Origin of the sequence: Rhizobium sp. P38BS-XIX, from assembly GCF_012641435.1 — a bacterium.
Taxonomy (GTDB): domain Bacteria; phylum Pseudomonadota; class Alphaproteobacteria; order Rhizobiales; family Rhizobiaceae; genus Rhizobium.
The window spans coordinates 56942-111960 of record NZ_JABAIJ010000001.1; the positions used below are offsets into that span (position 1 = coordinate 56942).

58 protein-coding genes and 1 tRNA gene (2 of these 59 running past the window's edge) are annotated in these 55019 nt (G+C 59.9%); 33 read left to right on the top strand and 26 right to left on the bottom strand.

Translation table 11 applies throughout. The annotated features are described in order from the left end of the window. A protein-coding gene (locus tag HGP17_RS00255) for a polysaccharide deacetylase family protein (RefSeq protein WP_168804843.1) crosses the window boundary here: on the bottom strand, positions 1 to 1039 show its 5' portion. 20 nt of this gene lie to the left of the window's left edge; the window shows 1039 of its 1059 coding nt (coding positions 1-1039); the start codon lies at positions 1037 to 1039; its stop codon lies off the left edge, out of view. 228 nt (positions 1040 to 1267) lie between these two features. Between HGP17_RS00255 and HGP17_RS00260 the strand changes: the two genes are divergently transcribed. Together HGP17_RS00260 and HGP17_RS00265 are read left to right on the top strand one after the other, a co-directional pair. Continuing rightward, positions 1268 to 2557 (top strand): D-alanyl-D-alanine carboxypeptidase, encoded by a 1290-nt coding sequence (locus HGP17_RS00260; protein WP_168804845.1) that lies wholly within the window; start codon positions 1268 to 1270, stop codon positions 2555 to 2557. A 109-nt stretch (positions 2558 to 2666) separates the two neighbouring features. Further along, on the top strand, positions 2667 to 2975 hold the full coding sequence (locus tag HGP17_RS00265; RefSeq protein ID WP_168804847.1) for a pyrophosphatase: 309 nt from the start codon (positions 2667 to 2669) through the stop codon (positions 2973 to 2975). Positions 2976 to 2986: 11 nt separating this feature from the next. On the opposite strand, the gene tldD is transcribed toward HGP17_RS00265, so the two are convergent. Further along, entirely contained in the window at positions 2987 to 4402 is a 1416-nt protein-coding gene (tldD, locus tag HGP17_RS00270; protein WP_168804850.1) for a metalloprotease TldD, read from the bottom strand. A 63-nt stretch (positions 4403 to 4465) separates the two neighbouring features. Then, on the bottom strand, positions 4466 to 5086 hold the full coding sequence (locus tag HGP17_RS00275; RefSeq protein ID WP_168804852.1) for an invasion associated locus B family protein: 621 nt from the start codon (positions 5084 to 5086) through the stop codon (positions 4466 to 4468). Positions 5087 to 5422: 336 nt separating this feature from the next. On the opposite strand from HGP17_RS00275, the gene coxB reads away from it, so the two are divergent. The 6 genes from coxB to HGP17_RS00305 all read left to right on the top strand — a co-directional run bounded on the left by coxB (position 5423) and on the right by HGP17_RS00305 (position 10741). Further along, positions 5423 to 6313, top strand: coding sequence for a cytochrome c oxidase subunit II (gene coxB, locus HGP17_RS00280; RefSeq protein WP_168804854.1), 891 nt, complete (start codon positions 5423 to 5425; stop codon positions 6311 to 6313). A gap of 14 nt (positions 6314 to 6327) precedes the next feature. Continuing rightward, positions 6328 to 8022 (top strand): cytochrome c oxidase subunit I, encoded by a 1695-nt coding sequence (ctaD, locus tag HGP17_RS00285; RefSeq protein WP_168804856.1) that lies wholly within the window; start codon positions 6328 to 6330, stop codon positions 8020 to 8022. Positions 8023 to 8081: 59 nt separating this feature from the next. After that, positions 8082 to 9041, top strand: a complete 960-nt coding sequence (locus HGP17_RS00290; protein ID WP_168804858.1) for a heme o synthase — start codon at positions 8082 to 8084, stop codon at positions 9039 to 9041. Further along, positions 9038 to 9178 carry a hypothetical protein gene (locus HGP17_RS00295; RefSeq protein ID WP_168804860.1) on the top strand — a complete coding sequence of 47 codons (141 nt, stop codon included), beginning with the start codon at positions 9038 to 9040 and terminating at the stop codon, positions 9176 to 9178. The genes HGP17_RS00290 and HGP17_RS00295 overlap by 4 nt, the downstream gene beginning before the upstream one ends. 9 nt (positions 9179 to 9187) lie before the next feature. Further along, the gene (locus HGP17_RS00300; protein ID WP_168804862.1) at positions 9188 to 9799 is read left to right on the top strand and encodes a cytochrome c oxidase assembly protein; all 612 of its coding nucleotides are present in this window, start codon (positions 9188 to 9190) and stop codon (positions 9797 to 9799) included. A gap of 63 nt (positions 9800 to 9862) precedes the next feature. Next, positions 9863 to 10741 (top strand): cytochrome c oxidase subunit 3, encoded by an 879-nt coding sequence (locus HGP17_RS00305; protein WP_168804865.1) that lies wholly within the window; start codon positions 9863 to 9865, stop codon positions 10739 to 10741. Between the two features lie 62 nt (positions 10742 to 10803). Here the strand turns inward: HGP17_RS00305 and HGP17_RS00310 are convergent, their stop codons facing one another. Beyond that, complete coding sequence (locus tag HGP17_RS00310) at positions 10804 to 11454, bottom strand: chloramphenicol phosphotransferase (RefSeq protein WP_168804867.1); 651 nt, start codon at positions 11452 to 11454, stop codon at positions 10804 to 10806. Positions 11455 to 11600: 146 nt separating this feature from the next. Here HGP17_RS00310 and HGP17_RS00315 point away from each other — a divergent pair, with 146 nt between their 5' ends. The 10 genes from HGP17_RS00315 to HGP17_RS00360 all read left to right on the top strand — a co-directional run bounded on the left by HGP17_RS00315 (position 11601) and on the right by HGP17_RS00360 (position 19313). Continuing rightward, positions 11601 to 12017 (top strand): DUF983 domain-containing protein, encoded by a 417-nt coding sequence (locus tag HGP17_RS00315; protein WP_168804869.1) that lies wholly within the window; start codon positions 11601 to 11603, stop codon positions 12015 to 12017. Beyond that, on the top strand, positions 12010 to 12771 hold the full coding sequence (locus tag HGP17_RS00320; RefSeq protein ID WP_348648874.1) for an SURF1 family protein: 762 nt from the start codon (positions 12010 to 12012) through the stop codon (positions 12769 to 12771). Before HGP17_RS00315 ends, HGP17_RS00320 begins: the two co-directional genes overlap by 8 nt. A gap of 162 nt (positions 12772 to 12933) precedes the next feature. Then, the gene (gene ispH, locus HGP17_RS00325; protein WP_168804873.1) at positions 12934 to 13941 is read left to right on the top strand and encodes a 4-hydroxy-3-methylbut-2-enyl diphosphate reductase; all 1008 of its coding nucleotides are present in this window, start codon (positions 12934 to 12936) and stop codon (positions 13939 to 13941) included. A gap of 33 nt (positions 13942 to 13974) precedes the next feature. Next, on the top strand, positions 13975 to 14940 hold the full coding sequence (locus tag HGP17_RS00330; RefSeq protein WP_168804875.1) for a homoserine kinase: 966 nt from the start codon (positions 13975 to 13977) through the stop codon (positions 14938 to 14940). Beyond that, on the top strand, positions 14937 to 15377 hold the full coding sequence (rnhA, locus tag HGP17_RS00335; RefSeq protein WP_168804877.1) for a ribonuclease HI: 441 nt from the start codon (positions 14937 to 14939) through the stop codon (positions 15375 to 15377). The genes HGP17_RS00330 and rnhA overlap by 4 nt, the downstream gene beginning before the upstream one ends. Positions 15378 to 15469: 92 nt before the next feature. Beyond that, positions 15470 to 15907 (top strand): GNAT family N-acetyltransferase, encoded by a 438-nt coding sequence (locus HGP17_RS00340; protein WP_168804879.1) that lies wholly within the window; start codon positions 15470 to 15472, stop codon positions 15905 to 15907. Continuing rightward, on the top strand, positions 15904 to 16530 hold the full coding sequence (locus HGP17_RS00345; protein WP_168804881.1) for an NAD(P)H-dependent oxidoreductase: 627 nt from the start codon (positions 15904 to 15906) through the stop codon (positions 16528 to 16530). Before HGP17_RS00340 ends, HGP17_RS00345 begins: the two co-directional genes overlap by 4 nt. Before the next feature lie 39 nt (positions 16531 to 16569). Continuing rightward, entirely contained in the window at positions 16570 to 18015 is a 1446-nt protein-coding gene (locus HGP17_RS00350; RefSeq protein WP_168804883.1) for a PLP-dependent aminotransferase family protein, read from the top strand. 108 nt (positions 18016 to 18123) lie between these two features. Beyond that, positions 18124 to 18831, top strand: coding sequence for an NAD(P)-dependent oxidoreductase (locus tag HGP17_RS00355; protein ID WP_168804885.1), 708 nt, complete (start codon positions 18124 to 18126; stop codon positions 18829 to 18831). 173 nt (positions 18832 to 19004) lie between these two features. Continuing rightward, complete coding sequence (locus tag HGP17_RS00360) at positions 19005 to 19313, top strand: Dabb family protein (RefSeq protein ID WP_168804887.1); 309 nt, start codon at positions 19005 to 19007, stop codon at positions 19311 to 19313. Positions 19314 to 19387: 74 nt separating this feature from the next. On the opposite strand, the gene HGP17_RS00365 is transcribed toward HGP17_RS00360, so the two are convergent. The 6 genes from HGP17_RS00365 to HGP17_RS00385 form a co-directional block, all read right to left on the bottom strand. Further along, positions 19388 to 20290 (bottom strand): zinc ABC transporter substrate-binding protein, encoded by a 903-nt coding sequence (locus HGP17_RS00365; RefSeq protein WP_168804889.1) that lies wholly within the window; start codon positions 20288 to 20290, stop codon positions 19388 to 19390. A gap of 19 nt (positions 20291 to 20309) precedes the next feature. Next, complete coding sequence (locus HGP17_RS00370) at positions 20310 to 21182, bottom strand: metal ABC transporter permease (RefSeq protein ID WP_168804891.1); 873 nt, start codon at positions 21180 to 21182, stop codon at positions 20310 to 20312. Next, on the bottom strand, positions 21179 to 21961 hold the full coding sequence (locus tag HGP17_RS00375; protein ID WP_168804893.1) for an ABC transporter ATP-binding protein: 783 nt from the start codon (positions 21959 to 21961) through the stop codon (positions 21179 to 21181). Before HGP17_RS00375 ends, HGP17_RS00370 begins: the two co-directional genes overlap by 4 nt. Then, positions 21958 to 22086: a hypothetical protein gene (locus tag HGP17_RS33880; RefSeq protein WP_281412740.1), complete on the bottom strand. Its 129-nt coding sequence runs from the start codon at positions 22084 to 22086 to the stop codon at positions 21958 to 21960. Before HGP17_RS33880 ends, HGP17_RS00375 begins: the two co-directional genes overlap by 4 nt. A gap of 165 nt (positions 22087 to 22251) precedes the next feature. Continuing rightward, positions 22252 to 22737, bottom strand: coding sequence for a peroxiredoxin (locus tag HGP17_RS00380; protein ID WP_168804895.1), 486 nt, complete (start codon positions 22735 to 22737; stop codon positions 22252 to 22254). A gap of 82 nt (positions 22738 to 22819) precedes the next feature. After that, positions 22820 to 23533 carry a protein-disulfide reductase DsbD domain-containing protein gene (locus HGP17_RS00385; protein ID WP_168808004.1) on the bottom strand — a complete coding sequence of 238 codons (714 nt, stop codon included), beginning with the start codon at positions 23531 to 23533 and terminating at the stop codon, positions 22820 to 22822. Positions 23534 to 23797: 264 nt separating this feature from the next. Here HGP17_RS00385 and HGP17_RS00390 point away from each other — a divergent pair, with 264 nt between their 5' ends. The 3 genes from HGP17_RS00390 (at position 23798) to HGP17_RS00400 (ending at position 25881) form a co-directional block, all read left to right on the top strand. Further along, positions 23798 to 24403 carry a YqgE/AlgH family protein gene (locus tag HGP17_RS00390; RefSeq protein ID WP_168804897.1) on the top strand — a complete coding sequence of 202 codons (606 nt, stop codon included), beginning with the start codon at positions 23798 to 23800 and terminating at the stop codon, positions 24401 to 24403. A 95-nt stretch (positions 24404 to 24498) separates the two neighbouring features. Next, positions 24499 to 24690 (top strand): CsbD family protein, encoded by a 192-nt coding sequence (locus HGP17_RS00395; RefSeq protein ID WP_168804898.1) that lies wholly within the window; start codon positions 24499 to 24501, stop codon positions 24688 to 24690. Between the two features lie 135 nt (positions 24691 to 24825). Beyond that, a complete protein-coding gene (locus tag HGP17_RS00400; protein WP_168804900.1) occupies positions 24826 to 25881 on the top strand; it encodes a putative zinc-binding metallopeptidase in 1056 nt (351 codons plus the stop codon). A gap of 70 nt (positions 25882 to 25951) precedes the next feature. On the opposite strand, the gene HGP17_RS00405 is transcribed toward HGP17_RS00400, so the two are convergent. From HGP17_RS00405 to thrC, 4 genes are read right to left on the bottom strand one after another with little or no spacing between them, the layout of a single operon-like run. Next, the gene (locus HGP17_RS00405; RefSeq protein ID WP_246703968.1) at positions 25952 to 28804 is read right to left on the bottom strand and encodes an EAL domain-containing protein; all 2853 of its coding nucleotides are present in this window, start codon (positions 28802 to 28804) and stop codon (positions 25952 to 25954) included. Between the two features lie 56 nt (positions 28805 to 28860). Further along, a complete protein-coding gene (locus tag HGP17_RS00410) occupies positions 28861 to 29475 on the bottom strand; it encodes a GNAT family protein (protein WP_168808006.1) in 615 nt (204 codons plus the stop codon). Between the two features lie 50 nt (positions 29476 to 29525). Then, entirely contained in the window at positions 29526 to 30827 is a 1302-nt protein-coding gene (locus HGP17_RS00415) for a pitrilysin family protein (RefSeq protein ID WP_168804904.1), read from the bottom strand. 20 nt (positions 30828 to 30847) lie between these two features. Then, on the bottom strand, positions 30848 to 32245 hold the full coding sequence (thrC, locus tag HGP17_RS00420) for a threonine synthase (RefSeq protein WP_168804906.1): 1398 nt from the start codon (positions 32243 to 32245) through the stop codon (positions 30848 to 30850). Between the two features lie 313 nt (positions 32246 to 32558). Between thrC and HGP17_RS00425 the strand changes: the two genes are divergently transcribed. After that, entirely contained in the window at positions 32559 to 33182 is a 624-nt protein-coding gene (locus tag HGP17_RS00425) for a hypothetical protein (RefSeq protein WP_168804908.1), read from the top strand. A gap of 119 nt (positions 33183 to 33301) precedes the next feature. Here the strand turns inward: HGP17_RS00425 and HGP17_RS00430 are convergent, their stop codons facing one another. Next, positions 33302 to 33994 (bottom strand): HAD family phosphatase, encoded by a 693-nt coding sequence (locus tag HGP17_RS00430; protein WP_168804910.1) that lies wholly within the window; start codon positions 33992 to 33994, stop codon positions 33302 to 33304. A gap of 234 nt (positions 33995 to 34228) precedes the next feature. Here HGP17_RS00430 and HGP17_RS00435 point away from each other — a divergent pair, with 234 nt between their 5' ends. After that, on the top strand, positions 34229 to 34897 hold the full coding sequence (locus HGP17_RS00435) for a GntR family transcriptional regulator (protein ID WP_168804912.1): 669 nt from the start codon (positions 34229 to 34231) through the stop codon (positions 34895 to 34897). Between the two features lie 47 nt (positions 34898 to 34944). On the opposite strand, the gene HGP17_RS00440 is transcribed toward HGP17_RS00435, so the two are convergent. After that, complete coding sequence (locus HGP17_RS00440; protein ID WP_168804914.1) at positions 34945 to 35643, bottom strand: metalloregulator ArsR/SmtB family transcription factor; 699 nt, start codon at positions 35641 to 35643, stop codon at positions 34945 to 34947. Between the two features lie 72 nt (positions 35644 to 35715). Here HGP17_RS00440 and HGP17_RS00445 point away from each other — a divergent pair, with 72 nt between their 5' ends. The 3 genes from HGP17_RS00445 to HGP17_RS00455 all read left to right on the top strand — a co-directional run bounded on the left by HGP17_RS00445 (position 35716) and on the right by HGP17_RS00455 (position 37677). Beyond that, positions 35716 to 36045: an NIPSNAP family protein gene (locus HGP17_RS00445; RefSeq protein WP_168804916.1), complete on the top strand. Its 330-nt coding sequence runs from the start codon at positions 35716 to 35718 to the stop codon at positions 36043 to 36045. Continuing rightward, positions 36042 to 36389: an antibiotic biosynthesis monooxygenase gene (locus HGP17_RS00450; RefSeq protein ID WP_168804918.1), complete on the top strand. Its 348-nt coding sequence runs from the start codon at positions 36042 to 36044 to the stop codon at positions 36387 to 36389. The genes HGP17_RS00445 and HGP17_RS00450 overlap by 4 nt, the downstream gene beginning before the upstream one ends. Positions 36390 to 36546: 157 nt before the next feature. Next, positions 36547 to 37677 (top strand): site-specific DNA-methyltransferase, encoded by a 1131-nt coding sequence (locus HGP17_RS00455; protein WP_168804920.1) that lies wholly within the window; start codon positions 36547 to 36549, stop codon positions 37675 to 37677. A 226-nt stretch (positions 37678 to 37903) separates the two neighbouring features. Here the strand turns inward: HGP17_RS00455 and HGP17_RS00460 are convergent, their stop codons facing one another. The 3 genes from HGP17_RS00460 to mutY are packed head-to-tail and all read right to left on the bottom strand — an operon-like array spanning position 37904 to position 39999. Continuing rightward, positions 37904 to 38269, bottom strand: a complete 366-nt coding sequence (locus HGP17_RS00460; RefSeq protein WP_168804922.1) for a nuclear transport factor 2 family protein — start codon at positions 38267 to 38269, stop codon at positions 37904 to 37906. 4 nt (positions 38270 to 38273) lie between these two features. Further along, positions 38274 to 38888, bottom strand: a complete 615-nt coding sequence (locus tag HGP17_RS00465; RefSeq protein WP_168804924.1) for an HAD family phosphatase — start codon at positions 38886 to 38888, stop codon at positions 38274 to 38276. 22 nt (positions 38889 to 38910) lie between these two features. Continuing rightward, positions 38911 to 39999, bottom strand: coding sequence for an A/G-specific adenine glycosylase (gene mutY / locus HGP17_RS00470; RefSeq protein WP_348648899.1), 1089 nt, complete (start codon positions 39997 to 39999; stop codon positions 38911 to 38913). A 95-nt stretch (positions 40000 to 40094) separates the two neighbouring features. On the opposite strand from mutY, the gene HGP17_RS00475 reads away from it, so the two are divergent. The 4 genes from HGP17_RS00475 (at position 40095) to HGP17_RS00490 (ending at position 46552) form a co-directional block, all read left to right on the top strand. After that, on the top strand, positions 40095 to 40589 hold the full coding sequence (locus tag HGP17_RS00475) for a DUF721 domain-containing protein (protein WP_168804927.1): 495 nt from the start codon (positions 40095 to 40097) through the stop codon (positions 40587 to 40589). A 168-nt stretch (positions 40590 to 40757) separates the two neighbouring features. Next, positions 40758 to 41486, top strand: coding sequence for a DsbA family protein (locus tag HGP17_RS00480; RefSeq protein WP_168804929.1), 729 nt, complete (start codon positions 40758 to 40760; stop codon positions 41484 to 41486). A 153-nt stretch (positions 41487 to 41639) separates the two neighbouring features. After that, positions 41640 to 45101 (top strand): chromosome segregation SMC family protein, encoded by a 3462-nt coding sequence (locus HGP17_RS00485; protein ID WP_168804932.1) that lies wholly within the window; start codon positions 41640 to 41642, stop codon positions 45099 to 45101. 125 nt (positions 45102 to 45226) lie between these two features. Continuing rightward, positions 45227 to 46552, top strand: coding sequence for a hemolysin family protein (locus HGP17_RS00490; protein WP_168804934.1), 1326 nt, complete (start codon positions 45227 to 45229; stop codon positions 46550 to 46552). Here the strand turns inward: HGP17_RS00490 and HGP17_RS00495 are convergent. Beyond that, positions 46549 to 47475 carry a hypothetical protein gene (locus HGP17_RS00495; RefSeq protein ID WP_168804937.1) on the bottom strand — a complete coding sequence of 309 codons (927 nt, stop codon included), beginning with the start codon at positions 47473 to 47475 and terminating at the stop codon, positions 46549 to 46551. The two genes, HGP17_RS00490 and HGP17_RS00495, sit on opposite strands and share 4 nt — an antisense overlap. Positions 47476 to 47644: 169 nt before the next feature. Here HGP17_RS00495 and ppdK point away from each other — a divergent pair, with 169 nt between their 5' ends. Then, the gene (ppdK, locus tag HGP17_RS00500; protein ID WP_168804939.1) at positions 47645 to 50311 is read left to right on the top strand and encodes a pyruvate, phosphate dikinase; all 2667 of its coding nucleotides are present in this window, start codon (positions 47645 to 47647) and stop codon (positions 50309 to 50311) included. Positions 50312 to 50338: 27 nt separating this feature from the next. On the opposite strand, the gene HGP17_RS00505 is transcribed toward ppdK, so the two are convergent. Continuing rightward, the gene (locus tag HGP17_RS00505) at positions 50339 to 50620 is read right to left on the bottom strand and encodes a hypothetical protein (protein ID WP_168804942.1); all 282 of its coding nucleotides are present in this window, start codon (positions 50618 to 50620) and stop codon (positions 50339 to 50341) included. A 92-nt stretch (positions 50621 to 50712) separates the two neighbouring features. Further along, a complete protein-coding gene (locus HGP17_RS00510) occupies positions 50713 to 51126 on the bottom strand; it encodes a hypothetical protein (RefSeq protein WP_168804944.1) in 414 nt (137 codons plus the stop codon). A gap of 241 nt (positions 51127 to 51367) precedes the next feature. On the opposite strand from HGP17_RS00510, the gene HGP17_RS00515 reads away from it, so the two are divergent. Continuing rightward, a complete protein-coding gene (locus HGP17_RS00515) occupies positions 51368 to 52300 on the top strand; it encodes a DUF1499 domain-containing protein (RefSeq protein WP_168804946.1) in 933 nt (310 codons plus the stop codon). Positions 52301 to 52450: 150 nt separating this feature from the next. On the opposite strand, the gene HGP17_RS00520 is transcribed toward HGP17_RS00515, so the two are convergent. After that, entirely contained in the window at positions 52451 to 53359 is a 909-nt protein-coding gene (locus HGP17_RS00520) for an MBL fold metallo-hydrolase (protein ID WP_168804948.1), read from the bottom strand. Next, positions 53356 to 53658: a cupin domain-containing protein gene (locus HGP17_RS00525; protein WP_168804950.1), complete on the bottom strand. Its 303-nt coding sequence runs from the start codon at positions 53656 to 53658 to the stop codon at positions 53356 to 53358. Before HGP17_RS00525 ends, HGP17_RS00520 begins: the two co-directional genes overlap by 4 nt. 158 nt (positions 53659 to 53816) lie before the next feature. On the opposite strand from HGP17_RS00525, the gene HGP17_RS00530 reads away from it, so the two are divergent. Beyond that, positions 53817 to 53891 (top strand) — tRNA-Gln (locus HGP17_RS00530). 365 nt (positions 53892 to 54256) lie between these two features. Here HGP17_RS00530 and HGP17_RS00535 read toward each other — a convergent pair. Next, positions 54257 to 54979 carry an amino acid ABC transporter ATP-binding protein gene (locus HGP17_RS00535; protein ID WP_168804952.1) on the bottom strand — a complete coding sequence of 241 codons (723 nt, stop codon included), beginning with the start codon at positions 54977 to 54979 and terminating at the stop codon, positions 54257 to 54259. Then, positions 54966 to 55019: the 3' portion of an amino acid ABC transporter permease gene (locus HGP17_RS00540; RefSeq protein WP_168804955.1), read on the bottom strand. 615 nt of this gene lie beyond the right edge of the window; only the last 54 of its 669 coding nucleotides appear in the window; its start codon lies off the right edge, out of view; its stop codon occupies positions 54966 to 54968. The genes HGP17_RS00535 and HGP17_RS00540 overlap by 14 nt, the downstream gene beginning before the upstream one ends.

A 55019-nucleotide genomic window follows, 5' to 3' on the forward strand; every position in this document is an offset into this window, starting at 1 on the left:
CCATCAACCGCATGGGGATGCCGGAGGCCAGCGCCGAGGCATAGCGCGGCTTCTGATAATGGCCGTTCAGCGAAAGCCGGGGCAAAAGTGTGAGGGCATTGCTGCTTGCAGCAGCGATGATCCCTGGACGCGTCGTTACGCCGATTGAAAAGCCGAGTTTCGCAGCAAGCCTTCCTTCGCGCTGCGAGACCGCGTCTGTTGTTCCGTAAGGATAGGCAATGGCTGTCGGCCGTTTTCCAATGATATCGGCGACATAGTCGGCGGAAAGCGCCATTTCCGCAGCTGCTTCCGCTTCCGTCAAGCGCGAGAGTGCACGGTGGCTCACCGTATGGGCGCCGAGCGACACGAGAGGATGGCGGGCAAGCTCCCGCAATTCCGTTCGGTCCATGATCGCTTCCCGTACCAGATGGAGCGGTTCCAGGCCATTCCGCGCGGCCAGCTCATCGATGCGCGCGACGGCGTCGCTTTCATCCGTGCCGTGCACGAAGGCCGCGAAGCGTGAAAACGCCGCCTGCTTCTGGCTCTCTTTCTCCAAAGGCACGAACTCGTCGCCAGCCCCGAAATCGAATCTCAGCCGATCCAGCCGGTTGAGCAGTTCCGCCAATGTTTCCCACCACAGGCTATGCGTCCGCTCCGACAAACCTTGGGCGACGAAGATCGTGAACGGCACGCCATGGCGTGCAAAAACCGGCAGCGCATGATCGAGATTGTCTCGATTGCCGTCGTCAAGCGTGAAGGCGACGAACGGCGGCTTGCCCCCGGCATTTTCGATGCGCGCGGGCAAAGCATCGAGAGACAGGAACTCGTAGCCGTCCTTCTTCAGGCGCAGGATCGCGCGATCGAGGAAATCCGGCGAGATTTCGAGATGAGCATTCGGTGCGAAGCCACGAGGAAGGGCAGGGCGCACATGATGAAGGGTGAAGATCGTACCGATGCCGCCGACATCCCGCATGAGGCCCGCGCCTCTGATGAGTGCGGCGGCCTCCAGCCCGCTGGAGATCATTGTGCGCTTGAGGCGGACCTTGAGGCCCTGTTCCATGCGGATCGATCCGGTTGACGACTGCCAACGCTCTAACGCGCCCTCCGTTAAACCTTACTGAATCTTTGCTATAATTTCCAATGCGTTAATGCTTATTTTACCAGGAAAGGCAAAATTGAAGAACTAACGAGGCTGTTGCCTCAATATCGCACCGATATCAGCTTTCTTGTCGCAAAATCATACAAGGCTGACTGCGGTGTGTTGGCATTTTTTCGTTTGGGGACGATTATGAAAAGACTTTTGGTGGCCATGTCTGCGGCTGTTGCGCTGTTGAGCGCGCCTGCGGCGAGCTTTGCGGGCAGCGCCTACTTCATCATGGACGCCAAGACCGGCAAGGTTTTGACGTCGAGCAATGCGGATGACCTCAATCATCCCGCGTCCCTGACCAAGATGATGACGCTGTACCTGACGTTCGAAGCGATCCATCGCGGCAAACTCAGCTGGAACACCAGAATCCCCGTTTCGAGCGCCGCCGCGGCCAAGCCCCCGACCAAGCTCGGCCTGAAGGCAGGCGGCACGGTGACCGTACGCGAAGCCGTCGACGGTATGATCATTAAGTCGGCCAACGATGCCGCCGCCGCGATGGGCGAAGCGCTTGGCGGCAGCGAAAGCGGCGCCGCGCGGTTGATGACGCAGAAAGCCCGCGAACTCGGCATGCGCCGCACCGTATTCATGAATTCGTCCGGCTTGCCCAACATGCAGCAGGTGACGACGGCTCGCGATATGTCGACGCTCGCCGTTGCTCTCATCAATAATTATCCGCAGGAATACCGGCTGTTTTCGCAGGCGAGCTTCAATTATCGTGGCCACTACGTACGCGGCCACAACAACTTGATGTACCGCTATGAGGGCATGGACGGTATCAAGACCGGCTATACCAATGCGTCGGGCTTCAACATCGTCAGCGCCGTGCGCTCCGGCAATCGCCGCGTCATCGGCGTCGTCATGGGCGGCGCGACGGCCCGTGGCCGCGATGCGCTGATGGCTTCCTTGCTCGATCGGTATGTCTCCAAGGCCAGCTCGGTTTCGACATCTCGCCTCGTCGCGAGCATTGGCAGCGTCGGCAAGGGCAAGCAGGTCGAAGTGGCGTCGGCATCGGATGATGTCGCCGTCGATGTCGATACGCAGACCACGGCCACGACCGCGAGCCGCAAACGTCCCGAAGTCGTGCCTTTGGCATTTGCCGCATCCTCGAACGTCACGGTCCCGATGGACCGCCCCGTCGCCATGGATGAAATCATGAACGCCGGCAAACCCGTAGCGGGCGGTGGCTGGCAGGTGCAGATTGCGGCAACCCCGAGCGCGCAGGCTGCCAAGGATCTTCTGTCCATCGCAAAATCGAAGGCCGGCAACGCTCTTGCCAATGCCTCGCCCTATACCGAGCCTTATGGCAAGGGCAACAATACGCTCTACCGCGCACGTTTCGTCGGCTTTTCCACTCGCGACGACGCAACTTCGGCATGCGCGGCTTTGAAGCGCAAGGAATTCGATTGCATGCTTCTGCCGAACAAGGGCTAAGCGGAATATCAACTTTCGGAAGTCGAGCCGGCGGGGCAGAACTCCGCCGGCTCGACTTTTTTCATGGAATCGGTCATCAATGCTCTAGAACATAAAGAGAACGGCGTCGATGATGAAAAAGCTGATGCAGCAATTCGAAATGGCTTCCGCCACCTATGCCGCCGAGAACGGCCTGGAGCGGGATGAAGACTGGTTCATGCTCAAGCTGCAGGAAGAGTTGGGCGAACTGACGCAAATCTGGAATAAGACGACGGGCCGTGGCCGCCGCAAGGGCATGACCGAGGCGCAGCTTGCAATGGCGCTGGCGGACGAGACGGCCGATGTTCTCGGCCATATCCTGCTCTTCGCCCATCGCAACGGCCTGGATCTTGCCGCTGCCATAGAGCGCAAATGGCGTTTCCGCCCCTCCGAGGAGTAGGGGAGGGCGATTTACGCCTTCGTGCCGCCCACGGTGATCTGGTCCATTCTCAAATGCGGCTGCCCCACGCCGACGGGAACCCACTGGCCGCCCTTGCCACAATTGCCGATGCCGGTGTCGAGTTTCATGTCGTTGCCGATCATTGAAACCCGCTTCATCGCGTCCGGTCCGTTGCCGATCAGCATGGCGCCCTTGATCGGCGCCCCGATCTTGCCGTTCTCGATCAGATAGGCCTCGGTGCAGCCGAAGACGAACTTGCCTGAGGTGATGTCGACCTGGCCGCCTCCGAAGGAGACCGCATAAATACCCTTCTTCACCGAGGCGATGATCTCGTCCGGTGTCTTGTCGCCGCCGAGCATGTAGGTGTTGGTCATGCGAGGCATCGGCGTGTGGGCATAGCCCTGACGCCGACCGTTGCCGGTGGCGTTCATGCCCATCAACCGCGCATTCTGCCGATCCTGCATGTAGCCGACCAGCTTGCCGTCCTCGATCAGGACGTTGTAGGCCGAAGGCGTGCCTTCGTCGTCTACGGTGAGGGAGCCGCGGCGGTTCTCGATCGTGCCGTCGTCGACGACGGTCACGCCGGGTGCGGCGACCATCTGACCGAGAAGGCCTGCAAATGCCGAGGTTTTCTTTCGGTTGAAATCGCCTTCCAGCCCGTGCCCGACAGCCTCATGCAGCATGACGCCCGGCCAGCCCGAGCCAAGAACGACATCCATCGTTCCTGCCGGTGCGTCGATCGCCTCGAGATTGATGAATGCCTGCCGCAGCGCCTCGTCGGCGCCGCGCTGCCAATTCTCCTTCGTGACGAAATCGCCGAAGCCGATGCGGCCGCCGGTGCCGAATGAGCCGGATTCCTGTCGGTCGCCATCGCCGACGATGACGGAAATGTTGATTCGGGTCATCGGGCGAATATCGCGTACGCGGTGTCCATCGGCGCGCAGAATATCAACCACCTGCCAGCTTGCGGCAATCGATGCCGTCACTTGCCGGACCTTGTCGTCCTTGTCGCGCAGATAACTGTCGATCTCCTGGAGAAGCTTGGCCTTCTCCTCGAATGTCGGCGTGCCGATCGGATTTTCGTCGCCGTAGAGAACCTTGTTGGTGCGCTGCGGCGCGGCGGCGTAAGAGCCTGCGTAACCGGAGGTGACCGCGCGCACTGCGTCTGCGGCGCGCTTCAACGCGGCTTCCGAGAGATCACCCGCATGCGCGTAGCCCACGGCCTCGCCGGCGACGGAGCGCAGGCCGAAACCCTGCTCGGTATTGAAGCTGCCGCCCTTCATCCGACCGTTGTCGAACGTCAGCGATTCCGCCTGCACATGCTCGACGAACAGCTCGCCGTCGTCAGCGCCCGCAAGTGCGTCGGCCACGATGCCGCGCAGTTTGGTTTCGTCGGTGTCGAAAAGGGTAAGGAGATCGGTATTCATGGGTCAGGTGCTCCGTTCAGAGCCGATGTAGGCTTCGCACGGCGCAAGAGCAAGCCCATCCGATCAGGGAAGGGCGTCGTAGCCTTCGGCAAAGCCCTTGAGATCGACCGGAATACCGATGCCTTCTTCCGGAGACTGGAAGACGATGAAGGTTGCGGTGGCGCCGCTGCGCAGCGTCTTCAGCAATTCGTCTTCAAGCACCACTTCGGCATAGCAGCCATCGGCGAAGCAGCGCACGAAGTAGGCGCGGCCGATATCCTTGCCGTCGATATTGAGACCGAGACCATTCGGCAGCAATACGCCGAGCGGCGCGAGAACGCGCAGGATCTTGGACTTGCGATCGGCGGTTTTCAGCACGACGACGGAAAGACCGATTTCCGGACGATCCTCGGCAATCACGTTCTGCATGAGTGCGCATTGTTCGGCCGACGCACCGGCCGGCTTGTCGCAGACGACGGACCATGCGCCATGGCTGGAACGAACCGTGCCCGGAGGTTGTGGAACCTGGCTGGTCGGAACCTGCTGCGTAGGAGGCTGCTGCTGGCCCTGTTGTTGCGGCTGTAGCTGCTGGGTCTGCTGCGCTGGCTGAGTCTGTTGTGCTTGTTGCGCCCATACGGGCGCGGCGGCCGCGGCAACGACGCTGCCGGTAACAAGCCAAAGCCGGGCGAGGGAACGAAAACCCATGAAAACCTCTAGATTCGAATCAGTGCCGCTATTGTTGAAGCCAGACCGGCAAATGAAAAGCCCCGGGTGCTGGATTCCAATCGACTACGGCGGAAATACGACATGTACTCTATTTTGTCCCGGTGGCGCCATGGACCACGATGCAATTTTTCGTATGATGATGAAATGCTTGCCATGTCCGGCCGGCGATGGGGATTATATTCGCGCAAAAATGCCGCACTAACAAATCTCTTGAGTTGTTGCGGAGTACCCCAAACTGTGGTTTGAAGCGCAATGGACTGTAGGGATACTGCGTTTGAGGAAGATCTGGGATCAAACGCTGGAGGGAGAGACATCGTGATTAAGAGAGCTTATGCGGCTCTGACGGCTCTGATCTGTCTGCTTTTCGCAACAGGCAGCTATGCTGATCAGCCGAAACCTTGGGAAACCGGTATGCAGGAGGCGGCAACCGGCAATATGCATCAAATCCGTTGGTTTGAGGCATACACGCTTTGGTTTGTCATTCCGATCACGCTTCTTGTCCTCGTTCTCCTATTGGTCGTCATGATCAAGTTCCGGGCTTCCAAGAACCCGGTTCCGTCCAAGACGAGCCATAATACACTGATTGAGGTTATCTGGACCATCGGTCCGGTCCTCATCCTTCTGTTTCTGGCGATCCCTTCCTTCAACCTCCTGACCGACCAGTTGACCTTCCCGGAAAAGACTGATGTCACCGTCAAGGCCACCGCGACGCAATGGCAATGGAATTATGAATATGAGGGCAGCGGCGCCACGCCGCTCGCTTTTGATTCGTTCATGCTGAAGGAGCCGGATCGCGCGGCTGCCGGCAAGGACGACAAGTCGAAGTATCCGCGGCTTCTCGCTGTGGATAACGAAATGGTGGTGCCGGTCGGGAAGAACGTGCGCGTTCTCGTCACGGCAGCGCCGACCGACGTCATTCACTCCTTCGCCATGCCGTCCTTCGGTGTTAGAATTGACGCCATCCCAGGCCGCCTCAACGAGACCTGGTTCAAGGCAGACCGCGAAGGTCTTTACTACGGACAGTGTTCCGAGCTCTGCGGCAAGGATCACTCTTTCATGCCGATCGCCATCCGCGTCGTCTCCGATGATCAGTACAAGCAGTGGCTTGCTTCCGCTGCAACCGATCTGAACAAGGCGAACAAGGCTCTGATGGCCGCCGTCGATCAGCCCGCAACCGTCAAGGTTGCCGAAAACACGGCGAAGTAAGAGGGATAGGAACAATGGCTGGATCCAAGGCACACGACGATCACTCGCATGATCTTCAAGACGCCCACGCGCATGACGATCATCATGCGCACAAGCAGACCTTCGCCGAGCGTTGGCTGTATTCGACGAATCACAAGGACATCGGAACGCTCTATTTGATCTTCGCGATTTTCGCGGGCGTGATCGGCTTCCTTTTGTCCGTCGCCATCCGCATGGAGTTGCAGGAACCCGGCATTCAGATCTTCAGCGGTCTGGCGTCGATGGTCTACGGCTACTCCGGCGATGCTGCCATCGATGGCGGCAAGCAGATGTACAACGTCTTCGTCACCGCACACGCACTGATCATGATCTTCTTCATGGTCATGCCGGCGATGATCGGCGGCTTCGCCAACTGGATGATCCCGATCATGATCGGTGCGCCAGACATGGCTTTCCCGCGCCTCAACAACATCTCCTTCTGGCTGATCGTACCCGCCTTCCTCCTGCTGATCCTGTCGATGTTCGTCGAAGGTCCTGCGGGTGCTTATGGCGCGGGCGCCGGCTGGACGATGTATGTGCCCTTGTCCGGCACGGTCGGCCACCCGGGTCCGGCGATCGATCTCGTGATCTTCGCGCTGCATCTGGCCGGCGCATCGTCGATCCTTGGTGCGATCAACTTCATCACGACGATCCTCAACATGCGCGCACCGGGCATGACACTGCACAAGATGCCGCTTTTTGCCTGGGCCGTTCTGATCACCGCGTTCCTGCTGCTCCTGTCGCTGCCCGTTCTCGCCGGCGCCATCACCATGGTGCTGACCGACCGTAACTTCGGCACGACCTTCTTCGCTCCAGAAGGCGGCGGTGACCCGCTGCTCTATCAGCACCTCTTCTGGTTCTTCGGCCATCCGGAAGTCTACATCCTGATTCTGCCCGGCTTCGGCATGATCAGCCACATCATCTCGACCTTCTCGCGCAAGCCGATCTTCGGTTATCTCGGCATGGCCTACGCCATGGTCGCGATCGGCGCCGTCGGCTTCGTCGTCTGGGCCCACCACATGTATGTGACCGGCCTTTCGCTCGACACGCAGCGTTACTTCGTCTTCGCAACCATGGTCATCGCCGTCCCGACGGGCGTGAAGATCTTCTCGTGGATCGCGACGATGTGGGGCGGTTCGATCGAGTTCCGCACGCCGATGATCTGGGCATTGGGCTTCATCTTCCTGTTCACGCTCGGTGGTGTGACGGGTGTTCAGCTCGCCAATGCCGGCCTCGACCGCGAACTGCATGCGACCTACTTCGTTGTGGCACACTTCCACTACGTGCTGTCGCTCGGCGCCGTCTTCGCGATCTTCGCCGCATGGTACTACTGGTTCCCGAAGATGACCGGCTACATGTACAGCGAGCGGATCGGCAACTGGCACTTCTGGATCACCTTCATCGGTGTGAACATGGTGTTCTTCCCGCAGCACTTCCTGGGTCGTGCGGGCATGCCGCGCCGCTATATCGACTATCCGGACGCCTATGCCGGTTGGAACTTCGTGTCCTCGATCGGCTCCTATGTCGCAGCTGTTGGCCTTTGCTTCTTCTTCTGGGGCGTTATAGATGCATTCGCCAAGAAGCGCGTTGCAGGCAACAATCCCTGGGGCGAGGGTGCGACCACGCTCGAGTGGCAGCTGTCGTCGCCGCCGCCCCACCATCAGTGGGAAGAGCTGCCGCGCATCAAGTAAGTCTGTTTCCGGACGCCGCGATGAGCGGCGTCCGGCTCACCTGATAATTGGAAGAAAGCATGACGGTCATCGACAATCACGAAGCACTCGCAACGCAAGCCGACAACGGCCTGTCGGAAGCGAGCGCGCGCGATTATTTCGAGCTTCTGAAGCCGCGCGTCATGTCGCTGGTCGTCTTCACGGCCTTCACCGGCCTGGTGTTGGCGCCAGGACACATCAATCCGGTCCTCGGCTTCATCGCAATTCTCTGCATCGCGGTCGGCGCCGGTGCGTCCGGCGCCTTGAACATGTGGTATGACGCCGATATCGACGCTGTCATGAGCCGCACGGCGCGCAGGCCGATCCCATCGGGCCGCGTCAGCCCTTCGGAAGCGCTGGCGTTCGGCCTGGTGCTCTCGGGCTTCTCGGTCACGATCCTCGGCCTCGCAGTCAATTGGCTTTCGGCCGGTATCCTCGCCTTCACGATCTTCTTCTACGCCGTCATCTACACGATGTGGCTGAAGCGCTCGACGCCGCAGAATATCGTCATCGGCGGCGCTGCCGGCGCATTCCCGCCTGTTATCGGCTGGGCTTGCGTGACCGGTAGCGTGCCGGTTGAAAGCATCGTGCTCTTCCTGATCATCTTCCTCTGGACGCCTGCCCATTTCTGGGCGCTGGCCCTGTTCAAGATGGGAGATTACAAGGCCGTCGGCGTTCCGATGCTGCCGAACGTTTCGGGTGTTGCGACGACCAAGAACCAGATCGTCGTCTATGCCGTTCTGACCGCGCTGATTGGTGTCGTGCCGTCCTTCATGGGTTTTGCGAGCCTGGGCTATGGCATCGTGGCTGCGCTGCTGGGTGCGATTTTCGTGCACTGTTCCATCGCCGTCTGGCGGATGGCCGATGGCGACGAAAAGATGGTGCCGGCAAAGAAGCTCTTCGGCTTTTCCATTTTCTATCTTTTTGCGATCTTTTCCGCGCTGCTGATCGACAGGCTCGTCGCCGTGCTGATCTCGGGCGGCGTTGGAGGCTGGTTATGATCGAGCTGGTCAAGTTGACGGAAGCGCAAAGAAAATCGCGGCGCGGGCGCAACATAGCGCTCGGCCTGGTACTGGCCGGCCTGGTGATCCTGTTCTATGCGATCACCCTCATCAAGGTCGGTACCGGACACGTTTGAGGAGGCGTGATGGCGGAGGAGGCAAAGAAAAGCACGAAGACCGGCGGCCGTAACAATGGGCTGGTGGTCGGGATGTGCCTGAGCTTTATCATAGGCATGAGCGCCATGTGCGCTGCTGCCGTGCCGCTCTACCGCATGTTCTGCCAGGTAACGGGATACAACGGCACGACGCAGCGCACCGAGCAGGTTTCGAACGTCATTCTCGACAAGCCGATTCAGGTGTCTTTCGACGCCAATGTCGCGCCCGGTCTGCCCTGGGATTTCAGACCCGAGCAGAAATCGGTGAGCCCGAAGATCGGTGAAACCATCGAAGTCAAGTTCGTGGTGGAGAACAAGTCCGACAAGGTGCAACGCGGCCAGGCGATTTTCAACGTCACGCCGCTTGAAGCCGGGGTCTATTTCAACAAGGTCCAGTGCTTCTGCTTTAACGAAACGGATCTTGCGCCAGGGGAAAAGCGCGAGATGCCGGTGGTATTCTACGTCGATCCTGAGATCACCAAGGCGGTGGAAACCAAGACGATCAACGCCCTGACATTGTCCTACACATTCTATCCACGGGACGGCGTGAAGCCCGTGGCATCGAACGAGGGCGCGGTGCAGCCGGCGGAAAAGAAACTTTGATGGAGAGTGCTTTTCGGTTTGACCGGAAGCAATATGGGAAAAAGTTATTCGGGGATTGCTGATATGGCCGAAGTGCATCAGAGAAAACACGACTATCACATTATCGATCCCAGCCCATGGCCGATCCTTGCGGCCGCTGGGGCCTTCGTGCTGACCTTCGGTGGTGTCGGCTTCATGCGCTACCTCAACGGCGGCGCGCTACATATGTTCGGCTTGAATTTGGCGCAGCCCTGGCTGTTCTTCATCGGCCTGGCTGTCGTCCTCTATGTCATGTACGGCTGGTGGGCTGATACGATCAAGGAAGCACATGAAGGTGCGCACACGCGTGTCGTCTCGCTGCATCTGCGCTACGGCATGATCATGTTCATCGCCTCGGAGGTGATGTTCTTCGTCGCATGGTTCTGGGCCTATTTCGACGTCAGCCTGTTCCCGAACGAGGCCATTCAGGCATCCCGTACGGCCTTCCTCGGTGGTCAGTTCCCGCCGAAGGGTGTCGAAGTTCTGGATCCCTGGCACCTGCCGATCTACAATACCATCATCCTGCTGCTGTCCGGTACGACTGTCACCTGGGCGCACCATGCGCTGCTGCATGGTGATCGCAAGGGGCTGATCCAGGGTCTGACGCTGACCGTCCTGCTAGGCGCCTTGTTCTCCTGCGTCCAGGCCTATGAATATGCTCACGCCCCATTCGAATTCAGAAATTCGATCTATGGTGCGACCTTCTTCATGGCGACCGGTTTCCATGGTTTTCACGTTCTGATCGGTACGATCTTCCTGCTGGTCTGCCTCGTGCGCGCCATCCGCGGTGATTTCACGCCGAAGCAGCATTTCGGTTTCGAAGCGGCTGCCTGGTATTGGCACTTCGTCGACGTCGTCTGGCTCTTCCTGTTCTTCTGCATCTACATCTGGGGCAGCTGGGGCGCGCCGATCGCCGCAGGCTGATCGAACTTCCATCCTTCGTAAGAAAAAAGGCGAGCCCCGTGCTCGCCTTTTGCTTTCAGGCTTCAATCGCCCGACGCGAGCCTCTCGAAGGCGCTTGGATGAGGCACTCCTCTGGTGAGCAAGTGCCGAATTTCCTCGGCGCATGCCTCAGGGCTTTTCGTGGACGTATCAACTTCCAGATCGTAGGTGCCGGGCCGATGCACTTGGTCCTGCCAGGCGACGATCGGAGCGGGGATGGGCATGTCGCGTTCGATGGTGATGTAGGAGCCTTGCCTTTCCGCTCCTTCCGCCAACCGCCTCTGCAAGATGATATCGAGCGGGCAACGCACGCCGATGAACAGAGCTGGCAGTCCTGCCAGCAACTTGGCGCAATCGCTGAGAATGCCGAGCGGCTGCGAGTAGCTGTCATGATGGCCGAATTCTGCGACGACATTCAGTCCCAGTCGGCTGTGCGCGGCGATCGAGGCATAGAGTGCGGCATAAAAGCGCGGAATGAGCGGCTCGAGGTCGGGTCGCTCGCCGCCCGGACGCAGGCCGATACCCGGGCGATAGCGCTCGGGCGTGATGTGTCGCACATAGGCATCGACGCCGAGATTGAGCCACACGCCTTCAAATCCGGTCTGGATGGCTTCGACGATGCTGCTCTTTCCGGATCTCGGAGCGCCGTTCAGGATGATGATATGTCCTGGGGTGACATCTTCGCCGTCTTTCATGGGGCCATTCCTCTCTACGCATGGTCTGACTTGGATATGATGTACGAGCTTTTGGATTGGACGGAGAATGGCATCGCGGGTACTGATTGTAGCGGGGGCGAGATCACGATGCTTGCCCGTATTGGCAGACTGACCGGGATCGGACATTGAACTCAGAGCAAGACAAAAGCCCCAACGCGTCGAATGATGATGGCGCCCTCTTTGCGCCTGTCGATCCGTTCAAGGTTGGCCTCCAGGGATGCTGCCCGCGCTGCGGCCATGGAAAGCTTTTCGATGGATTGCTGTCGATCAAGCCGCGTTGCTCTGCCTGCGATCTTGATTATGCCTTTGCCGATGCCGGCGATGGCCCGGCCGTCTTCGTCATCCTGATCGTCGGCTTCATCGTCATCGGTCTGGTCCTGTGGATGCAGATCAATTACGCGCCGCCGATCTGGGTCTACATAGTGCTGTTTGCACCGCTGACCATCATTCTGTCGCTGCTCTCTCTGCGCTGGTGCAAGGGCATCCTGATCGCGCTGCAATACCGCAACAATGCCAGCGAAGGACGCATCACTCGTGACTGAGACCGTTGTGCCCGCGCGCCGTGCCAATCCTCTATGGCAAGTCGGCAAGGCGTTGATCCTGCTCGTTGCGCTCGTCATTCTTTTGGGCCTTGGCACCTGGCAGGTCGAACGCCTGCAATGGAAGGAAGGCCTGCTGGCCGATATTGCCGCGCGCAAGGATGCGCCGCCCGTGCCGCTGTCGGCGATCGAGGCCATGGCGGCTTCCGGTGGCGATATCGAATATCGCACGGTGACCGCCTCCGGCCACTTTCTCAACAACAAGGAACGGGACTTTCTCGCCACCTATGGCGACGAGCCCGGCTTCTATATCTACACGCCGTTGCAGCTCGACGACGGCCGTTATGTTTTCGTCAACAGAGGCTATGTGCCTTCGGATGCCAAAGAGCCGGAGATGCGCAAGCAGGGTCAGTTGACCGGCGAACAGACGGTAACGGGCCTCGCGCGAGCCGAGTTGAGTGGCCAGCCCTCAGGCATGCCGGACAATGATCTAGCCAAGAACATCTTCTTCTGGAAGGACCTTGAAACGATGGCGTCCAGCGTCGGGCTGCCGAAGGACAAGGTTCTGCCTTTCTTCATCGATGCCGACAGGACCCCCAATCCGGCGGGCTTGCCCATCGGCGGCGTCACCATTGTCGATCTGCCGAACAACCATCTGCAATATGCCGTGACCTGGTACGGTCTCGCGGTGGCGCTGGTTGCCATCGTCGCTATTTCCTGGTGGCGCAAACACCATCCGGATGCGCCGTCACAATAGAGGCATGCAATAGAATAGCTTCATTTCGATGGAATATTCGGCTAGAGCATGGTCGCAAAAGTGCGCAGCGGTTTTTGGATAAGATCCTGCGGGCAAAGTGGATCAGCCTGAAGGGCATCCCTATCTAATGGCCGAGCCATCGTCGCGTATTTCGGAAGAGACATGAATATAGCCGTTTCCAAACCTGACCTGACCATCCGGCTTTGCGGCCCGCGCGGCTTCTGTGCCGGCGTCGATCGCGCCATTCAGATCGTCGTTCTGGCGCTGAAGGCTTATGGCGCGCCGGTCTACGTTCGCCACGAGATCGTGCACAATCGCTATGTCGTGGAAGGGTTGGAAGCCAAGGGTGCCATTTTCGTAGAAGAGCTCGACGAAATTCCGGCCGAGCATCGCGCCCAGCCCGTGGTTTTTTCCGCCCATGGCGTGCCGAAATCGGTCCCGGCAGATGCGGATGCGCGCAATCTCTTCTATCTCGATGCGACCTGCCCTCTGGTCTCGAAGGTGCACAAGCAGGCGATGCGCCACAATCGCCTCGGCCGCCACGTCGTCCTGATCGGCCATGCCGGCCACCCGGAGGTGATCGGCACCATGGGCCAGTTGCCGGAGGGCACGGTGTCGCTGATCGAGACGGTGGAAGACGCCGATGTCTACGAGCCCGTCGATCCCGACAATCTCGGTTTCGTGACACAGACGACACTTTCGGTCGACGACACCGCCGGCGTCATTGCCCGTCTACAGGAGCGCTTCCCCAATCTGACTGCGCCGGCTGCGGATTCGATCTGTTACGCCACGACCAACCGCCAGGAAGTGGTGAAGGAGGCGGCCCCCGGCTGCGATCTCTTCATCGTCGTTGGCGCGCCGAACTCCTCCAATTCCAAGCGCCTTGTCGAGGTGGCGCTGAGAGCCGGGGCGAAGAAATCCGTTCTCGTCCAGCGCGCCGCCGAGATCGACTGGGGCAATATCGGCGACATCAGGACGGTTGGCCTGTCCGCTGGTGCATCTGCGCCAGAAGTCATCGTCAACGAGATCATCGAAGCTTTCCGCGCCCGCTATAATGCCGTGGTGGAACTCGCTGAAACTGTGAAGGAAACCGAGAATTTCCTCGTCAATCGCGAGCTTCGCAGTATAGAGCTGACGACAGCAGACATGGCTTTCGTCAACGGCGAATAGCCGACCCAAGGCGCTCAAGTTCAGGACTGTTTCGTGGCCGTTTATACCGATATTACCGAAGACGATTTGAAGTGGTTCCTGACCGAATATGATGTCGGCGAGTTGCTGTCCTACAAGGGCATCGCCGAAGGCGTAGAGAATTCGAACTTCCTGCTTCACACGACTCGCGATCCGCTCATCCTGACGCTCTACGAAAAGCGCGTCGACAAGGGCGATCTGCCGTTCTTCCTGGGGCTGATGCAGCATCTCGCAAGCCGTGGCCTGTCGTGCCCGCTGCCTCTGCCGCGCAAGGATGGCGCGTTGCTCGGCCATCTCTCCGGCCGCCCGGCTGCCCTGATCTCCTTCCTCGAAGGCATGTGGCTGCGCAAGCCTGAGGCGCATCATTGCCGCGAAGTCGGCAAGGCGCTTGCCGCCATGCATGTCGCCGGCGAAGGTTTTGAAATCCGCCGTCCGAACGCGCTGTCGCTCGAGGGCTGGCAGACGCTTTGGGAAAAGTCCGAGGCGCGCGCCGACGAGGTCGAAGCCGGCCTGCAGGATGAGATCCGCAGCGAACTCGATTTTCTTGGAAAGCATTGGCCGAAGGATCTGCCCGAAGGCGTCATCCATGCCGATCTTTTCCCGGACAATGTCTTTTTCCTGGGCGACACGCTCTCCGGCCTGATCGATTTCTATTTTGCCTGCAACGATCAACTGGCCTATGACGTCTCCATCTGCCTCAATGCCTGGTGCTTCGAGAAGGATCACGCCTATAACATCACCAAGGGCATGGCGCTGCTGGAAGGCTACCAGAGCGTGCGGCCATTGAGCGAGGCGGAAGTCGCCGCCCTGCCGATACTGGCGCGGGGCTCGGCGCTGCGCTTCTTCCTGACCCGCCTCTACGACTGGCTGACGACGCCGGCCGGCGCCATGGTCACGAAAAAAGATCCGATCGAATATTTGCGCAAGCTGCGATTCCACCGCCAGATTGCATCGGCTGCCGAATATGGGCTGAAGGCATGAAGCACGTCGATATTTTTACCGACGGCGCTTGCTCCGGCAATCCCGGTCCCGGCGGCTGGGGCGCGGTGCTTCGCTATGGTGAAGTGGAAAAGGAGCTCTCCGGCGGTGAGGCGGATACAACCAACAACCGCATGGAATTGATGGCTGCGATCTCGGCGCTGTCGGCCCTGAAATGCCCTTGCGAGGTCGATCTTTATACCGATAGCGTCTACGTCAAGGACGGCATCACCAAGTGGATCTTCGGCTGGAAAAAGAACGGCTGGAAGACCGCCGACAAAAGGCCGGTCAAGAATGCCGAGCTGTGGCAGGCGCTGGACGAGGCCTATAACCGGCACAAGGTGACGTTGCACTGGATCAAGGGGCATGCGGGTCATCCCGAGAACGAGCGGGCCGACGAGCTGGCGCGCAAGGGCATGGAGCCTTTCAAGAAGAAGTAGCCTTGGCCTAGTCCGTTTGTCGGCTTTTGGTTCTGTCTGGTGGGTCATTGCCCGTTTATGCCTCGGCTATTCCCATTCAGCGAGAGCCGGACATGATCTTCAAGCATATCGAAAGCGCCGACGATATTGCGGCGAGCTTTGCCGTTATGCGGGAGCTTCGTCCGCATATCGAGCAGGCCGCAACCTATCGCGAGCGTATCGAGCGGCAGCAGCAAGAGGGCTATCGCCTGTTGGGTGTATGGAAGGACGGTGAACTGGCCGGTCTGGCCGGCTATCGTCATCTTGAAAACCTGCTCTATGGACGGTTTACCTATGTCGACGATCTCGTGGTGCGCCAATCATGCCAGCGGTCTAATTTCGGCGCTAAACTGATCGAGCATGTCCGGGAAATGGCGAAGGCCGATGACAGGGTAATGCTGGTGCTCGATACCGGGCTCGCCAATTCGCTCGCCCAGCGTTTCTATTTCCGCAACGGGCTTCTTGCTCGAGGTCTGCATTTCAGCCAGCTTCTGAAACAGCCGGCAGCATGAAAATCGCGCTGCATGTCAATGCCAGTCCGCTGGGGCAATCCTCACGTGCTTATCGACTGGCGCGACAGGCCGCGGCCAATCTTGCTGCCAAGGAAGGCGGCGTCGTTCTGGTCGAGCGTGATCTCGCGACGAAGTGCCCGCCGCCGATCACCGCGCAATATGCCGACGCCATTGCCAGACGTGCCGAAACCGGCCTCCCGGTGTTCAAGGAATCGGAGACGCTGATCCGTGAGCTGGACGCCTGTGATTACCTGATTGTCTCAACGCCGATGCACAATTTTTCTGTGCCGGCGTCGCTCAAGCTCTGGATCGATTACATCCTGCGTGACGGTCGCACCTTCAGCTATCGGGACGGTTACAAGGTCGGCTTGCTCAGGGATCGTCCTACCCTCGTGATCGTCGGCTCGGGCAGTGAGCACGAGGGTCCACGCGCCCGGCAGCCCGATTATCTCTCGCCTTATTTCACCCACGTGCTGGCAACCATCGGCATCGAGGATGTGCATTTCATTCGGCTGCAAGGATTGGTGCAGCCGGATTTTGCGGCAGAGGCCATCGCATCGGGCGAGCGGCAGCTTGCCGCCAATCCTGTCTTCGGGCTAACCTCCGCGCCAAGAGGATCGTAGGTTTTGGGCGGCAGCCCCGATATCCAGGAAATGGCCGTCATGGCAAAGCAGTCTCCATCGGCCAATGCGAAAGATACGCCGCTTTTGCACGACGATAACAATCCGATCTACCTGCAGCTCTGTGCGCGTTTCAAGACCGCGATCGCCGAGGGACGTATGGCGCCGGGAGATCGGATGCCATCGGTACGAGCGCTTGCCAGCGAACTCGGCCTATCGCGCGGGACCGTCAATCTCGCCTATCAGATCATGGCGGAAGAGGGCTATCTCGAGTTTCGCGGCGCGGCAGGCACCTTCGTCGAGGAGCGCCTGAAGAAGACGAGCAATGCAGGATCGCCGCGCCTCGTTACGGGTCGAGCTAGGGCGGAACGATTGCCAAATATCCGGCCGTTTCAGCTGGGCTTGCCGGCGCTCGATGCCTTTCCTCGCAAGACCTGGAACCGTCTGGTCAGCCGCCGCTCGCGCGAGCTTGGCATAGAGCAGCTCGGCCACCCTCAGCCTGCCGGGCTCATGGCGCTGCGTGAGCGTATTGCGGCCTATCTCGCCTTTTCGCGCGGCATTGCCTGTCGGCCGGAGCAGGTATTTGTGACCTCAGGCCATCGCGCCTCGCTGGAGCTGATCATGCGTGCGCTTCATCAGCCGGGCGACGGCATATGGTTCGAGGATCCGGGCTATCCAATTGCTCGCGATTTTCTGGTCTCCATGGGTGCCAAGCTCCACCCTGTGCCGGTCGATCAGGATGGCCTGATTGTCGAGGGGGGCAGGGCTCGCGCGCCCGATGCCCGCTTTGCCATGGTCACGCCGGCCAACCAAAGTCCGCTCTGCGTGATGATGTCAAAGGAGCGGCGTGGTGAACTGCTCAAATGGGCGGAGGAGGGACAGCGCTGGATCATCGAGGATGATTACGACAGCGAGTATCGCTACAACCGCCGGCCGCCGCTGTCGCTCAAGGCCATGGATCGCGGCGAGCGCGTGCTGTTCACCGGCTCGTTCAGCAAGGTTCTCTATCCGGCGCTTCGGCTTGCCTATCTGCTCGTGCCGCCCTCGGAGATCGACAGTTTCGAGCGTGCCAGCCGGCTGATCAGTGCCGGTTGTCCGGAATTCCATCAATCCGTGATCGCGGACTTCATGGAACAGGGCTATTTCATCCGTCATCTGAAGAAGATGCGAACCCTGTACGCGCAGCGCCGGCAATTGCTTGTCGATACTATGCAGGATGTCTTCGGCGACGGGGTCAGGGCGATTTCGCCTCCGGCGGGATTGCATCTTGCAATGCAGTTCGAGGGGTATCGCGCTTCGTCCGCAAAGATCGCCACATTGGCGCAGGCGGATGGCTTCGGCCTGCAGTCGCTTTCATCGTGGCACATGGGGCCGCCGTCGGTCGATGGGCTGCTCATCAGCTTCACCAATCTCAGCAGCAGGCATATGGCTGAGACGTTGGCGCAGCGGTTGAAAGCCATCTGCATGGCCGCAGATCAAGAAGGCTGAGTCAGATCTTGGCCTAGTCAAATCTGGGATTCTTGCATCTGTTTCCAAGGCCAAGCCCATGCGAAAACATGCACACCAAACATGGTGCAGATATCCAAGGAGTTCGAAATGGGCGAGACCATTTTTCTTGCCGGGGCAACCGGCGCGATTGGACGCAAGCTCGTTCCTTTGCTGGTCGAGGCAGGCTTTACCGTCTATGGCTCAACCCGCAAGCCGGAGCGCGGTGAGAGCCTGAAGCAGGCGGGTGCCACGCCTGTCGTCGTTGATGTATTCGACGGCGAAGCGCTAAAAGACGCGCTGATAAGGACGAAGCCGAGCATCGTCATCCATCAGCTGACCGATCTGCCCTTTGGGCTTGACCCCGCGCAGATGGAAGAGGGGCGTGCCCGCAACGCCCGCATTCGCGAAATCGGAACCAAAAATCTCGTCGACGCTGCGGTCGCAGCCGGAGCCGAACGGATGATTTCGCAAAGCATCGCCTGGGCCTATCAGACCAGCTCTGGCGAAGTGACGGAAGAGACTCCGCTTCAGGAAGGCGCAACCGCGATCCGGACGCTCGAAGGCCTCACGCTGAACACCGGCGGCATTGCCGGAACGGTCCTGCGCTATGGCCTGCTCTACGGGCCGGACACAGGCTGCGACGCGCCGTCCGGATCGATAAGCCTGCATGTGGACGACGCCGCGCGTGCCGCGCTGATGGTGGTAAAAACCCCTGTTGTCGGCATTTTCAATATTGTCGATGACGGCGGCTCGGTTTCGAACGCCAGGGCGAAGTCGATCCTGGGTTGGCAGCCGACCAAACGGGCCGGCGAGTAGCATTCGTCTACAGCCATCGCCGGAGTGGCTTTGGGTTCATAGGGCAAGGACGGTTTGGAAGGGATCAGGTCGTCGATTGATCGGCCACCTCGAACGCAATGTTCGCGACTTCCAAGCTTGCTCCGGTGCCCGTTCCCTTTATGCTGGCCACGATATCCAGGGAGGCTGTATCCATGATCCTGCACTGCGTTTTTCTTCGGCTCAAATCCGCCATGACACAGGATGAGAAGAAAGCGATCTTCGAATCCGTAGCTGCCTTGCAAAAGGTCATCCCGGGCATCGTCGACGTGAAGTATGGGCCGAATGTCTCGCCGGAAGGCCTGCACGGCGGTTTCGTTGACGGTTTTGCCGTGACATTCGAGAGCCCGGAAGCACGGGATGCCTATCTCGTGCATCCGGATCACGTCGCTGTCGGCGAGCGCATCGTCTCGTCCACCGATGGCGGTCTTGCCGGCCTTCTGGTCTTTGATCTGAATATCTGACCGCCCGGACTTGAAGTTCATAAAGGGCCGCAGGCGAGACGCGCCTGCGGCCCTTTTCACGTTCAGTCGCTCATTCAGCTCGACTTCGCCATGGCGGCCGCCAGCTGGTCAACGTTATAACGGAACATTTTTTCATACGTCGAAGCCGGGCCATTTGCCTTCGAAAGCGCCTCGACATAGAGCTCGCCGCCAGGCTGCGCGCCGGTTGCCTTGGCGACCTGCTTGACAAGGCGAGGGTCGTTCGAGTTTTCGAAGAAATAAGTCTTCACATGCTCGGTCTTGATCTGCTCGATCAGCTGGGCGACCTTGGCGGCCGACGCCTCCGTTTCCGTCGAAAAGCCGAGCGGGGCGAGGAAGTTGACCTTATATTCGCGGCCGAAATAGCCGAAGGCATCGTGGCTTGTCAGCACCTTGCGGCGATCGTCGGGGATCTTATCGAACTTGCTGTGCGCGTAGGCATCGAGCTCGGTCAGAACCTTGGTGTAGCGCTCGGCATTCGCCTTGAAGTCGGCGGCATCGGCCGGATCTGCAGCGGAAAGAGCCTTCTCGATGTTGGCGACCCAGATCTTTACGTTGACCGGGCTGTTCCAGACATGCGGGTCTGTGACAGTCTTGCCGTCATCGACCATCGTGCGGGTATTGATGCCGTCGGAGACGACAACAGGCGTTCCCTTGTAGCCCGATGCGGTGATGAGGCGATCCATCCAGCCTTCGAGGCCTTCGCCGCTGACGAATGTGACCTTGGCGGCATTGAGCTTTTTGGCATCGGCCGGCGAAGGTTCGAATTCATGGGGGTCGCCGTTCGGACCGACAAGGCTCGACACCTTCACATGGTCACCGCCGACCTGTTTGACGACATCGGCAAGCACGGTGAAGGACGCGACGACGTTCAAGGTCTCGGCCGAGGCCGGGCCGGCGACGCCGAATGCGATAAAGGCTGCAGCAGCGGCCGAGAGAAGCAGTTTCTGTTTGTTCATGCGAGTCTCCTTGTTGGGTTTAGCCCCGGAGATGGGGACGCGGGAAGAACCGCCGGGCAACGCCCGAAGGTGCGAAGAGAATGGAGAAGCCATAGATCAGGCTCGCGGTGATGATGATCGTCGGGCCGGAGGCAAACTCGAGGTGATAGGACGCGATGAGACCCACATATCCGGAGACAGCCGCCGTTCCTGTCGCGATCGCCATCATGGCAGGCAGGCTGCGCGACCAGAGCTGGGCAACGGCCGCAGGCAACATCATCAACCCCACGGCCATCAGAGTGCCGAGCGCCTGAAAACTGGCGACAAGATTGAGCACCACAAGTAGCAGGAACAGGAAATGATACACCGGTCCACGCCCGCCGACGGCGCGCAGGAAGCCTGGGTCGAAGCATTCCATGACCAGCGGTCGATAGATCACGGCAAGCGCCAGCAAGGTCACGGTGGTAATCGCGCCGATCTGGTAGAGGGCAGGGGCATCGATCGCCAGAATAGTGCCGAAAAGCACATGCAGCAGGTCGATGTTGGACCCTCGGAGCGACACGATGAGAACGCCGAGTGCCAGGGAGGTGAGATAGAAGCTCGCAAAGCTCGCATCCTCCTGAAGCACCGTCATGCGGCTGACGAGGCCGGAAAGCAGCGCGACCGAAAGGCCGGCCACAAGTCCGCCCAGGCCCATGGCCGTCAGCGACAGCGAGCCTGCGATGAGATAGCCGATGGCAGCGCCGGGCAGCACGGCATGGCTCATGGCATCGCCCATCAGGCTCATGCGGCGCAGCATCAGGAAGACGCCGATCGGGCCGGAACCGAGGCCGAGGCACAGGCAGGCGATGAGCGCCCGCCGCATGAAACCGTAATCCGCGAAAGGTGCGAGAAAGATATCGTAGGCTGTCATCGGGCCGGCTCCTGCCGCGCGAGATCGTCGGACGCCGTTTCATCTTCGGGCAGGCACGCGTCGGCTGCTTCATCCCAGCGCTCTGCCATGGCCCGTGCCTTGATGAGGTTTGCGGAGCTCATGATCGACTGTGTCGGCCCCCAGCCCACCAGTTCGCGGGCAATCAGCAACGTCTCGGGAAAATGCGCGCGCACCTGATCGAAATCATGCAGCACGGCGATGACCGTACGGCCTTCCTTGTGCCAGCGCAGAACGATGCTCAGGAGATCCCGCGTCGTGCGCTGGTCGATGGCGGTGAAGGGTTCATCGAGCAGGATGACCTGCGCGTCCTGCAGCAGCAGGCGAGCGAAAAGCACGCGCTGGAACTGCCCGGCGGAAAGCGAGCCTATATGCCGGCGCTCGAAGCCGGAGAGGCCGACGCGCTCAAGTGCATCGCGCGCGCGATCCGCATCCTGTCGGGAGAAGCGCCCGAATGCGCCGGAATTCTTCCAGGCGCCGAGCATGACCGTATCGGCGACTGAAATCGGAAAGCGACGGTTGATGTCTGCGGCTTGTGGCAGATAGCCGAAATCGTTGCGCGTCAGTGCGCCGCGATCGATCGATCCTTCTGCTGGTCTGAGTTCGCCGACGATTGCTTTCAAAAGCGTCGATTTGCCCGCGCCGTTCGGCCCGGCGATTGCCGTTAGGCTGCCGCTGGCGAAAGCTCCCGAGACATGATGCACCGCTGGATGACGCTCATAGGTGACGGTAAGATTGGTGAGGCGGATCAGATCGCTCATGCCAGCGCCACCGCCCAGCCGATCGCCGCCCAGAGAAACGCGATGCCGATCGCCACATAGGCAAGGCGCATCAAGGCGGAGCGTCCGATCAGGGCCGACGCGAAGGGATCACGATCAAAGGGCATGCCAGGCTTTCAATTATGTAATAACATTACATGTAGTAGCCGAGCGAATATGGCGAAAAAGAGGCGGGGAGTGGAATAGCTGTGACTTGCATCGGAAAGCGCAGAGACGTCCAAACAAAAAAGGCGCCGTGCGGGCGCCTTTCTGGTTGTCTTTTGTCAAAAATCTCAAAGCTGCTCGATCATCGCGGCAGCGCCCGAAACCGTCGCCTGGCCGGGGCTTTCTTCGATGTTCAGCGACTTCACCACGCCGTCTTCCACCAGCATGGAGTAGCGCTTGGAACGAACGCCAAGTCCGCCGCCCGAAAGGTCGACGTCGAGGCCGAGCGCCTTTGCAAATGACGCGTCCCAGTCTGCGAGGAAGTGGATTTTGCCCATGCCGCCAGACGATTGCGCCCAGGCGCCCATGACATGCCAGTCGTTGACGGCGACAACGGCGATATCGTCGACACCCTTGGATAGAATGGTATCCCGGTTTTCCAGATAACCCGGCAGATGATTGAGCGAGCAGGTGGGTGTGAAGGCACCTGGAACAGCAAACAGCACGACCCGTTTGCCGGCAAACAGCTGTTCGGTGCTGATCTCGACCGGGCCATCGACGGTCTTTTCCTTGAAAGTGGCGGCGGGCAGTTTGTCGCCGATAGCGATTGTCATGGTTCTCTCCTTGGGGCGCGATCTCGGGGCTTGGAATTGCCGCCGAATGAACAAGAGCTGTGGGTGAAACTATAGATCCGGCCTATTCGAACGCAAGGCTGGTCTCCATGGCGCGATCGCCATCGACAACGAGGACGCCCCAACTTTTGCCCTTGATCTCGTAATTCTTCGGCAGCTTGCTGATTTCGATATCGGCGGAATAGGTCGCGCCTTCGCGTTTCCCGTTCGATTGCTGGAAAAACACGTAGCCTGACGGTCCGGTGACGTAGATCGCCGGCGCATCGCCCCCCGAGTCGGGCAGAGTGAGGCGGAGCGAGAGGTTCTTCGCATCGGCCGAAACGCTGTGGCTCTGCAGCGAAAAATCAGAGGATGGCGGCTGCGGCAGCAATGATTTCGCAGCATCCAGCAGGGCGAGTTCGCGCGGCGTCGGTTGCGCATCGGCCGGCAAAGACAGCGAAAAGTCCGCCTGAAAGGGGATACAAATGTCTTTGCAGAGACCGACGAAGGCGGTCAGGTCCAATGTCGTCGGTGGCTTGCCGTCAGCACGAAATTCAAGCGGCAGCGTCACCGGCGTGTCGTAGCCGATCTCTCGTATCTTGCCGACAGTGATCTGTTTCGGCGTGGGGTAGCTTGCCTTTTCCAGCGTGACGCCGGTCATAGGCTTGACCGTGACTTGCGGCGGAATGCCGCTTTCGCCGGGCTCGCGCCAGTAGGTAATCCAGCCCGGCTGCGGCTCGATCTGGAGTGCTGCGCGGATATGCCCTTGCGCATCCGGCGCCAGCGCCACAAGCCGCATGCGGCCGCCGTCATTGTCGACCCAATCGCTCGTCGCCGCATGGGCGACAGGGCCGGAAAGAAGGGCAAGGGTAAGTGTTCCGGCCAAAAGCGCCGAGACGCGAGAATGATGAAGCGTTCCAATCATGATCAGGATTTAGCGGATCGGCTGACATGGAGCCAGCGCCGCCGGCAAAAGAAATGATCATTTTCAGTTGATTGATTTATGACATTGCCCCATCTTGCTTTTTAGCGGTGCAGTTTTGGACTGCGGTCAGGAGGCACGATGTCCCTATCGACGCTGAAGAACAGACGCGAAAGAGGTTTTCTCGACGGTCAGTTTCTGATCGCCATGCCCGGCATGGAGGATCGGAACTTTCACCGGACGGTGATCTATATTTGCGCCCATTCCGACGCCGGAGCCATGGGCTTCGTCATCAACCGGGCTCAGAAGCTGACTTTTACGGATGTCCTTCTGCATCTTGAGATGATCAAGGATGACGATGCCATCGTGCTGCCAGCCGGCGCGCGCGATTTCCCCATCCAGACGGGCGGCCCTGTCGAAAGCGGTCGCGGCTTCGTTCTGCATTCCGACGATTACATCAGCGACAGCAGCATTCCCGTCAGCGACGATATCAGCCTGACGGCTACGCTCGACATCGTGCGAGCCATCTCCAAGGGAAGCGGCCCGAAACTCGCCACCATGCTGCTCGGCTATGCCGGCTGGGGCGCTGGACAGCTCGAGGCCGAAATCGGCAACAATGGCTGGCTGAATTGCCCGGCCAACGAGGATCTGATCTTCGACCGCAGCCTCGATGACAAGTATGATCGCGCTCTGGCGCTCATGGGTATCAATGCCGCGATGCTCTCGCCCCAGGCAGGGCACAGCTGACCCTTCTGCTTTAAAATGGAACGAACTAGCGCCGGTGACGTTTCTTTGACAGAGGCACCGGCAATTCCGCTGTGCCGACAACGGAGGTGTTAGACATGAGCAGCACGACCGACAAGGTATCCGGCAAGGTCAACGAAATGGCCGGCAAGGCAAAGCAGATGGCCGGCAAGGCCACCGACGACAAGGAATTGCGTGCCAAGGGCGCTGCCCAGGAAGCCAAGGGCAAGGTTCAGACCGCCGTTGGCAAGGCCAAAGACAAGGTCAAGGGTGCCGTCGACCGGATGTAACCGGCGACGTGTGTCTGCCAATCTAGGGTCGCTGCTCCGTTGAATTAACGTCGTAGCAGCGATGTTGGGAGGAAGAGCCTGTTACGGAAACGTGGCAGGCTCTTTACTGTGGGCATTCCATCTCTTCGAGGAAACATGCGGCTATTCACCTGCGATCATTGCGGCCAACCCGTTCATTTCGACAACAGGCAATGCGTTCACTGCGGCCATCAGCTTGGCTTTCTTCCCGAGCGCCTGGCGATCCATGCGCTCGATGCCGATGAGGCGCCGAACTGGCATCTTGTCTCCGAGCCGGAGCGCCGCGTCCGTTTCTGCGCCAATGCCGAACTCGATATCTGCAACTGGCTTGTGGATGCGGAAGACACGCAGGTTTATTGCGTCGCCTGCCGGCACAATCGTCTTGTGCCGAACACCGGCACGCAGCAAGGGATCGATCGCTGGCGCCGCATCGGGCAGGCACAGCGGCATCTGTTCTATTCCTTGCTGCGATGGAACCTGCCGCATCCGGACCGTGTGGAGGATCCGCAAGGCGGGCTGGTGTTCGATTTTCTCGAAGATGAAGTTCAAGGCGGGGCCGTCGTACCCGCCATGACCGGTCATGAGGAGGGGTTGATTGCCATCCGCGCTGCGGAGGCCGACGACGTGACGCGCGAGCAGGCGCGCACATCGATGAACGAGCCTTATCGCACCCTGCTCGGCCATTTCCGTCACGAAACAGGTCATTTCATCTGGAACAAGCTGGTGCGTGATCGCGGGCAGTTCGATGCCTTTCGCGCTGCCTTCGGCGACGAGCGCGTAGACTACGGCGCCGCGTTGCAGTCTCATTACGACAATGGTCCGCCGGCAAACTGGCAGGACAACTTTATCAGCGCCTATGCCAGCTCCCATCCCTGGGAGGATTTTGCCGAGTGCTTCGCGCACTATCTCCACATTGTCGATACGCTGGAAACGGCGCGATCCTTCGGCATGGCAATCGATCCGCTTGCCTATCACGACATGGCCGCGGAAGTGGATTTCAATCCCTATAAGGCCGAAAGTGCGGAGCGGCTCGTCAGCGCCTGGATCCCTTTAAGCGTGGCGATCAATTCGATCCAGCGCAGCATGGGACAGCCGGATTCCTACCCCTTCGTTCTATCGCCGCCAGTCGTCGCGAAGCTCGATTATATCAGGGAGCTGATCGAGAGCGCCTGATCAGGCGCTCCAGCGATTTGCTTTAGCGCAATTCCGGACGGAAGACCTCAGCGGCTTTCACGGAATTGCGCTAGGCGCGCTTTGTCAGGGGAAAGCGTTCCTTCAGCAGACGAAGCACCGAATCCGAGCCCATTGGCGGCCCAAAGATAAAGCTTTGGCCATAGGTGCAGCCGATCTTGGCAAGCTCCAGCGCATCCTCTTCCGATTCGATACCTTCTGCCACCACCCGCATGTTGAGTTCGCGCGCCATGGAAATGACCGAGCGCAACAGAACAGCCTTCTTGTCGCTGTCGTCGCGGACCATGGCCTTGTCGAGCTTGATCGTGTCGAAGGGGAAGCGGGTGAGATAGGCAAGCGACGAGTAGCCGGTGCCGAAATCGTCGAGCGCAAGGCCGATACCGGCGTCGCACAGCTTGTCGAGCACAAGACGCGCCTGTTCCGGATTCTCCATCACCTGCGATTCCGTCAGCTCCAGCTTGATGCGGCTCGGGTCGCAATGGGTCTTGGCGAGCAGGGCGCGGATATCGTCGTAAAGCTCGTTATTCAACAGCTGTACGCTGGAGAGATTGATGGAGACGAAGAGCGGCAGGTCGCCGGTTTGACGCTGCCAGGCCTTCAGGTCGTTGGTCGCCTGTTCCATCGCGAACATGCCAAGCGGACCGATAATGTCGGAGGCCTCCGCGATCGGGATGAACTCGGACGGCGGAATGTTGCCGCGCTTTGGATGTTCCCAGCGCATCAACGCCTCGAAGCCTGCGACTTCGGCGTCTTCAAGCCGCACAATCGGCTGATAGACGAGGGAGAGTTCCTTGCGCTCGACGGCGCGGCGCAGATCGGTTTCGAGCTGGAGGCGATCCGTGCCGAAGCTGCGGAATGCCGGCTGGAAGGGCTCGACGCGATTGCCGCCGGCGCGCTTGGCGCGATACATCGCGAGTTCGGCGTCGCTGAGCATACCCGCTGCGTTTTCCTGCTGGTCGACCCATGAGGTCAGTCCGACAGATGCCGTCAGGATGATCTCACGATTGGCGAAATTGATCGGAACCATGATCGCCTTGCTGATCGCATCGGCGAAATCCGCAACCTTGGCCGGATCGCGTTCGGAGACGAGGATGAGGCCGAACTGATCGCCCGAAAGGCGCGCCAGCGTATCCTGCGGCTTCATCAGGCGGCGAAGACGCCGGGTCAAAGCGATGAGGATATTGTCCCCGGCAGCAAAACCAAGGGTGTCGTTGACCAGCTTGTAGCGGTCAATATCGATCACGATAACGGTTGGACGAAGCTGATTGCCATCAGATGCAAGCGTCAGAACGGACTGCAGACGATCAAGGAAAACCTGGCGGTTGGGCAGGCCGGTGAGATTGTCGTGCACCGCATCATGGAGAAGTCGCTCGATCGAATTCTTCTGTTCGGTAATGTCGACGATCGTGCCGACGCAGCGGATGATCTCGCCATTCGATCCGAGCACCGGCCGTGCGCGGATCGACAGCCAGTGGAAATGCCCATCCTCCGCACGAATGCGGAATTCGTGATTCAATCGGCCGCGTCGATGCTCCAGGAGCACGTCGAGTGTCGCTCGGAAACGGTCGCGATCGTCGGGATGCAGCCGTGGCAGCCAGTTGCGTGCCGCGCCATGCATGCTGCCGGGTGAAAGGCCGAGCTTCGTCGAGATATCGGGCGTCGTCACCACACGGTCGCGCGCCACATCCCAGTCCCAGACGGTATCGCCGGAACCGGTAAGCGCGAGGGACTGCCGCTCCAGATCGGAGAACAGGCCCTGCTGGAAAGCACCGCCGGCAAAAGCGTGCTGCATGACGGTAAAGCCGATCAGCAGCACGATCAGCACGAGGCCGCCGCCGAGAGCCGGCTGGATGATATCGTTGTCGAGCTTGCCCATGACCGTCATCCAGGCCCCGAACAGCCAGACGAGGATCAGAGCCCAGGCGGGCACGAGCAGGATTGCACGGTCATAACGGCTGAAGCCGAGGTAGATGATGAGCAGCAGGCCGGCGGTCGCGGTCAACGCCAGCGACAGCCGCGCAATGCCGGCCGCAATCGAGGGATCGTAGATCGCCACACCGAAGAGCAGCGCAAGGCCAAGCACCCAGGCAAGCGTGACATAACCGAGATGGGCGTGCCAACGATTGAGGTTGAGATAGGTGAACAGGAAGATCACCAGACTCGACGCGAGCGCCACCTCCGCGCAGGCGCGCCATATTCGCTGATCGCTGGAGGTAATGCTGATGAGCTTGCCGAGGAAGCCGAAATCCACGCAGATATAGCCGAGCACCGCCCAGGCGAGGGCCGCTGTCGCCGGCAGCATCGAGGTGCCCTTGACGACGAAAAGAATGGTCAAGAACACGGCCAACAGGCCGGCAATGCCAAGCACGATGCCGCGATAGAGCGTGAAGGCGTTGACTGTATCCTTGTAGGCGTTCGGTTCCCAAAGATAGAGCTGCGGCAGATCCGGAGACGACAGCTCGGCAACGAATGTGACGACCGCGCCGGGGTTCAGCGTGATGCGGAAAACGTCCGCTTCGTCGCTTGGCTGACGGTCTAGCGCGAAACCTTCGCTTGGCGTGATTGCGACGATGCGCTGCGAACCGAGATCCGGCCAGAAGACCTTTGAATTCACCAGACGGAAATGCGGAGCGACGATGACGCGCTCCAGCTGCTCTTCGGAGACGTTGGCGAGTGCGAAGACCGCCCAGTCGCCCTGATGGTTCGGTGAGGAGGATCTCACCTCGATACGGCGGCGTATGCCATCGGCGCCGGCAGCCGTCGAAACCTGAAAGGCTTCACCTTGATTTCTGTAGATTTCCGTCGTCGCGGTGAGATCGAGCGCGGTATCGTCGCGCGAAATCTTAACGGGCTCGGCTGCGTGCGCCATTCCGGCGATCAACAGCATGATGGCGGCGGCCAGCATCGCGATTGCGGCATGAAGCCGCCGGGCCATTGGCCTCGTCTGCGGGAACCCGGCGATCATCGCTGGTCGAAGCTTCGGTTCAGGTCGGTGTCGGACGCCAACCTTGAGAACATCACATGGTCGCGCCACTGACCGTTGATTTTAAGATAACCGCGCAAATGACCTTCCCGCTGGAAACCGGCTTTTTGCAGAAGCCGCATGCTACGCTCGTTATCCGGAATACAGGCTGCTTCAATTCGGTGCAACTCAAGTCCGGAAAAGATATAGGGTATAACCAACTGAAGTGCGGCGAACATATGTCCCTGACCGGAGTAGCGTTCACCCATCCAGTATCCGATCATGCAGCTCTGTGCGGCACCGCGGCGAATATAGCCGATCGTGATGCCGCCAACCAGCGTCATGTTTTCCCTGAGGAAAATGAAGAGCGGGATCGCCTGGCCGGAACTGTATTCCTGCTTGCCGCGAATGATGCGGGCTCGATAGGCGCCCTCAGTCAGCTCGTCGTGTCGCCAGGTCGGCTCCCACGGCTCGAGAAAGCGGCGACTTTCGGCCCGAAGCTTATGCCATTGGTTGAAATCGGAGTAGCGCGGCAGCCGCAGCAAATATCTGTCGTTTTCGAGTTCAACCGCGTCCGGGTGACGTGAGAGAAACCGAAAGACAGATTTTTGCATGCCGCCAACCACTCCCCCGAGAACAGAACCCATAGGCCCGCGGCGTGCCCTTAGCCGCTGGCGCTTCTGGAAGCAGCTGCCGGCGCCGACGACAGCGACGTGACGATGTCTTCCATCGGCGCGAGCTGCTCGAGCGGGCCGATCGCCGAAAGCGTCGGTACTGTATCGAAGAACAGCCGTCCGGCAAGATCCGTGAGGCGCTCGATCGTGATGCCTTCCAGGCGCTCCAGCATCTCCTGGTTCGGGATCGGGCGGCCATAAAGCATCATCTGCCGGGCGATCTGGCCGGCACGAGCGGCCGGGCTTTCCTGACCCATCAGCAGCTGTGCACGGATTTGCGCGCGAGCGCGCTCGATTTCCTGCTGCTGGATGTCGTGTGACGACTTGCGCAGCTCGTCGACGATGACAGGCAACAGTTCCGGCAGGTTCTCGCCGCCGGTTGCGGCATGAATGCCAAAAATGCCGGTATCGGAGAAACCCCAATGGAAGGCATAGACGGAATAACAGAGGCCACGGAACTCGCGCACTTCCTGGAACAGGCGAGAGGACATGCCGCCGCCGAGAATGTTGGCCAGGATCTGCGAGCAGTAGAAATCGCGGGTGTGATAGGCGCGGCCTTCGAAGCCGAGCAGGATCTGTGCATCCATCAGGTCGCGGGTTTCGCGAATGTTGCCGCCGATGTAGCGCGCCGGCTCTATAACGGGCGGAGCGGACGGTTTTGTCGGCAGGCTCGAGAAGCGTTCTTCGACCTGGCGCACGAAGCTTTCATGATCCACCGCACCGGCGGCTACGATGAACATGCGATCGGTCATATAGTTGCGGCTCAGATAGTGACGGATCTGTTGCGGCGAGAAGGAGAGGACGGTATCCGGCGTGCCGAGAATTGCGCGTCCGAGCGTCTGTCCGCGATAGGCGACTTCGGAAAATTTGTCGAAGACGACATCGTCAGGCGTGTCGTTCGCGGCATTGATTTCCTGCAGGATGACCTGCTTCTCACGCGCCAGTTCTTCGTCGTCGAAAGCAGATTCGGTCAGAATATCGGCAAGGATATCGACGGCGAGCGGGACATGATCCTTGAGCACGCGGGCATAATAGGAGGTGGTTTCGGTCGAGGTGGCGGCGTTGACTTCGCCGCCGACATTCTCGATTTCCTCAGCGATCTCGCGGGCGGTGCGCCGCGCCGTGCCTTTGAACGCCATATGCTCGAGCAGATGCGCGATACCGTGTTCTGCTTCGGTCTCGTTACGCGAACCCGATTTGATCCAAACGCCGAGTGCCACGCTTTCGAGGTGTGGCATCGATTGGGTCGCTATTGTCAGCCCGGACGCTAGCCGGGTGCACTCCACTGTCATCGCTTGTCTTTCCGCGTTTGTTATTCGCCGGCCCGGGCATGCTTGCCGATAAAACTTTCAACGGCTTTTAGTTCCGGATCGAGAATATCGAAACGCTCCTCCCTGGTCATCAGACCAGCAAGCCACGTCGGAAGCGCCGGGTCAATACCGGATGCGGATTTTACTGCGGCGGGGAATTTCGCCGGGTGTGCGGTGGCAAGCGTCACCATCGGGCTGCTCGGACGCTCGTTCTTCTCAGCGACGAAGACGCCGATCGCGGTGTGCGGATCGAGCAGATATCCGGTATCGGCAAGCGTCTTGCGGATGGTTTCGGCCACCTGCTTCTCGCCGGCGCGGCCGGCGCGGAAGTCCTTCTTGATGAACTTCAGAGCTTCCGGCGTGATCGAAAAACCGTTCGATTGCTTCAGGCTTTCCATGGCGGCGCGCACCTTGGAGGCATCGCGGCCGTTGGCTTCGAAGAGCAGCCGCTCGAAGTTGGACGAGATCTGGATATCCATCGACGGAGAGGTGGTCGCCTTGACCGAGCGCATCTCGTAGCGTCCCGTCTTCATCGTGCGTGCGAGAATATCGTTCTCGTTGGTGGCGATAACAAGCCGTTCGATCGGCAGGCCCATGCGCTTGGCGACGTAGCCGGCGAAGATATCGCCGAAATTGCCCGTCGGGACGGTGAAGGAGATTTTCCGGTCCGGGCCGCCCAAGGCAACGGCGGTGGTGAAGTAATAAACCACCTGCGCCATGATTCGCGCCCAGTTGATGGAATTGACGCCGGAAAGCCTCACCTTGTCGCGGAAGGGCGCGTCGTTGAACATGGCTTTGACGAGGTTCTGGCAGTCGTCGAAATTGCCCTTGAGCGCCAGAGCATGGACGTTTGACGCCGTCGATGTGGTCATCTGGCGTTGCTGAACCGGCGAGACCTTCTCATGTGGGAACAGAATGAAGATGTCGGTGCGCTCGCGACCTGCAAAGGCGTCGATCGCTGCGCCGCCAGTATCGCCCGAGGTGGCGCCGACGATGGTGGCGCGCTGGCCGCGCTTTTCCAGCGCGTAGTCCATCAATCGCGCCAGCAGCTGCATGGCGACATCCTTGAAGGCGAGCGTCGTGCCGTGGAAAAGCTCCATGACGAAGCTGTTCGGCCCGGTCTGCACCAGCGGCGCCACTGCAGGATGCCGGAAGGTGGCATAGGCATCGTCGATCATGCCGCGGAAGACATCGGCCGGAATTTCGCCGTTGGTGAAGGGCGACAGGACGGCGAAAGCGACATCCTGATAGCTCTTGCCGCGAAAGGCGCGGATGTCTTTTTTCGTCAGCGTCGGCCATTCGCGGGGAACATAGAGCCCGCCATCACGAGCAAGGCCGGCCAGGAGGGCGTCGCAGAAGCCAAGGGCAGGGGCTTCTCCCCGCGTTGAAATATAGTCCACGGTCTAGAATTCCTTTGGTCGCAAAATTGCCTGAGTGATCGATTGAGAGGGTAGAGAAACGAAGCGACGGCGGCCTGTCTTTTTGCGTCGAATTAGCCGCGTGGTTTTCGCGTTTGCGCAAGGCGCGTGGGATCAGCGCCGTGCGGAGGCTGTTTGTGGCAATCTGTCGATCTCGAAAAGTGAGCCAAAACGGTGTCTACCCAATCGATTTTTCGCTGCGTCGCTGGTATAGACCATCGCCAAGTGTCATAAAAGGCCCGTTTGACAGGCTGCAGGCCGATAATGTGAAATATATGGAGAGGGTGGAATAATAGTGTTTGGCAAGGTTTCGCGTCGTCTTTTCTCCGCTTCGCTTCTGGCATTGCTGACGGGTTGCAGCACTCTTGGCATAGGCGGCAATAGTGAAAAACAGCCGGCAACGGATGTGACCGTAGCTCCGCAAGCCGCAGCTGCGACGACCGCCGCACCGACAGGCGGTCAGACCTATGTCGCCGGAAAGTGCCCGCAGGCCGTTATCCGCGACGAAGACTCGGTTTATCGCACCTACGCCAAGGGCGCAAAGGACGATGCGACCCAGTTGACCTATCAGGCTTCGCTGGCCCAGGCGACGCGTCAGTGCACCACGGATGGCACCAGTCTCGGAATTCACATTGCCGTTCAGGGACGTCTGGTTGCTGGCCCGATGGGCAGCTCCGGCAAGGTGACATTGCCGATCCATGTTTCAGTCATGGACAATGAGACGGCGCTTTACAGCAAGACTATCAATTACACGGCAGAAATTCCGCCGGGCGAAACCACGACGCAGTTCCTGTTCACCGAGGACGACATCAACGTCACCGGCGGCTCGGGCGGCTTCACGATCGTTCAGATCGGCTTCGACCAGGGCCCGCAGAAGCCCGCCAAGGGTGAAAAGCCGGTGCGCAAGAAGCGCCATTGACAAGATTGTCCGCGAACGAAGCCGCCCTCTGCGGCTTCGGGCGGAAATCGCACTGTTAAAGAAAAAGGCCCCGCCGCATGGTGGGGCCTTTTCTCATTCCGATCACTGTTACCGACGTCTCAGAGAACGCCATCCCATTCCGCGAGCGCCATGACGACGCCAGGCAGATCCGACATGCGGGAAACGACGGTCTCGGCTCCGGCATCCGTCAGCCGGTCGGCATGGGAAGGATAGGTGTGTGAAGCGCCTGTGAAGCCGATGACGCGCATGCCGGCGGACCGTGCGGCGTGAACGCCGTGGACCGAATCTTCCACCACGATCGTGTTGGCCGGGCTGACATTCATCTGCTCGGCGCCGTGCAGGAAGATATCCGGCTTCGGCTTGACCCGATCGGCGCCGAGATCCTTGGCGGAAAAGATATTCGGCGCAAACAGTTTGAAGTAACCGACCCTGGTCAGCATCATCTCAAGGCGTGCCGAGCTGGAATTGGAGCAGATGCAACGCGGCATCGGCAGTTTCGACAGGGCCTGAGGAACGCCCAAGATGGGCTGTACGTCGTTGGCAAGCTTGATGTCCAGCAGCTTTTCCGACTGGTCGAGCAGCGATGCGGAAAGCGGGATGCTGGCTTCGCGCTCGACTTCGAACAGAATGTTGCGCCAGGTCATACCGGCGAAGCGCTCGCCCATCTCTTCAGTGCTGATGGGATAACCCGCATCCGTCAGCAGCTTGGACTCGACCTGCGCCGCGATAATTTCCGAATCGACCAAAACGCCGTCGCAGTCGAATATGATGAGGTCGAAGCCATTGCTCATGAAAAATGCTGCCTTTGATCGGGGCTGGGTTCGGCATGCTCCGCGCAAAACCGTCAACGGTTAGGGGCATGCTCAAAAATGACCGTCGCGCTTTACACGATATGTCGACAAAGCTCAACCAATCGTCAGGCATGGCTGTACTGCGCTGATGGAAAAGGTCATTTGCGCTTCAAAAGACGTGACCACTGCAGCTTGTCGCTCGACATCGGCTCGACCCGCCTTTAAGGATCGGCCATGGCCAAGGAGCGTGACGACACTATTGCCAGCCGGATCAGCCGGGTTCTTGCCGACCGCATCATCCGCGGTGAGCTCGCGCCCGATGCGCGGCTGCGGCAGGATCACATCGCCGAGGAGTTCGGCACCAGCCATGTGCCGGTGCGCGAGGCGTTCCGGCGGTTGGAAGCTCAGGGTCTCGCTGTCAATCTGCCCCGCCAGGGCGTCCGCGTCGCATCCTTCGATTTGAAGGAGGTTCGCGAGGTGGCCGAGATGCGCGCCGCGCTCGAGGGGCTTGCCCTGAAGCATGCGGCACAGCACCTGACGCCCGCCATCCTTGATGAGGCTGAAGAGGCGACGCGCCAAGGTGACGCGGCAGCCGATGTTTATGCTTGGGAAGAGGCCAATCGCCGCTTCCATCGTCTTATTCTGGCGCCCTGCGGTATGACGCGTCTGCTGGCTGCCATCGATGACCTGCATGCCGCCAGCGCCCGGTTTCTTTTCTCGGCATGGCAGTCCGGTTGGGAAAAGCGCACCGACCATGATCATCGCGCCATTCTGGCTGCGCTTCGCCAAGGCCGTGCCGAAGAAGCGGCCGCGATCCTGCAGAAGCACGTCCAATGGATCGGTCGCTCTCCCGTGCGGACATCATCGGGCTCGACCCGCGAAGCTTTCGCGATCGTCGGCTGACCTCTTAAATTTGCGGTGACATCGATCTGCGCCTTGACGTTGGCGCCTTAGACCGTGTCCGCCATCTCTAGCGGAAAGAGCGCCAGAAACCGGCGCTCGCCTTCAGGTGTGAAGAAGATCGAGCGGCTGTTTTCGGTTCGCCGCGCCCAGCCTTTCTCCAGGAAGTTCGAAAGCAACGCCTTGCCGAGACTGCCGGCCAGATGGGCGCGTCTCTCGCTCCAGTCCAGGCATGAGCGGCACAAAGGACGTCGATTCGAGCGTAATCCGGAAACATCGATGCCGATCGCGGCGAGATGTGTTTCGCCTTGTGCCGTCAGGCTAAGACCCTCGCCCAGAGCAGAGATCGAGCCCGATTCGATCAGGCTGTCGAGCATGCGTACGCCGAAATCGCCGGCGAGATGATCGTAGCAGATGCGCGCCTTGCGCAGCGCGGGCTCTTTCGGTCCGGGGCGATACCGTAGATGGCCTCGGCTGGCGGCAAAGCCCATGATGCCTTCCAGCAATTTGCCGACGCCGTCATCCGCCAGCGTGAAATAGCGATGTCGTCCTTGTTTGCGCTGCGCAAGCAGGCCGCCCGCTTCCAGCTTGGCCAGATGCGCGCTGGCAGTCTGCAACGTCACGCCTGCCGCTGTCGCAAGTTCCGTCGCCGTCAACGCGCGGCCGCCCATGAGCGCCGTCAGTATATTGGCGCGAGCGGGATCGCCGATCAGCGAGCCGATCTGTGCTATGTCCGGACCTTCCTTCATACTTCGATCGTAACCGAACCATCTCCGTTCTGCAATGTGCGAAAACGGCAGCATCAGCAAAGGAGAAAGCTCATGATCACCTGTCTCATCCGCTACCAGATCGACCCGTTCAAGCAGGAGGCTTTTGCACAATACGGCAACGCATGGGGCCAGATCATCCCGCGCAATGGTGCGGATCTCATCGGCTATTTCGCCCCGCATGAGGGGTCGCTGACGACGGCCTACGGCATTTATAACATCGAAAATCTGGCCGCCTACGAGGCCTATCGCAAGAGCCTCGCTGCGGATCCGCTGGCGCAGGCCAATCACGATTTCTCCCGCCGCGAACGTTTCATCTTGCAGGAGGATCGCATTTTTCTGAAAAATGTATCCCTGCCACATGCTTCGAGGACATCGCCATGATCGCAGTTATTTTCGAAGTCATCCCTCATCCCAGCGAACATCAGCATTATCTCGACATTGCCGGACGGCTGCGTGCCGAACTCGAAACGATCGACGGCTTCCTGTCCATCGAGCGTTTCGAAAGCCTGACACAGCCGGGCAAGATCCTGTCGCTGTCCTTCTGGCGTGACGAGGCTGCGGTTCTTGAATGGCGTAACCGCGAAGCTCACCGCGCCGCGCAGAAAGCGGGGCGCAAGACGGTCTTTGCAGACTATCGCCTGCGCGTCGCTCAGGTGCTTCGTGATTACGGCATGACGGAGCGCGCCGAAGCGCCTGACGACAGCCACGCCGTGCACGACCTCTAGCGCTTTCAACGCGATAGCGCTGCTCGACGAGGCCTGCATTCCCGGAAACTTGCGCGGGAAATTGGAAAATGTGACGCCGCTTTAGCCTTTAGTAACCAAGTTAGGTAACCATAACACTCAGTTAAGAGCATCGAGTAAGTGTAACAGCGAGTATCAAATGGCGTCAGTTTTCCCGCTTGCCGACCTCAGGACCTCAGCAGTTCCGGGGTCCTGGATCGACACGATCATCAAGGGCGATTGCGTGGCCGCTCTTGAGGCACTGCCCAATCAATCCGTCGACGTGATCTTCGCCGACCCACCGTACAATCTCCAGCTTGGCGGCACGCTGCACCGTCCGGACCAGTCGCTGGTAGACGCCGTCGATGACGAGTGGGATCAGTTTGCGTCCTTCGAGGCCTATGACGCCTTCACCCGCGCCTGGCTGCTGGCCTGCCGTCGCGTGCTGAAGCCGACGGGCACGATCTGGGTCATCGGCTCCTATCACAACATCTTCCGCGTCGGTGCGACCATGCAGGATCTGAATTTCTGGATCTTGAACGACATCGTCTGGCGCAAGACCAACCCGATGCCGAACTTCAAGGGCCGCCGCTTCCAGAACGCGCATGAGACGATGATCTGGGCGAGCCCGAATGCCAAGGCGAAGGGCTATACCTTCAACTATGACGCCATGAAGGCCGCCAATGACGACGTGCAGATGCGCTCCGACTGGCTGTTCCCGATTTGCAATGGCAATGAGCGACTGAAGGGCGACGACGGCAAGAAGGTGCATCCGACACAGAAGCCAGAAGCGCTTTTGGCGCGTGTCATCATGGCCTCCTCCAAGCCGGGCGACATCATTCTCGATCCCTTCTTCGGATCAGGCACGACCGGCGCGGTGGCCAAGCGTCTCGGCCGTCACTTCGTCGGCATCGAGCGCGAGCAGGATTACATCGACGCGGCAAGCGCCCGCATCGCCGCCGTCGAGCCGCTCGGCAAGGCGGAACTGACCGTCATGACCGGCAAGAAGGCCGAGGTCCGTGTCGCGTTCAACGTTCTGATCGAAAGCGGACTCATCAAGCCGGGACAGGTGCTGACGGATGCGAAGCGTCGCTACAGCGCCATCGTCCGGGCCGACGGCACGGTCGCCTCCGGCGGCGAGGCCGGTTCTATTCATCGTCTTGGCGCGAAGGTCCAGGGCCTTGATGCATGCAATGGGTGGATGTTCTGGCATATCGACGATGGGCGTTCCCTGCGTCCGATCGACGAGCTCAGGGCCATCATCCGCAGCGATCTGGCAAAGGTTGAGTAGTCTCAACAGCTAAAGCAATTCGAGGAAAAGTGTGTAGCGGTTTTCCGTCTGGAATTGCTGAAAGCAACGGGCCTGCTCCAAGCCGCCTTACGGCTATCGCAGGCTGGTCGGATCGACATATTCGTCTTCTTCCGTCGTGTACCTCCAGTTGGGAAGAAGGCGAGACACCCAGGGCCTTACCGAACATAAAGTACGGTAAGGCCCTGGGTGTTTTCAGTTTCGACTATCAGAACTCCTGATAATCCGTGACGTCGACGCGCACCACGCGACCGTCTTCGTTAAACGTAATCGTTTCTTCGCCCTCGCGGATCAGCGGTTGGCCCGTCTTGCTGTTGGTGGCGCGAACCGACCAGACGGCACGGCCAGACAGCGGCGTCAGCGTCTCCACGAGGGAGTTCGACGCTGTCTGATCGGGATACTTGTCGAAGTAGCCGCGGAAAGCCTCCATGATCGCATCGCGGCCAGCGAGGTCGCCGACACCATTGGAAACATAGGTGGCGTTCTCGGCGAAGAAATTCTCGATCTCTTCATAGTTGATACGATTGATGGCGTCGTGAAACAGCTCGATACGTTCTGCGGGATCGAAAATCATCGGTTCAAACCTTTATGCCGTGGGCGGCGAGATCGCTGCGCAGCTTCTCGGCGCCGGTGAAGTGAACTGCATGCCAGCCGGCGGCCCGTGCGCCTTCGACGTTCGGATAGGAATCGTCGATGAAAATGGTCGAGGCCGGATCGAGGTCGAAGCTCTTGGCATGTGTTTCATAGATGGCGACATCCGGCTTGATCAGCCCGATATCGCCGGAAACCGTCACGCCGCGCGGCTTCTTGAGGAAGGGATAGCGAACCTGCGCCTCGCGGAACGTATCGGAGGCAAAGTTGGTCAGCATGGTGACGTCGCGACCTTCGTCGATCAGCCGTTCCAGAATGGCAACGCTGTCTTCATAGGCATGCGGCACCATCTCATGCCAGTATTTGCGGAAACCGCGGATCTGTTCTTCACGCTCCGGATGGTCGGCGAGCAGCAGCGCTTCGGCATCGCTCCAGGTGCGGCCGCGATCTTGCTCCAGGTTCCATTCATGAGTGCAGACATTGGCGAAGAACCATTGGCGCTCGGCATCGTCCGGAATGATGCGGCTGTAAGGAAGGTTCGGATCGTAGTGAATGAGCACCTTGCCGATATCGAAGACGATATGCCGTATTTCCGTCGTCATGGATGAATTCCTGATTGTAGATCTAAACGTGTTTTGCGAACGCATTCGGAATAGCCTGAGCGATCGCTTTTTTCATGACTGTTGGCAGTGCCTGCTCTTCAAGATTTGTAACCGGCGCCCACCATCCGTCAGGGTTGTCTTTCTCGGAAACTGACTTGGCACGCCAGATCGACAGCCGCAGTTCGAAATGCGTGAAGACATGCGTCACGGTGCCGGCCGGCTGCCAGTCGGCCGGGAAGGGGGCCGCCTCGATGCCAGTTTCGCCGTCGACACGTGCCGTCCAGCCTGTGGTCGGAACCTCGGTCATCCCACCCAGCAGGCCGCTTTCGATGCGCCGCCGCAGGAAGATCTCGCCCTCGTCGTTGACGGCGATGAACGCCGCCCCATGCCGCACCGGCTTTTCCTTCTTGGCTGCCTTTACCGGAAAGCGCTCGGGATCATGCTCGGCCAGCGCCTCACAGGCGCCGTTAAAGGGACAGAGCGAACAGACGGGACGCCTCGGCGTACAGATCGTCGCCCCGAGATCCATCATCGCCTGTGCGAAATCGCCGGGACGGTCGGCCGGCGTCAGCAGGGCGACCTTCTGCTTCATCCGCGGCTTTGCGCCGGGCAGCGGCGTGGAAATCGCATAGAGCCGCGAAATGACGCGCTCGACATTGCCGTCCATCACGGCGGCCTGGCGATTGAACGCAATGGCGGCAACGGCGGCAGACGTGTAGTCGCCGATGCCGGGGAGCGCGCGCAAGCCTTCCTCGGTATTGGGAAAACGACCGGCATGATCCGTAGCAACAGCCTCGGCGCATTTCTTCAGGTTTCGGGCACGGGCGTAATAGCCGAGCCCGGCCCAGGCCGCCATGACGTCGTCATTCGTGGCGGCGGCAAGATCGTTGACCGTCGGCCAACGCTCCAGAAACTTTGCGAAATAGGATTTGACCGCCGGCACCGTCGTCTGCTGCAGCATCACTTCCGACAGCCAGATGCGGTAAGGATCAGGCGTGATGCCGCGTGCCGCCATGGGCGGCGAGACGCGCCAGGGCAGATCGCGATGGTGTTTGTCGTACCAGGCAAGCAGCGATGCGGCCGTTGGTGATTCTAAAGTCGTGGTCATGATTTGCCGCGTTGAGGGGAAGTGCTCTATACTTGGCCAAGCTGCGTCGGGCGATCAAGCTCCCGAATGGACAAGAATGCACCGGAAACCCGATTGAGATGAGTTATCCCCGAAAAGGCGAGAAGCAGATTTCCGAGCTGACCAACGGCATCGTCGATCCCGTGCTGGCGAAGCGCGCCGGGATCAATACGGCCTTGCTGGGCTCCTGGGACGAAATCGCCGGCGATGATTTTGCCGAATGCACGCGCCCGGAAAAGATCGCCTGGGCGAAACGCGGTGGCTACGGAGACGATCGCGGCTATCAGCCCGGCGTGCTCACCATCGCCTGCGAAGGCGCGAGGGCTCTCTTCCTCACTCATGCTCAGGGTGAGTTGATCCAGCGCATCAACGGCTTTTTCGGATTTCATGCCGTCAGTCAGATTCGCATCGTCCAGAAGCCGATATCGGCCGCATCGAAACGTTCCCGCACCCCGCCGCCCTTGAAGGGCGAGGCAGCGCGCAAGCTGGCTGATATGATGGATGGCATCGAAGACGAGAAGATCAGGGCAGCCGTTCAGCGTTTGGGCACGGCTATGGTCTGGAAGCGGCGATAGGAGCAGGCCAAACCGCCGGTTTTGTCGATTGTGGATAGAATTTAAGTTGTTTGTCTTTGCCAGGTCACAATTCTTTGAAGAAAGTTGCCCAAGCGTGCCTTGTTAGCGGCAAGCAGCCGTTATATCGCATGAAACATTCTAAGACCTCTTTCAACGACGGGTGACTCTATGCCGATGTCCGACATGCTCTTGACCAAACGCCACCTGCTGGGCGGCTCCGCCGTTGCGGCGCTTTCCGTGGCGTTCGCTTCCTTTGCCGACACCGCATCCGCCGCAAATGCCTCGACGGCATCGGGTGGTCAGGAAACCACCAGCGCCGGTGAGGACACCCCTCCGTCTGCCGACGGCGACGTTAACATGAGCGACGTGCTGAAGCCCGGCCCATTGCCGGAAATCGCTTTCGGCAAGGAAGATGCGCCGGTCAAGATCGTCGAATACATGTCGCTGACCTGCCCGCACTGCGCGCATTTCGCCGTCACCACCTTCGACACGATCAAGCAGAAGTATGTCGACACCGGCAAGGTTCGCTTCATCATTCGCGAATTCCCGTTCGATCCGCGCGCCGCTGCCGCCTTCATGCTGGCCCGCTGCGCCCCGCAGGAACAGTACATGCCGATGGTCGAAATGCTCTTCAAGCAGCAGATCGCCTGGGCATCTCCTGATGTCGACGGCCGCGCCGCACTGCTCCAGATGTCGAAACTCGCTGGTTTTACTGAGGATAGCTTTACGAAGTGCTTGACGAACCAGAAGCTTCTGGATGATGTCAATTCCGTAAGGGAACGTGCAGCCAAGGATTTCGGTGTCAATGCGACGCCGACCTTCCTGATCAATGGCAAGCGCTACGCAGGGGACATGTCTGTTGGTGCCATGTCGAAGCTTATCGACGGCCTGCTCTGATCCGCGCCTTTTTCAACCACAGGCGGGCGGCCGCAGCCGTGCGCCTGTGGTGATCCCATTAGATGACGTGCAAGCTATGGCCACCGGCCGGGTACTCCCGACGGTGGCTTTGCGCGTTGCCTTCCCCTCCCGATGGAGAAGGGGGGATCGCCCATGAAGTTCAACAAGCTTCGTCTCGTCGGTTTTAAATCCTTCGTGGAGCCCGGGGAGTTCGTCATCGAGCGAGGCCTGACGGGTGTCGTCGGGCCGAACGGCTGCGGCAAGTCCAATCTTGTCGAAGCCCTTCGCTGGGTAATGGGCGAGAATTCCTACAAGAACATGCGCGCCTCCGGCATGGACGACGTGATCTTTTCTGGATCCGGCAACCGTCCGGCGCGCAACACCGCCGAAGTCGGCCTTTATCTCGACAATAGCGACCGTACGGCCCCCGCAGCCTTCAATGACAGCGACGAAATTCAGGTGACGCGACGCATCGAGCGCGAACAGGGATCGGTCTATCGCATCAACGGCAAGGAGGCGCGCGCCAAGGATGTGCAGCTTCTGTTTGCTGACGCCTCCACTGGGGCGCGTTCGCCGTCCATGGTCGGGCAGGGACGTATCGGCGAGCTGATCCAGGCCAAGCCCCAGGCGAGACGCCAGCTTCTGGAAGAAGCGGCCGGCATCTCCGGCCTGCATTCGCGTCGCCACGAAGCGGAGCTTCGCCTGCGCGCTGCCGAAAGCAATCTCGAGCGCCTGGACGACGTGACCTCGCAGCTCGAGAGCCAGATCGAGAGCCTGAAGCGTCAGGCGCGTCAGGCCAATCGCTTCAAGATGCTATCCGCCGATATTCGCGCCCGCGAAGCCATGCTGCTGCATATTCGCTGGGTTCAGGCCAAGGAAGCCGAAGCCGAAGCCGATAGCGCCCTCAATCAGGCAACCGTGCTGGTCGCCGAGAAGGCGCAGATCCAGATGGATGCGGCGAAGGCTCAAGGCATCGCCAGCTTCAAGTTGCCGGAACTGCGCGACGATGAGGCAAAGGCTGCGGCTGCACTGCAGCGGCTGCAGTTTGCGCGCAACCAGCTGGAAGAGGATGTCAACCGCATCCTGCGCCGTCGCGACGAACTGACCCGTCGTCTAGCACAGCTCGGCGAGGACATCAGTCGCGAAGAGCGCCTGGTCGCCGACAATGCCGCCATCCTTGCAAGACTGGACGCGGAAGAGGCTGATCTCGCAGAAGTTCTTGCCGATTCCGGCCGCCTTGCCGAGGAGACGCGCGGCGTATTCGAGGAGGCGGCCGCCAAGCTTGCCGACAGCGAGCGCATCTTCACGGCATTGACGGCCGAGCGGGCCGAGGCTGCGGCCGGCCGCAACCAGTTGGAACGCGCGATCCGCGATCTTGCCGACAGAAAGATGCGGCTGGAGCGGCAGGCTGATGAGGCAAACCGCGAGCTGGCCGCCATCGACGAAAAGATGGCCGATCTGCCAGATCCCGGCGAAAAGCGCGATATGGTCGAAGCAGCGGAAGCCGTCGTTGCCGATGCCGAGGCGGCGATCCAGCTGGTTGAAGCAGCCCTTTCCAAGGCACGCGAGACCGAGGCCTTTGCGCGAGGCCCCGTCGAGCAGGCGCGCGCCGGGCTGAATGCGCTTGAAACGGAAGCGCGGACCATTTCAAAGATGCTGGCAGCCGTTGATACATCCGGCGCGTTTTCGCCGGTTGCCGAGGAGCTGCGCGTCGATCGCGGCTTCGAAACCGCGCTTGGAGCGGCCCTTGGCGACGACCTGGAATCTCCGCTCGATCCGAACGCACCGGTCCACTGGTCCGACAATGGCAGCGGGACAGGGGACCCGACGCTGCCGGACGGGGTGCTGCCGCTTATCACGCATGTCGGCGCGCCGGCTGCGTTGACACGGCGTCTGCGCCAGATCGGTATCGTCGCGGCTGATGATGCCGAGCGGCTGATGTCGAACCTGAAGCCCGGGCAGCGCCTGGTCACCAAGGACGGTGCCGTTTTCCGTTGGGATGGCCATGTCACCGGAGCCGATGCCCCGAGCGCGGCTGCGCTGCGCCTGGCCCAGAAGAACCGTCTCTCCGAACTAGAGGCTGAGGCCGAGCTGGCGCGTGATGTTCTGATCGAGGCTGAGGAGCGCCTGTCGGCCGCTGCCGAGGGCATCAGGGCTGAAGAAGGACGCCTCGGCAATGCGCGCGACAGCAGCCGTATCGCCGCCCGTCAGCTCGCCGAAGCGCGTGAAAATCTCGCCGCAGCCGAGCGTGCCTCGGGCGATCTCATCCGTCGCCGTGACGCGATAGCCGAATCGGTCAGCCTGTTGCAGCAACAGCTGGAAGATGTCGCGATGCAGGACGAGAATGCCCGCATCGAGCTTGAGGACGCGCCGGATCTTGCCGGTATCGACCTGAAACTGCAGGCCCAACAGGTCGAGGTCGCGACCGATCGAGGCGCGCTTGCCGAGGCTCGTGCCCGTCATGAAGGCCTGAACCGCGAAAATGAAGCACGCCAGCGCCGCATTCTGGCAATCCGCCAGGAGCGTGACACCTGGCGTCAGCGCGCGGCCAGTGCCGAGGAACACATTCAGACACTCCGCGACCGTGAGGAAGAGGCGCGCGACGAAGCGGCCGAACTGGATCTCGCACCGGATGAGTTCGACGACAAGCGCCGTGCCTTAATGAACGAGCTGCAGAAGGCCGAGGAAGCGCGCCGCGTGGCTGCCGATCGCCTTGCCGAAGCAGAAATCGTGCAACGCGAGGCCGATCGGGCGGCGGCGACGGCCCTGTCGGAACTTGCCGAAAGCCGCGAAAAGCGGGGCCGCGTCGAAGAAAGGCTCGTATCGGCTCGAGAACGGCGGCAGGAAGCCGAGTTGCGCATCCGCCAGACGCTGAACGTCGAGCCGCATGAAGCCATGCGCCTGACCGGCCTGTCCGGCTCGCAGAACATCCCGGATTTGCGTGAAGTCGAGCGGGAGCTGGAGCGGCTGAAGATCGAGCGCGAGCGTCTTGGCGCCGTCAACCTGCGTGCCGAAGAGGAAAGCCGCGAGCTGACCGAGCGGCTGCAGGCGCTGATCAAGGAGCGCGATGATGTCATCGATGCCATCCGCAAGCTGCGCGGCGCGATCCAGAGCCTCAACCGCGAGGGTCGCGAACGTCTGATCGTTGCCTTCGACATCGTCAATGCGCAATTCCAGCGTCTCTTCACCCATCTTTTCGGCGGCGGCACGGCCGAGCTTCAACTCATCGAGTCTGATGATCCGCTGGAAGCCGGTCTCGAAATCCTCGCCCGCCCACCCGGCAAGAAGCCGCAGACCATGACGCTGCTGTCCGGCGGCGAGCAGGCGCTGACAGCCATGGCGCTGATCTTTGCCGTATTCCTCACCAATCCCGCGCCGATCTGCGTGCTGGACGAAGTGGACGCACCGCTCGATGACCACAATGTCGAGCGTTATTGCAATCTCATGGACGAGATGGCGGCCTCGACCGAGACTCGCTTTGTGGTCATCACCCACAATCCGATCACCATGGCCCGCATGAACCGCCTGTTCGGCGTCACCATGGCGGAGCAGGGCGTGTCACAGCTTGTTTCCGTTGATCTCCAGACTGCGGAGCGTCTGCGCGAAATCGCTTGAAAGCGACGATAAAACTGTTCTCGTTTCGACAAGAAATTGCTCTGTCGTCTGCCGCACAGCTCTAAAGCGTGCTAGCGTCGTTCTTAAATCAACAACGTGGGCGCTGATCCGCCCGGAAGGGAAGTATGTCTGACTCGACTGGCGGTATTTTCGATTTTCTCGGAATACTCGCCGTACTGCTGCTTGTTGCCGCCAACGGCTTTTTCGTTGCGGCCGAGTTCTCTCTGGTGTCCGTTCGCCGCAGCCGCGTGACGGAGCTTGTCGCCGAAGGGCGCATGAATGCCAAGTCGTTGCAGAAGGCGGTCGATAATCTCGATGCCAATCTGGCGGCCACGCAGCTCGGCATCACGATTTCATCCCTTGCTCTCGGTTGGGTCGGCGAACCCGCATTGGCCCATCTTCTGGAACCGCTTCTCGATTTTCTTCCCGGAGCCTGGGCTGCCGCCAGCTCTCACGCGATTGCCGTCGCCATTTCCTTCATCATCATCACCGCGCTGCACATCGTGCTGGGTGAACTTGCGCCGAAGAGCCTGGCTCTTCAGCGTAGCGAAGGCACGGCGCTCGGTGTAGTCCGGCCGCTTGGACTGTTTCTCTTCCTGCTTCGCCCGGCGATTACCGTTCTCAACGGTCTCGGCAATCTGGTGCTGCGCCTATTCGGGCTTCGGCCGGGAGCGGGCGAGGGCTCGCTGCACTCACCGGCCGAGATCAAGCTGTTGATCGCCGAAAGCCAGGAAGCCGGTCTTTTGGAGCAGGCGCAACAGGACCTTGTCGAGCGCGTCTTCAATATCGGCAACCGTGATGTCTCCAACATCATGACGCCGCGGCTTGAGGTCGATTGGATCGACGCCGACGACACGCCGGAAGAAATGCAGAAGACTATCCGCGAGAGCCGCTACGAACAGCTTCTCGTTGCACGTGGATCGATCGATGAGCCGCTTGGCATGATCTTGAAAAAGGATCTTCTCGATCAGCTTCTCAATGGCGAGCGGCTGAACCCGATGGCCGTCATCCGCCAGCCATTGGTCGTCCATGAGGCGACCGCAGTCTTCAAGGTGCTGGAAAGCTTCAAACGCGCTCCCGTGCGCCTGGCCATGGTCATCGACGAATATGGCAGCCTTGAAGGTATCGTTACGCAGACGGACCTTCTAGAGGCGATTGCCGGCGATCTTCCCGACATGGAAAATGAAACGCCAGACGTCGTCGAGCGTGCCGACGGATCGCTGCTGATGGAAGGCATGATGCCGGTCTATGAGGCCTTTGCCCGGCTCGGTCTGAAGGAGGGCGAGGAAGAGGTCACCTTCCATACGCTCGCCGGCTTTGCCTTGTATCAACTCGGCCACCTGCCTGATGTCGGCGAAAGCTTCACCTTCGGTGGCTGGCATTTCGAAATTGTCGATCTCGACGGTATGCGGATCGACAAGATTCTGGCGCGGCGAGAGGCCGGGGTTTAGTCTGATTTCTGAGGTTCGTTGTTCAGCAGCAGGCGCTGCAGAAGATGAAGCGTCGACATACCTAGATCTTCGGGAAGTTCGATTTCCTCAGCAATACGGTAATAGCGATTCACGCTATAGCCGATGCCTATGGCAGCTAGTTGGATAACGGACTCTGTTTCAATGGTCTCAATGACTTCGGTTAGATGTTTTGATAGGAAAAGAGGGCCATTTTCGTTGAGTGTGGAATCATCTACCGGGGCACCGTCGGAGATCACCAACAGTAGCTTACGTGTTTCGGGCCGCGCATGTAATCGCTTTGTCGCCCATTGTAGCGCCTCGCCATCAATATTCTCCTTCAGCAAATCTGGCCTCAGCATCGGCTTAAGGTATCCAGCATGCGGAAAATTGCTGTCTGCTGCTCGGTAAATGATATGGAGAAGGTCGCAGAGTCGTCCGGGCTTCGCTTGTCGCGGGCGTTCGGAAAGCCAGTGTTTTCGCGATTGTCCTCCCTTCCAAGATGTTGTCGTAAACCCGAGAACTTCCACCTTGTAGCCGAGGTGCACTAGAAAATCAGTAGCGATATCTATTGTCGCTGCCGCGAGCAATATCGATTGCCCTTTCATCGAGCCGGAATGATCGACTAGGATTGAAACCACAGTGTCGGTGCGCATCTGCTCCGTGGTTTGAATCCGCACGAGCCGCGAAGCCTCTAGGGCGGCGAGATTGCATTCCGCACGCCAATCGAGGAGCGCGCCTTGATATCGTTGCCATGCTGCGTCTAACATTGCGGCGTGCTCAATTGAGATCGGTTCCAGAACTTCGTCCAACTGCCCGGCCCTGAGGGTTTTATCGAACTCGCGTGTGTAGATCCGATAGGACGGGACCGAACCGGCTACAGGCTCGTTTGCTGGTTTCTTAAACAGTGCTCTCAAAAATTGCATCAGCGATTGCTAGCTCTAAACCGATCGGTAATGAAGAGAAATTTGCCAATTTATTCGTATTTTCGTAGTTTGCTCCATATTTATGGTGCGGTGCAACATTTCGCCGTATTTGTCGATTTTCATTTGCCTCTCAATGAATTAAGTTCAACCCAGGGAGTTGGACGAGACAATGACAAAGTGGGTCTATACATTCGGCGATGGCAAGGCCGAGGGAGGCGCCGGCGATTTTGAACGGCTCGGCGGCAAAGGTGCGAATCTCGCCGAAATGTGCAATCTCGGGCTGCCAGTCCCTCCGGGGCTGACCATCGTCAGCGAAGCCTGCACGACCTACTACAAGAACGGCCGCAAGATTTCCGAAGAGCTGAAGCCGCAGGTCATGCAAGGGCTGAAGCGGATGGAGGCGATCACCGGACGCAAATTCGGCGATACCGCGCGGCCGCTGCTGGTTTCCGTCCGTTCCGGCGGCCGCGCTTCCATGCCGGGCATGATGGACACCGTCCTGAACCTCGGTCTCAATGACGCAACCGTGCAGGCGCTCGGCCACGATGCCGGCGACGCGCGCTTCGCCTGGGACAGCTACCGTCGCTTCATCCAGATGTATGCCGACGTTGTCATGGGCCTCGACAACGAAGTGTTCGAGGAGATCCTGGAAGACGAAAAGGCCCGCTTCGGGCACGAGTACGATACGGAACTCACGGCCGTCGAATGGCAGCACGTCGTTTCGATCTACAAGACCGTCATCGAGGAAGAATTGGGCGACGCGTTTCCGCAGGAGCCCGAGGTGCAGCTCTGGGGAGCCGTCGGTGCCGTCTTTGCCAGCTGGATGAATGCGCGGGCCGTTACCTATCGCAATCTCCACAACATTCCCGAGGCTTGGGGCACCGCCGTCAATATTCAGGCGATGGTGTTCGGCAATCTTGGCAATTCGTCCGCAACGGGTGTCGCCTTTACCCGCAATCCTTCGACGGGAGAGAAAGAGCTTTACGGCGAGTTCCTCGTCAATGCGCAGGGCGAAGATGTCGTTGCCGGCATCCGCACGCCCCAGAGCATTACGGAAGCAGCCCGCATTGCCTCCGGCTACGAACGGCCATCGATGGAAAAGCTGATGCCGGAGGCTTTCGGCGAATTCCGCAAGATCTGCGCCCAGCTCGAAGCTCATTATCGCGATGTTCAGGATCTGGAATTCACCATCGAGCGCGGCAAGCTCTGGATGTTGCAGACGCGTGCCGGCAAGCGCACCACCAAGGCTGCGATGCGGATCGCCGTCGATATGGTCGATGAAGGGCTGATTACCGAGGACGAGGCCGTCTCTCGCATTGATCCGATGACGCTTGATCAGCTTCTGCACCCGACGATCGACCCGCGCGTGCGTCGCGAGGTTATCGGCTCGGGCTTGCCCGCCTCGCCGGGTGCTGCCACGGGCGAGATCGTCTTCACCGCGGAAGAGGCGATCATTGCCGAAGAAGAAGGACGCAAGGCAATCCTGGTTCGCATCGAGACGAGTCCGGAAGACATTCACGGCATGCACGCCGCCGAGGCTATTCTGACGACGCGTGGCGGCATGACCAGCCACGCGGCGGTGGTCGCCCGCGGCATGGGCATCCCCTGTGTTGTCGGTGCCGGCACCATGCGCCTCGATATGCGCAACGAGAAACTGATCGGCATCGGCATCACCTTGAAGAGGGGCGATATCGTCACGATCGACGGCTCCACCGGTCAGGTGCTGAAGGGTGAAGTGCCGATGATCCAGCCGGAGCTCTCGGGCGATTTCGGGCGCATCATGGCCTGGGCTGATCGTTCGCGGCGCATGACCGTGCGCACCAATGCCGACACACCCGCCGATGCGCGCGCTGCCCGCTCTTTCGGTGCCGAGGGCATCGGCCTTTGCCGCACCGAACATATGTTCTTCGAGGGCGACCGTATCCATGTGATGCGCGAGATGATCCTTGCCGAGGATGAGGCCGGGCGGCGTGCAGCGCTTGCCAAGCTCATGCCGATGCAGCGGCTCGATTTCACTGCTCTGTTCACGATCATGCATGGCATGCCGGTGACGATCCGCCTGCTTGATCCGCCGCTGCATGAATTCCTGCCGAAGACGGATGAAGAGATCGCCGAGGTGGCGGGCATCATGGGCATGGAGCCGGCAACGCTGCGCCAGCGCGTCGATGCGCTGCATGAGTTCAATCCCATGCTTGGCCATCGCGGCTGCAGGCTGGCGATTTCCTATCCGGAGATCGTCGAGATGCAGGCCCGTGCGATCTTTGAGGCTGCTGTTGAGGCGGCACGCGAAACCGGGGCTGCCGTGGTGCCCGAGATCATGGTGCCGTTGGTCGGCCTGCGCTCGGAGCTGGACTACGTCAAGGCGCGGATCGACGAGGTGGCGCGCACGGTCATGACGGAAGCGAAGATGAAGATCGACTATCTGGTCGGCACCATGATCGAGCTTCCGCGGGCGGCATTGCGCGCCCATATCATCGCCGAGGCGGCCGAATTCTTCTCCTTCGGCACGAACGACCTTACGCAGACGACCTTCGGCATGTCACGCGACGATGCGGCCGCCTTTATTCCGACCTATCAGCGCAAGGGGATTATCGAACACGACCCCTTCATCTCGCTGGATTTCGACGGGGTAGGGGAGCTGATCCGCATCGCCGCAGAGCGCGGCCGGCGTACCCGCAACGACATGAAGCTCGGCATCTGCGGCGAGCATGGCGGCGATCCCGCTTCTATTCACTTCTGTGAGGATATCGGGTTGGACTACGTGTCCTGCTCGCCCTTCCGCGTGCCGATTGCAAGGCTTGCGGCGGCACAGGCGGCGATCAAGGGACGCGCCTGATTCTGCTTGAGCGAGCCGCTGTTGCGCTCAGTGACGCCAATGACGGTGACCATAGTAATATCCCGGGCCCCCGACCACGACAGTGGGTCCCCAGAAGAAATCGTCATTGCTTTCCATGAAGGCCCGTTGATCGGCGCGTCGGCTAAGATCCTGGTTCATCAGGCAATTGGCGAAGTTTTCGCTGCCGCGCCGAAAGCCGTAGCCGGCGCATCTCGACTCGTCCGCCGCTCGGATTTCCTCGGCCGTCTGGCAGGAGGAAAGAACAAATCCAATAGCGAGAAGCGATAAAATAGAAGCAGCGATACGCATGACTTGATGTCCTGAATGCAAATATGCAGTCACGAGTTATAGCCCCGCGTGCCATCGCGGGAAAGGCCTATCATCGTCGCAGGCCTGGCGGTTTACGCGGCTTCTTTCGATCTGCCCGGGAAGCGCTGCAACAGATCGATGAAGGCATCGGCAAAGCGCAGCAAATGCTCGGTATCCTCGTCCGGCTGCAGTAGGCGGATTTCCGCACCATCTTCGTCGAGTGCTGCAAAAAGCGTGCGCATTGCATCGCCTTCCGGAATCCTGATAACGGCCAGCCTGCGGCAGTCGTGAATGAGGCCTGTCGCGGGGAGATCGAACAGGAAATCGCCCTTCACGGCGGAAGCGGCATTTCGAACGGCTTCACAGAAAGCCGGCTCTCCGCCGGAAAACCCTTCAAGTGAGAGCTCGAGCTCGAGAAGTTCAAGTGGCAGGATCGGGTCGGCCGCATCGGCCCCGGCAATGGCTGCAGTTGGCAGCGTTTTGGCAGCGACGTCTTGAGAAAGCATCGGTTCCATCCCATCAAGTCCTTTCACAGCCTCGATAAAACGCTAAAGAATGGCCTTTTTTAGGAATTTAAGCAAGTGCTCACACTTTTGCGCTATGCGCCCAGCTGATTCGGGCATTGAAGGGCGTTTCCGGCAAACGCATGGCATTCGATTTATGTTCACCTTTTCCTGATTTAAACATAAGTCGCTTTTACGGAATCGGTGCATCCGGCTTCCGATCCGACGCGCCGACGAGCCATTGATGACCATTCGTTTCGACCGTCCCGTTTCACATGCCGCCCGCGCCGCGCGCCTGATCGCCGCCTTTGCGCTGGTTCTGTGTGGCGTCACGTTGATCGGACATCGATTTGCGCCTCTGGAAACGCCCTATTTCGTGCTGCTGATGCTGATTTCCGCCGGCTGCGCCGCCGTGGCGGTGCTGCTCGCGCTCATCGGTCTCGTCCAGCTTTGGCAGCATGCTGCCTTGGGTGGAATTTCAGCGGCAAAAGCCATCATTTATGCCGCCTTGCCACTGGTCATCTTCGGGTTTGGCGCCGAGCGCTATTGGACCCGCCCGCAGATCTACGAGGTTTCGACCGATCTCAGCGATCCCCCAGAATGGCTGATAACGCCGGATGCCAAACAGATCTGGCTGCCGCCACGCCATCTGGTGACGCAGCAGGAGCGCGAGGCGCAGTTTGCCGCCTATCCGGCCTTGATCAGCCGTCGTTATGAAGGGGCGGCGGATCGCGTGCTGGAGGCGGTGCGCAAGGTGGCGAGAGATAGTCATATCACCATCGTCAAGGCCGAAGGTGCTGAGGTCGCCGATCCGAATGGTGCGGCCAAGCCGAGGCGGCGCAGCCAACCGACGCCGGCCAGCCCGACGCAAGATGACAGCGCTGTTAGCGATATGCCTGATGTCGTTCCGGTGCCGACGCCACGCCCTTTCCGCGATAGTGTCGCCGACCTGATCCGTCAGAATACCGATGTCCTTCTGCAGGGTGAGACGCGCACGCGCATTTTCGGATTTCCCTGCGATGTCCTCATCCGCCTTCGTGAGGAAGCGGAAACCACGCTCGTGGATGTCCGCGTCGCGTCGCGCTATGGTCAGGATGATCTCGGCGTCAGCGCCGGCATGGCGGACAGCTTTCTGAAAGCCTTGGACGCGGAACTGCTTGGAATTGCCGGCGGCTGATTCCGAGCCTTAACCACCTTGGACATTTCAGCCGGAATAAATGTCGGCGCGACTAGAGCCGTTTCGCTTTTCTTCGAATCGCGAAAATGCTCCCTTTGTTTTTACGCAATTCCGGGCGGAAAACCGCTACGCACTTTTCCTGGAATTGCTCTAGGTGGGGCGATAGATCCCCATCAAAGCGGGCGGCCCATCGGTTTCCACCTGACCCTTTTCGAGCAGATCTTCCAGATGCGCCAGCACCGAAAGCGCGGCTGCGCCATGCAGGCGCGGATCGGTATCGCGATAGATGGCCTTCACCATATCCGGGATCTGCCGGTCGCCGGCCTTGATGCGCTCCAGCACGGCGCGCTCGCGCATGCGGCGGTGGGTTCTGAGGCCTCGCATGAAGGATGCGGGCTCCTTCACCGCTCCGCCGTGGCCAGGCAGGAACAGGCGGTCGTCGCGGGCAAGAAGCCGCTCCAGAGAAGCCATGTAATCCGCCATCGATCCATCCGGCGGCGCGACGATCGAAGTCGCCCAGGCCATGACGTGATCGGCGGAGAAGACGATGCCCGTGCCGTCGAGCGCGAAACAGGCGTGGTTTGCCGTGTGGCCCGGCGTCAGCAGCGCCGTCAGCTGCCAGCCGTCTCCCGCAACGCTTTCGCCGTCGCCAAGAATGATGTCAGGCTGAAACTCGGTGTCAGAGCTCTCGGCAAATGGGTTTATCTCACCCTGATGCAGGGGGCGGGCGGCACGATGCGGGCCTTCGCCGACGGTCAGCGCCCCGGTTGCTTCCTTCAGCCGTCGGGCGAGCGGCGAGTGATCGCGATGGGTGTGGCTGACGAAGATATGCGTGACCTCGCGCCCCTTCAGCGCCGCCAGCAGCGCGGCAAAATGCTCTTCATTCTCCGGGCCGGGATCGATGACTGCGACAGACGAACCGCCGACGATATAGCTGTTGGTGCCGTGAAAGGTGAAGGCGCTGGGATTGTTGACCGTCATCCGCTCGATGCCGGGGGCGGTCGGGACGGCGCGGCCATAGGCGGGCTCAAAGGCAAGGTCGAAGTCAGGCGTGCTCATGATTGCTTGTATTCGATTTCGATAAAGGACATCGGCTCGGAGCCGGCGTTGACGACATTGTGCTCGACACCGGCTTCGCGCCGATAGGCTGCACCCTTGGCGATATCGACGCGGCGGCTTCCGCCGGCTTCTTCAAGCATAAACTGGCAATCGGTCATCGGCACCACGACATAGCCAAGGCCGTGAACATGATGCCCGGTATCGGCGCCCGGCTCGAAATCCCAACGCGTGATGCGAACGACGGCATCGTCGAGAAGCACGGTGGGCACGGCCGGCGGGCGGGCACGAAACTGGCTCATCGGGCCTCCTGATTTCCAACGCAGTGCAGCAAGACCTATCATAGCCGCCTGTAAAGCACACAGAAATATGCGTTCACGCATAACTTAGTGATTGTGGCCGGATGCGACCTTTGCTAATCAGACGCCGGTTTGGCAGGTACATCAGCCATTTCCTCTGTTGGGGCGTCGCCAAGCGGTAAGGCACCGGTTTTTGGTACCGGCATTCCCAGGTTCGAATCCTGGCGCCCCAGCCACAATCACTGACTAAGCGAATGTTGATGTGACTACGGGTAAGTCCTGCCTTTAATCGGAATGTATCGTCATGGGTTGTTTACCGCCGTTTCTTCTGCTCCTCATCGGAGGCGCCATCGGTGCGCTTGTCGGTGGAAAAGAGGGAGTGATGTGGGGAGGCGGTGCGGGATTTATTCTTGGTATTGTCTTGATGGTGGCGCTGATCGGATTGCTGAGAGACGCGCGCCATAAATGAACGCCGTTTTGAGGGGCATCCGCAAAGCCCTTGCACTGAAGTCATGACATGCGGCGCCTGCAGCCGCCGTTCTGGCCAGGCCGAGAAATGACCTCCGTCAAATGAAAAGGCCCGCCGAAGCGGGCCTTTCGTTTAGAGGATCTTCGCCAGGAAGCTCTTTGTTCGATCCATTTGCGGATTGGAAAAGAGCGCTTGCGGAGCACCTTCTTCAAGAATGCGACCGTCATCCATGAAGATCACGCGATGGCCCACCTCGCGGGCAAAGCCCATTTCGTGGGTGACGACGACCATGGTCATGCCTTCATGCGCCAGATTGTTCATGACCTGAAGCACTTCGCCGACCATTTCGGGGTCGAGCGCCGACGTCGGTTCGTCGAAGAGCATGACATCGGGCTCCATCGCCAGCGCGCGGGCAATGGCGACGCGTTGCTGCTGGCCGCCGGAAAGCTCGTCGGGATAGTTGGCTTCCTTGCCGCGCAGGCCGACTTTCGCCAGCAATTCCCGCGCCACGCGGTTTGCCTCTTCCTGTGAGATCTTTTTGACCTTGCGCGGACCGATCGTAATATTGTCCAGGATCGTCAGGTGCTTGAAGAGATTGAACTGCTGGAACACCATTCCGACATGCTGGCGCAGCTTGTGGATATTGGTCTTCGGGTCGGTCAGCATCATCCCGGCGACTTCGATATCGCCGCTGGTCGGCGTCTCCAGCCCGTTGAGGCATCTCAGGAAGGTGCTCTTGCCGCTGCCGGAAGGACCGATGACAACGACGACCTCGTTGTTCTCCACGTGTGTGGAGATACCTTTGAGGATCTCGTGATGACCGAACGATTTGTGGAGCTCTTTAACGCTTATCAACTTGAAGCCTCCTCTCAATATACGATGAGAACTTCGACAG

What these genes read in the sequence shown, in the direction of transcription:
- HGP17_RS00260 (WP_168804845.1), top strand. Translation starts at nt 1,268, where the DNA reads ATGAAAAGACTTTTGGTGGCCATGTCTGCGGCTGTTGCGCTGTTGAGC.
- HGP17_RS00265 (WP_168804847.1), top strand. Translation starts at nt 2,667, where the DNA reads ATGATGAAAAAGCTGATGCAGCAATTCGAAATGGCTTCCGCCACCTAT.
- tldD (WP_168804850.1), bottom strand. Translation starts at nt 4,402, where the DNA reads ATGAATACCGATCTCCTTACCCTTTTCGACACCGACGAAACCAAACTG.
- HGP17_RS00275 (WP_168804852.1), bottom strand. Translation starts at nt 5,086, where the DNA reads ATGGGTTTTCGTTCCCTCGCCCGGCTTTGGCTTGTTACCGGCAGCGTC.
- ctaD (WP_168804856.1), top strand. Translation starts at nt 6,328, where the DNA reads ATGGCTGGATCCAAGGCACACGACGATCACTCGCATGATCTTCAAGAC.
- HGP17_RS00290 (WP_168804858.1), top strand. Translation starts at nt 8,082, where the DNA reads ATGACGGTCATCGACAATCACGAAGCACTCGCAACGCAAGCCGACAAC.
- HGP17_RS00295 (WP_168804860.1), top strand. Translation starts at nt 9,038, where the DNA reads ATGATCGAGCTGGTCAAGTTGACGGAAGCGCAAAGAAAATCGCGGCGC.
- HGP17_RS00300 (WP_168804862.1), top strand. Translation starts at nt 9,188, where the DNA reads ATGGCGGAGGAGGCAAAGAAAAGCACGAAGACCGGCGGCCGTAACAAT.
- HGP17_RS00305 (WP_168804865.1), top strand. Translation starts at nt 9,863, where the DNA reads ATGGCCGAAGTGCATCAGAGAAAACACGACTATCACATTATCGATCCC.
- HGP17_RS00310 (WP_168804867.1), bottom strand. Translation starts at nt 11,454, where the DNA reads ATGAAAGACGGCGAAGATGTCACCCCAGGACATATCATCATCCTGAAC.
- ispH (WP_168804873.1), top strand. Translation starts at nt 12,934, where the DNA reads ATGAATATAGCCGTTTCCAAACCTGACCTGACCATCCGGCTTTGCGGC.
- rnhA (WP_168804877.1), top strand. Translation starts at nt 14,937, where the DNA reads ATGAAGCACGTCGATATTTTTACCGACGGCGCTTGCTCCGGCAATCCC.
- HGP17_RS00340 (WP_168804879.1), top strand. Translation starts at nt 15,470, where the DNA reads ATGATCTTCAAGCATATCGAAAGCGCCGACGATATTGCGGCGAGCTTT.
- HGP17_RS00345 (WP_168804881.1), top strand. Translation starts at nt 15,904, where the DNA reads ATGAAAATCGCGCTGCATGTCAATGCCAGTCCGCTGGGGCAATCCTCA.
- HGP17_RS00350 (WP_168804883.1), top strand. Translation starts at nt 16,570, where the DNA reads ATGGCAAAGCAGTCTCCATCGGCCAATGCGAAAGATACGCCGCTTTTG.
- HGP17_RS00355 (WP_168804885.1), top strand. Translation starts at nt 18,124, where the DNA reads ATGGGCGAGACCATTTTTCTTGCCGGGGCAACCGGCGCGATTGGACGC.
- HGP17_RS00360 (WP_168804887.1), top strand. Translation starts at nt 19,005, where the DNA reads ATGATCCTGCACTGCGTTTTTCTTCGGCTCAAATCCGCCATGACACAG.
- HGP17_RS00365 (WP_168804889.1), bottom strand. Translation starts at nt 20,290, where the DNA reads ATGAACAAACAGAAACTGCTTCTCTCGGCCGCTGCTGCAGCCTTTATC.
- HGP17_RS00370 (WP_168804891.1), bottom strand. Translation starts at nt 21,182, where the DNA reads ATGACAGCCTACGATATCTTTCTCGCACCTTTCGCGGATTACGGTTTC.
- HGP17_RS00375 (WP_168804893.1), bottom strand. Translation starts at nt 21,961, where the DNA reads ATGAGCGATCTGATCCGCCTCACCAATCTTACCGTCACCTATGAGCGT.
- HGP17_RS33880 (WP_281412740.1), bottom strand. Translation starts at nt 22,086, where the DNA reads ATGCCCTTTGATCGTGATCCCTTCGCGTCGGCCCTGATCGGACGCTCC.
- HGP17_RS00380 (WP_168804895.1), bottom strand. Translation starts at nt 22,737, where the DNA reads ATGACAATCGCTATCGGCGACAAACTGCCCGCCGCCACTTTCAAGGAA.
- HGP17_RS00385 (WP_168808004.1), bottom strand. Translation starts at nt 23,533, where the DNA reads ATGCGGCTTGTGGCGCTGGCGCCGGATGCGCAAGGGCATATCCGCGCA.
- HGP17_RS00390 (WP_168804897.1), top strand. Translation starts at nt 23,798, where the DNA reads ATGTCCCTATCGACGCTGAAGAACAGACGCGAAAGAGGTTTTCTCGAC.
- HGP17_RS00395 (WP_168804898.1), top strand. Translation starts at nt 24,499, where the DNA reads ATGAGCAGCACGACCGACAAGGTATCCGGCAAGGTCAACGAAATGGCC.
- HGP17_RS00400 (WP_168804900.1), top strand. Translation starts at nt 24,826, where the DNA reads ATGCGGCTATTCACCTGCGATCATTGCGGCCAACCCGTTCATTTCGAC.
- HGP17_RS00405 (WP_246703968.1), bottom strand. Translation starts at nt 28,804, where the DNA reads ATGCTGGCCGCCGCCATCATGCTGTTGATCGCCGGAATGGCGCACGCA.
- HGP17_RS00410 (WP_168808006.1), bottom strand. Translation starts at nt 29,475, where the DNA reads ATGCAAAAATCTGTCTTTCGGTTTCTCTCACGTCACCCGGACGCGGTT.
- HGP17_RS00415 (WP_168804904.1), bottom strand. Translation starts at nt 30,827, where the DNA reads ATGACAGTGGAGTGCACCCGGCTAGCGTCCGGGCTGACAATAGCGACC.
- HGP17_RS00430 (WP_168804910.1), bottom strand. Translation starts at nt 33,994, where the DNA reads ATGAGCAATGGCTTCGACCTCATCATATTCGACTGCGACGGCGTTTTG.
- HGP17_RS00435 (WP_168804912.1), top strand. Translation starts at nt 34,229, where the DNA reads ATGGCCAAGGAGCGTGACGACACTATTGCCAGCCGGATCAGCCGGGTT.
- HGP17_RS00440 (WP_168804914.1), bottom strand. Translation starts at nt 35,643, where the DNA reads ATGAAGGAAGGTCCGGACATAGCACAGATCGGCTCGCTGATCGGCGAT.
- HGP17_RS00445 (WP_168804916.1), top strand. Translation starts at nt 35,716, where the DNA reads ATGATCACCTGTCTCATCCGCTACCAGATCGACCCGTTCAAGCAGGAG.
- HGP17_RS00450 (WP_168804918.1), top strand. Translation starts at nt 36,042, where the DNA reads ATGATCGCAGTTATTTTCGAAGTCATCCCTCATCCCAGCGAACATCAG.
- HGP17_RS00455 (WP_168804920.1), top strand. Translation starts at nt 36,547, where the DNA reads ATGGCGTCAGTTTTCCCGCTTGCCGACCTCAGGACCTCAGCAGTTCCG.
- HGP17_RS00460 (WP_168804922.1), bottom strand. Translation starts at nt 38,269, where the DNA reads ATGATTTTCGATCCCGCAGAACGTATCGAGCTGTTTCACGACGCCATC.
- HGP17_RS00465 (WP_168804924.1), bottom strand. Translation starts at nt 38,888, where the DNA reads ATGACGACGGAAATACGGCATATCGTCTTCGATATCGGCAAGGTGCTC.
- HGP17_RS00475 (WP_168804927.1), top strand. Translation starts at nt 40,095, where the DNA reads ATGAGTTATCCCCGAAAAGGCGAGAAGCAGATTTCCGAGCTGACCAAC.
- HGP17_RS00480 (WP_168804929.1), top strand. Translation starts at nt 40,758, where the DNA reads ATGCCGATGTCCGACATGCTCTTGACCAAACGCCACCTGCTGGGCGGC.
- HGP17_RS00485 (WP_168804932.1), top strand. Translation starts at nt 41,640, where the DNA reads ATGAAGTTCAACAAGCTTCGTCTCGTCGGTTTTAAATCCTTCGTGGAG.
- HGP17_RS00490 (WP_168804934.1), top strand. Translation starts at nt 45,227, where the DNA reads ATGTCTGACTCGACTGGCGGTATTTTCGATTTTCTCGGAATACTCGCC.
- HGP17_RS00495 (WP_168804937.1), bottom strand. Translation starts at nt 47,475, where the DNA reads ATGCAATTTTTGAGAGCACTGTTTAAGAAACCAGCAAACGAGCCTGTA.
- ppdK (WP_168804939.1), top strand. Translation starts at nt 47,645, where the DNA reads ATGACAAAGTGGGTCTATACATTCGGCGATGGCAAGGCCGAGGGAGGC.
- HGP17_RS00505 (WP_168804942.1), bottom strand. Translation starts at nt 50,620, where the DNA reads ATGCGTATCGCTGCTTCTATTTTATCGCTTCTCGCTATTGGATTTGTT.
- HGP17_RS00510 (WP_168804944.1), bottom strand. Translation starts at nt 51,126, where the DNA reads ATGCTTTCTCAAGACGTCGCTGCCAAAACGCTGCCAACTGCAGCCATT.
- HGP17_RS00515 (WP_168804946.1), top strand. Translation starts at nt 51,368, where the DNA reads ATGACCATTCGTTTCGACCGTCCCGTTTCACATGCCGCCCGCGCCGCG.
- HGP17_RS00520 (WP_168804948.1), bottom strand. Translation starts at nt 53,359, where the DNA reads ATGAGCACGCCTGACTTCGACCTTGCCTTTGAGCCCGCCTATGGCCGC.
- HGP17_RS00525 (WP_168804950.1), bottom strand. Translation starts at nt 53,658, where the DNA reads ATGAGCCAGTTTCGTGCCCGCCCGCCGGCCGTGCCCACCGTGCTTCTC.